Annotated in this window: 53 protein-coding genes, 3 rRNA genes and 1 riboswitch (2 of these 57 running past the window's edge); of the genes, 49 read left to right on the top strand and 7 right to left on the bottom strand. The window is 37.9% G+C overall.

The window, feature by feature from the left end; genetic code table 11:
• From gyrB to BN3004_RS02330, 27 genes are all read left to right on the top strand, one after another.
• On the top strand, window positions 1–1,523 hold the 3' portion of the coding sequence (gene gyrB, locus BN3004_RS02200) for a DNA topoisomerase (ATP-hydrolyzing) subunit B (protein ID WP_058259639.1). It extends 385 nt beyond the left edge of the window; 1,523 of the gene's 1,908 nt are visible here — the last part of the coding sequence; its start codon lies off the left edge, out of view; its stop codon occupies window positions 1,521–1,523.
• Between the two features lie 12 nt (window positions 1,524–1,535).
• Window positions 1,536–3,974 (top strand): DNA gyrase subunit A, encoded by a 2,439-nt coding sequence (gyrA, locus tag BN3004_RS02205; protein ID WP_058259640.1) that lies wholly within the window; start codon window positions 1,536–1,538, stop codon window positions 3,972–3,974.
• Between the two features lie 15 nt (window positions 3,975–3,989).
• Window positions 3,990–4,304 (top strand): STAS domain-containing protein, encoded by a 315-nt coding sequence (locus BN3004_RS02210; protein WP_058259641.1) that lies wholly within the window; start codon window positions 3,990–3,992, stop codon window positions 4,302–4,304.
• Window positions 4,301–4,636, top strand: a complete 336-nt coding sequence (locus tag BN3004_RS02215) for an ATP-binding protein (protein ID WP_058259642.1) — start codon at window positions 4,301–4,303, stop codon at window positions 4,634–4,636. Before BN3004_RS02210 ends, BN3004_RS02215 begins: the two co-directional genes overlap by 4 nt.
• Complete coding sequence (locus BN3004_RS02220) at window positions 4,633–5,391, top strand: SigB/SigF/SigG family RNA polymerase sigma factor (protein ID WP_058259643.1); 759 nt, start codon at window positions 4,633–4,635, stop codon at window positions 5,389–5,391. Before BN3004_RS02215 ends, BN3004_RS02220 begins: the two co-directional genes overlap by 4 nt.
• Window positions 5,388–6,371, top strand: a complete 984-nt coding sequence (gene lplA / locus BN3004_RS02225) for a lipoate--protein ligase (RefSeq protein WP_058259644.1) — start codon at window positions 5,388–5,390, stop codon at window positions 6,369–6,371. The genes BN3004_RS02220 and lplA overlap by 4 nt, the downstream gene beginning before the upstream one ends.
• A complete protein-coding gene (gene lipA, locus BN3004_RS02230; RefSeq protein ID WP_058259645.1) occupies window positions 6,372–7,229 on the top strand; it encodes a lipoyl synthase in 858 nt (285 codons plus the stop codon).
• 317 nt (window positions 7,230–7,546) lie between these two features.
• Window positions 7,547–8,626, top strand: a complete 1,080-nt coding sequence (locus BN3004_RS02235; RefSeq protein WP_058259272.1) for an IS30 family transposase — start codon at window positions 7,547–7,549, stop codon at window positions 8,624–8,626.
• Window positions 8,627–8,781: 155 nt separating this feature from the next.
• On the top strand, window positions 8,782–10,455 hold the full coding sequence (locus tag BN3004_RS02240) for an ABC transporter substrate-binding protein (RefSeq protein WP_058259646.1): 1,674 nt from the start codon (window positions 8,782–8,784) through the stop codon (window positions 10,453–10,455).
• Between the two features lie 54 nt (window positions 10,456–10,509).
• A complete protein-coding gene (locus BN3004_RS02245) occupies window positions 10,510–11,427 on the top strand; it encodes an ABC transporter permease (RefSeq protein WP_058259647.1) in 918 nt (305 codons plus the stop codon).
• Window positions 11,420–12,229 (top strand): ABC transporter permease, encoded by an 810-nt coding sequence (locus BN3004_RS02250; protein WP_058259648.1) that lies wholly within the window; start codon window positions 11,420–11,422, stop codon window positions 12,227–12,229. The genes BN3004_RS02245 and BN3004_RS02250 overlap by 8 nt, the downstream gene beginning before the upstream one ends.
• Window positions 12,213–12,941 (top strand): ATP-binding cassette domain-containing protein, encoded by a 729-nt coding sequence (locus BN3004_RS02255; RefSeq protein ID WP_058259649.1) that lies wholly within the window; start codon window positions 12,213–12,215, stop codon window positions 12,939–12,941. The genes BN3004_RS02250 and BN3004_RS02255 overlap by 17 nt, the downstream gene beginning before the upstream one ends.
• Window positions 12,938–13,594, top strand: a complete 657-nt coding sequence (locus tag BN3004_RS02260; protein ID WP_058259650.1) for an ATP-binding cassette domain-containing protein — start codon at window positions 12,938–12,940, stop codon at window positions 13,592–13,594. Before BN3004_RS02255 ends, BN3004_RS02260 begins: the two co-directional genes overlap by 4 nt.
• Before the next feature lie 537 nt (window positions 13,595–14,131).
• Window positions 14,132–15,667, top strand: a 16S ribosomal RNA gene (locus BN3004_RS02265).
• A 380-nt stretch (window positions 15,668–16,047) separates the two neighbouring features.
• Window positions 16,048–18,908 (top strand): 23S ribosomal RNA (locus BN3004_RS02270).
• Window positions 18,909–18,943: 35 nt separating this feature from the next.
• Window positions 18,944–19,060 (top strand): 5S ribosomal RNA (rrf, locus tag BN3004_RS02275).
• Together the 16S, 23S and 5S rRNA genes form the textbook arrangement of a ribosomal RNA operon.
• 119 nt (window positions 19,061–19,179) lie before the next feature.
• Window positions 19,180–20,028, top strand: a complete 849-nt coding sequence (locus BN3004_RS02280; protein WP_058259651.1) for a MerR family transcriptional regulator — start codon at window positions 19,180–19,182, stop codon at window positions 20,026–20,028.
• 77 nt (window positions 20,029–20,105) lie between these two features.
• On the top strand, window positions 20,106–20,852 hold the full coding sequence (locus BN3004_RS02285; protein ID WP_058259652.1) for a YfjL-like protein: 747 nt from the start codon (window positions 20,106–20,108) through the stop codon (window positions 20,850–20,852).
• A gap of 70 nt (window positions 20,853–20,922) precedes the next feature.
• A complete protein-coding gene (locus tag BN3004_RS02290; protein WP_058259269.1) occupies window positions 20,923–21,453 on the top strand; it encodes a helix-turn-helix domain containing protein in 531 nt (176 codons plus the stop codon).
• Window positions 21,423–22,310, top strand: coding sequence for an IS3 family transposase (locus tag BN3004_RS02295; RefSeq protein WP_242854171.1), 888 nt, complete (start codon window positions 21,423–21,425; stop codon window positions 22,308–22,310). Before BN3004_RS02290 ends, BN3004_RS02295 begins: the two co-directional genes overlap by 31 nt.
• Before the next feature lie 162 nt (window positions 22,311–22,472).
• Window positions 22,473–24,440 carry an HsdM family class I SAM-dependent methyltransferase gene (locus BN3004_RS02300; protein ID WP_058259653.1) on the top strand — a complete coding sequence of 656 codons (1,968 nt, stop codon included), beginning with the start codon at window positions 22,473–22,475 and terminating at the stop codon, window positions 24,438–24,440.
• Window positions 24,433–25,485 (top strand): restriction endonuclease subunit S, encoded by a 1,053-nt coding sequence (locus BN3004_RS02305; RefSeq protein ID WP_058259654.1) that lies wholly within the window; start codon window positions 24,433–24,435, stop codon window positions 25,483–25,485. The genes BN3004_RS02300 and BN3004_RS02305 overlap by 8 nt, the downstream gene beginning before the upstream one ends.
• A 2-nt stretch (window positions 25,486–25,487) precedes the next feature.
• A complete protein-coding gene (locus BN3004_RS02310; protein ID WP_058259655.1) occupies window positions 25,488–26,021 on the top strand; it encodes a restriction endonuclease subunit S in 534 nt (177 codons plus the stop codon).
• A 73-nt stretch (window positions 26,022–26,094) separates the two neighbouring features.
• The gene (locus BN3004_RS02315; RefSeq protein ID WP_196792461.1) at window positions 26,095–26,256 is read left to right on the top strand and encodes a hypothetical protein; all 162 of its coding nucleotides are present in this window, start codon (window positions 26,095–26,097) and stop codon (window positions 26,254–26,256) included.
• On the top strand, window positions 26,256–26,588 hold the full coding sequence (locus tag BN3004_RS02320) for a hypothetical protein (RefSeq protein WP_058259656.1): 333 nt from the start codon (window positions 26,256–26,258) through the stop codon (window positions 26,586–26,588). Before BN3004_RS02315 ends, BN3004_RS02320 begins: the two co-directional genes overlap by 1 nt.
• 240 nt (window positions 26,589–26,828) lie before the next feature.
• A complete protein-coding gene (locus BN3004_RS02325) occupies window positions 26,829–27,152 on the top strand; it encodes an ArsR/SmtB family transcription factor (RefSeq protein ID WP_058259657.1) in 324 nt (107 codons plus the stop codon).
• A gap of 49 nt (window positions 27,153–27,201) precedes the next feature.
• Window positions 27,202–28,272 carry a methyltransferase domain-containing protein gene (locus BN3004_RS02330; RefSeq protein WP_058259658.1) on the top strand — a complete coding sequence of 357 codons (1,071 nt, stop codon included), beginning with the start codon at window positions 27,202–27,204 and terminating at the stop codon, window positions 28,270–28,272.
• Window positions 28,273–28,338: 66 nt separating this feature from the next.
• Here the strand turns inward: BN3004_RS02330 and BN3004_RS02335 are convergent, their stop codons facing one another.
• On the bottom strand, window positions 28,339–29,244 hold the full coding sequence (locus BN3004_RS02335; RefSeq protein WP_058259659.1) for a radical SAM protein: 906 nt from the start codon (window positions 29,242–29,244) through the stop codon (window positions 28,339–28,341).
• Between the two features lie 252 nt (window positions 29,245–29,496).
• Here BN3004_RS02335 and BN3004_RS02340 point away from each other — a divergent pair, with 252 nt between their 5' ends.
• The 4 genes from BN3004_RS02340 to BN3004_RS02355 all read left to right on the top strand — a co-directional run bounded on the left by BN3004_RS02340 (window position 29,497) and on the right by BN3004_RS02355 (window position 32,306).
• Entirely contained in the window at window positions 29,497–30,216 is a 720-nt protein-coding gene (locus tag BN3004_RS02340) for an HAD family hydrolase (protein WP_058259660.1), read from the top strand.
• Window positions 30,217–30,229: 13 nt separating this feature from the next.
• Window positions 30,230–30,847: a type II toxin-antitoxin system HicB family antitoxin gene (locus BN3004_RS08320; RefSeq protein WP_058259661.1), complete on the top strand. Its 618-nt coding sequence runs from the start codon at window positions 30,230–30,232 to the stop codon at window positions 30,845–30,847.
• Between the two features lie 71 nt (window positions 30,848–30,918).
• A complete protein-coding gene (locus BN3004_RS02350; protein WP_058259269.1) occupies window positions 30,919–31,449 on the top strand; it encodes a helix-turn-helix domain containing protein in 531 nt (176 codons plus the stop codon).
• The gene (locus BN3004_RS02355; RefSeq protein WP_242854171.1) at window positions 31,419–32,306 is read left to right on the top strand and encodes an IS3 family transposase; all 888 of its coding nucleotides are present in this window, start codon (window positions 31,419–31,421) and stop codon (window positions 32,304–32,306) included. Before BN3004_RS02350 ends, BN3004_RS02355 begins: the two co-directional genes overlap by 31 nt.
• 149 nt (window positions 32,307–32,455) lie before the next feature.
• Here BN3004_RS02355 and BN3004_RS02360 read toward each other — a convergent pair whose 3' ends face one another.
• The gene (locus BN3004_RS02360; protein ID WP_058259662.1) at window positions 32,456–33,334 is read right to left on the bottom strand and encodes an isoaspartyl peptidase/L-asparaginase; all 879 of its coding nucleotides are present in this window, start codon (window positions 33,332–33,334) and stop codon (window positions 32,456–32,458) included.
• Window positions 33,335–33,342: 8 nt separating this feature from the next.
• Entirely contained in the window at window positions 33,343–34,455 is a 1,113-nt protein-coding gene (locus BN3004_RS02365) for an amidohydrolase family protein (RefSeq protein WP_058259663.1), read from the bottom strand.
• An 81-nt stretch (window positions 34,456–34,536) separates the two neighbouring features.
• Between BN3004_RS02365 and ybaK the strand changes: the two genes are divergently transcribed.
• On the top strand, window positions 34,537–35,019 hold the full coding sequence (gene ybaK / locus BN3004_RS02370) for a Cys-tRNA(Pro) deacylase (RefSeq protein WP_058259664.1): 483 nt from the start codon (window positions 34,537–34,539) through the stop codon (window positions 35,017–35,019).
• Between the two features lie 19 nt (window positions 35,020–35,038).
• The gene (locus BN3004_RS02375) at window positions 35,039–37,879 is read left to right on the top strand and encodes an insulinase family protein (protein WP_058259665.1); all 2,841 of its coding nucleotides are present in this window, start codon (window positions 35,039–35,041) and stop codon (window positions 37,877–37,879) included.
• 61 nt (window positions 37,880–37,940) lie between these two features.
• Here the strand turns inward: BN3004_RS02375 and BN3004_RS02380 are convergent, their stop codons facing one another.
• A complete protein-coding gene (locus tag BN3004_RS02380) occupies window positions 37,941–39,221 on the bottom strand; it encodes an MATE family efflux transporter (RefSeq protein WP_148344897.1) in 1,281 nt (426 codons plus the stop codon).
• A gap of 290 nt (window positions 39,222–39,511) precedes the next feature.
• Here BN3004_RS02380 and BN3004_RS02385 point away from each other — a divergent pair, with 290 nt between their 5' ends.
• The 8 genes from BN3004_RS02385 to thiT all read left to right on the top strand — a co-directional run bounded on the left by BN3004_RS02385 (window position 39,512) and on the right by thiT (window position 47,498).
• A complete protein-coding gene (locus tag BN3004_RS02385; protein WP_058259667.1) occupies window positions 39,512–40,429 on the top strand; it encodes an ABC transporter ATP-binding protein in 918 nt (305 codons plus the stop codon).
• Window positions 40,422–41,207 (top strand): ABC transporter permease, encoded by a 786-nt coding sequence (locus BN3004_RS02390; RefSeq protein WP_058259668.1) that lies wholly within the window; start codon window positions 40,422–40,424, stop codon window positions 41,205–41,207. Before BN3004_RS02385 ends, BN3004_RS02390 begins: the two co-directional genes overlap by 8 nt.
• Entirely contained in the window at window positions 41,207–42,163 is a 957-nt protein-coding gene (locus BN3004_RS02395) for a sensor histidine kinase (protein WP_058259669.1), read from the top strand. The genes BN3004_RS02390 and BN3004_RS02395 overlap by 1 nt, the downstream gene beginning before the upstream one ends.
• Before the next feature lie 156 nt (window positions 42,164–42,319).
• A complete protein-coding gene (locus BN3004_RS02400) occupies window positions 42,320–43,306 on the top strand; it encodes a DnaJ C-terminal domain-containing protein (protein WP_058259670.1) in 987 nt (328 codons plus the stop codon).
• Window positions 43,307–43,329: 23 nt separating this feature from the next.
• A complete protein-coding gene (clpB, locus tag BN3004_RS02405) occupies window positions 43,330–45,909 on the top strand; it encodes an ATP-dependent chaperone ClpB (protein WP_058259671.1) in 2,580 nt (859 codons plus the stop codon).
• A gap of 369 nt (window positions 45,910–46,278) precedes the next feature.
• The gene (gene relB, locus BN3004_RS02410) at window positions 46,279–46,497 is read left to right on the top strand and encodes a type II toxin-antitoxin system RelB family antitoxin (RefSeq protein ID WP_058259672.1); all 219 of its coding nucleotides are present in this window, start codon (window positions 46,279–46,281) and stop codon (window positions 46,495–46,497) included.
• Entirely contained in the window at window positions 46,497–46,763 is a 267-nt protein-coding gene (locus tag BN3004_RS02415; protein WP_058259673.1) for a type II toxin-antitoxin system RelE family toxin, read from the top strand. The genes relB and BN3004_RS02415 overlap by 1 nt, the downstream gene beginning before the upstream one ends.
• Before the next feature lie 62 nt (window positions 46,764–46,825).
• Window positions 46,826–46,919: riboswitch (TPP riboswitch) on the top strand.
• Between the two features lie 27 nt (window positions 46,920–46,946).
• On the top strand, window positions 46,947–47,498 hold the full coding sequence (thiT, locus tag BN3004_RS02420) for an energy-coupled thiamine transporter ThiT (RefSeq protein ID WP_058259674.1): 552 nt from the start codon (window positions 46,947–46,949) through the stop codon (window positions 47,496–47,498).
• 3 nt (window positions 47,499–47,501) lie between these two features.
• Here the strand turns inward: thiT and BN3004_RS02425 are convergent, their stop codons facing one another.
• Window positions 47,502–47,750 (bottom strand): hypothetical protein, encoded by a 249-nt coding sequence (locus tag BN3004_RS02425; protein WP_058259675.1) that lies wholly within the window; start codon window positions 47,748–47,750, stop codon window positions 47,502–47,504.
• Window positions 47,751–47,970: 220 nt separating this feature from the next.
• On the opposite strand from BN3004_RS02425, the gene BN3004_RS02430 reads away from it, so the two are divergent.
• From BN3004_RS02430 to BN3004_RS02465, 8 genes are all read left to right on the top strand, one after another.
• Window positions 47,971–48,630, top strand: coding sequence for a response regulator transcription factor (locus BN3004_RS02430; protein ID WP_058259812.1), 660 nt, complete (start codon window positions 47,971–47,973; stop codon window positions 48,628–48,630).
• Window positions 48,623–49,600 carry a sensor histidine kinase gene (locus BN3004_RS02435; protein ID WP_058259676.1) on the top strand — a complete coding sequence of 326 codons (978 nt, stop codon included), beginning with the start codon at window positions 48,623–48,625 and terminating at the stop codon, window positions 49,598–49,600. The genes BN3004_RS02430 and BN3004_RS02435 overlap by 8 nt, the downstream gene beginning before the upstream one ends.
• Window positions 49,601–49,700: 100 nt before the next feature.
• Window positions 49,701–50,390, top strand: a complete 690-nt coding sequence (locus BN3004_RS02440) for an ABC transporter ATP-binding protein (RefSeq protein ID WP_058259677.1) — start codon at window positions 49,701–49,703, stop codon at window positions 50,388–50,390.
• Window positions 50,377–52,872 carry an FtsX-like permease family protein gene (locus BN3004_RS02445; protein WP_058259678.1) on the top strand — a complete coding sequence of 832 codons (2,496 nt, stop codon included), beginning with the start codon at window positions 50,377–50,379 and terminating at the stop codon, window positions 52,870–52,872. The genes BN3004_RS02440 and BN3004_RS02445 overlap by 14 nt, the downstream gene beginning before the upstream one ends.
• A 342-nt stretch (window positions 52,873–53,214) precedes the next feature.
• On the top strand, window positions 53,215–54,240 hold the full coding sequence (locus tag BN3004_RS02450; protein WP_082244049.1) for a PTS sugar transporter subunit IIC: 1,026 nt from the start codon (window positions 53,215–53,217) through the stop codon (window positions 54,238–54,240).
• A 244-nt stretch (window positions 54,241–54,484) separates the two neighbouring features.
• A complete protein-coding gene (locus tag BN3004_RS02455) occupies window positions 54,485–55,966 on the top strand; it encodes a C69 family dipeptidase (protein WP_058259680.1) in 1,482 nt (493 codons plus the stop codon).
• 73 nt (window positions 55,967–56,039) lie between these two features.
• Window positions 56,040–56,312: a type II toxin-antitoxin system RelB/DinJ family antitoxin gene (locus BN3004_RS02460; RefSeq protein WP_058259681.1), complete on the top strand. Its 273-nt coding sequence runs from the start codon at window positions 56,040–56,042 to the stop codon at window positions 56,310–56,312.
• Window positions 56,309–56,584 (top strand): type II toxin-antitoxin system YafQ family toxin, encoded by a 276-nt coding sequence (locus BN3004_RS02465; protein WP_058259682.1) that lies wholly within the window; start codon window positions 56,309–56,311, stop codon window positions 56,582–56,584. Before BN3004_RS02460 ends, BN3004_RS02465 begins: the two co-directional genes overlap by 4 nt.
• A 59-nt stretch (window positions 56,585–56,643) precedes the next feature.
• On the opposite strand, the gene BN3004_RS02470 is transcribed toward BN3004_RS02465, so the two are convergent.
• On the bottom strand, window positions 56,644–57,015 hold the full coding sequence (locus tag BN3004_RS02470; protein ID WP_058259683.1) for a hypothetical protein: 372 nt from the start codon (window positions 57,013–57,015) through the stop codon (window positions 56,644–56,646).
• Between the two features lie 68 nt (window positions 57,016–57,083).
• Window positions 57,084–57,671 carry the 3' portion of a peptide-methionine (R)-S-oxide reductase MsrB gene (gene msrB, locus BN3004_RS02475; protein ID WP_242854181.1) on the bottom strand. 480 nt of this gene lie beyond the right edge of the window, so the window shows 588 of its 1,068 coding nt (coding positions 481–1,068); its start codon lies beyond the right edge, outside the window; it ends in the stop codon at window positions 57,084–57,086.

Genomic DNA, 57,671 nt, shown 5'->3' on the forward strand with positions numbered 1-57,671 from the left:
GGCTGATAGCGACTGTTAAGAGAGGCGGTCACATATATGAACAGCACTTTGCTAGAGGCAAGGCGCAAGGCGACATCGAGGTAGTTGGCGATACTAAAGAATCGGGTACTACAATACAATTTATGCCGGATGAGGAAATTTTCGACACGACTGAATTTTCAAAAGAAGTCCTTGTTAATAAGTTTAGAGAAACTGCCTTCCTTAATAAAGGCGTTCGCATAACTCTAATTGATGAAAGAGAAGAAGATCCATCTGAGGAAGTTTTTCACTACGAAGGCGGGATCAAGAGCTTTGTTGAGTACATCAACCGTAGCAAAAACGCCATCACAAACGATATCATCTACTTCGACAAGTCCATGGACGACTGCGAGCTAGAGATTGCAATGCAATATACTGACGGTTATTCGGAAAACGTTTTAACCTTCGCAAATAACATACACACAACAGAAGGCGGCTACCATTTGACTGGTTTTAGAAACGCTTTAACAAGGGCGCTTAATGATTATGGTAGGAAAGCCAATATTATAAAGGAAAAGGAAGAAAATCTTTCTGGCGATGACGCGAGAGAGGGTCTAACAGCCATTGTCTCGGTTAAGCTTAAGGAGCCACAATTTGAGGGACAAACTAAGTCAAAGCTTGGTAATAGCGAGGTTCAAGGCATAGTGAACACAGCCTGCTACCAAGAGCTTAATGACTACTTCGAACTTCATCCGCAAGAAGGAAAGAAGATTATAGAAAAGGCGATATCGGCGCAAAGGGCGCGTGAAGCTGCGAGAAAGGCGCGTGACCTATCCAGAGGCAAAAGAAGTGTCTTGGATAACACAACTTTACCGGGCAAATTGGCGGACTGCCAATCGAACGACAATACTGAGACAGAGATCTTCATAGTCGAAGGGGACTCAGCCGGCGGATCTGCAAAGCAAGGCAGGGACAGAAAGTTCCAAGCAATTCTGCCTCTAAGAGGTAAGATACTTAACGTAGAAAAGGCGAGACTTGACAAAATACTTGCTTATGAAGAGATAAAGGCGATGATCACTGCTTTTGGTACAGGTATCGACACAGAATTTAACATAGAAAAGCTTAGATATGGTAAGATCATCATCATGACCGATGCCGACGTCGACGGCGCTCACATCAGAACGCTTCTATTAACATTCTTCTTTAGACATATGAGAGAGCTTGTTGATGGCGGCCACATCTACATCGCACAGCCACCACTATACATGGTTAGCAAAAATAGAAAAGAGTACTACGTTTACGACGATGACGAGCTTGAAGACTTACTTAAAGAGATAGGCAGAGACAACTACACTATTCAGCGTTACAAAGGTCTTGGTGAAATGAACCCTGAACAGCTTTGGGAGACTACCATGGACCCAGAACACAGAATTTTACTAAGAGTCAATGTTGATGACGCTGTTAACGCCGACGAGATATTCTCCATGCTAATGGGTGACAAGGTCGAACCGAGAAGAGAATTTATTGAAAAGAACGCAAAATACGCGTCGAACTTAGATATATAATGAGGTAATAAGATGACAGATGAAGTAATTTTAAAAGATAAACAATTTAAGGATGTCAATGTCGAGCACGAGATGAAGAATAGCTACTTGAGCTACGCTATGAGCGTTATCGTTTCAAGAGCGCTTCCTGACGTAAGAGACGGACTAAAACCGGTTCACAGAAGGATACTTTACTCGATGAACGAACTAGGCATCACACCGCAAGGTCAGTACAGAAAGTCCGCCAGAGTAGTCGGCGACGTGCTTGGTAAGTACCACCCACACGGTGACTCGGCCGTTTACGACGCTATGGTTAGACTTGCGCAAGACTTTAACACAAGATATTTACTAGTTGATGGCCACGGTAACTTCGGAAGCGTCGATGGCGATGGCGCTGCTGCGATGCGTTACACTGAAGTAAAGATGACAAAGATCGCCATGGAGATGCTTCGTGACATTAACAAAGACACAGTAGATTACATGCTAAACTTCGACGAGACAACGAAGGAGCCAGTTGTGCTTCCATCACGTTTCCCGAATTTACTTGTTAATGGTTCAGCAGGTATCGCAGTTGGTATGGCGACAAACATGGCGCCACACAATCTAAAGGAAGTTATCGACGCTTGCGTTGCCTACATCGATGACAAGGACATAGATGTCGAAGGACTTATGAAGTACATCAAGGGACCAGACTTTCCTACAGGCGCCTTGATTATGGGTAAAGACGGCATCAAAGAAGCCTACAGCACAGGCAGGGGCCGCATCGTACAAAGAGCACTATGTGAAATAGAAGAGAAAAAGGGCAGAGAAAAGATAGTTATCAGAGAGCTGCCATACCAAGTAAATAAGGCAAAACTTATACAAAAGATAGCCGAACTCGTTAGAGATAAGAAGATTGAAGGCATATCAGACATCAGAGACGAGTCCGATAGAGATGGCTTAAGAGTAGTTATAGACATAAAGCGTGATCAAAGCGCCAACATTGTCCTAAACAATTTATATAAGCAAACTCAAATGCAAAACACTTTTGGTATAATCAACCTAGCCCTTGTAAATGGCGAGCCAAAGGTACTTACGCTAAAAGAGTTAATTGAATACTACATTATGCATCAATATGAGATAATAACTAGAAGAACACGTTATGATCTTGCAAAAGCAGAGGCTAGAGCGCATATAGTCGAAGGACTTCGTATTGCACTTGACCATATCGATGAGATAATCAAGGTAATCAGAGGCTCAAAAGACGACAAGGCTGCTGCTAATGAGCTGATGACTAGATTTAAGCTAAGTGAAATTCAAGCAAGTGCCATCTTGGAGATGAGACTTAAGAGATTAACAGGACTTGAAAGAGACAAGCTTGAAGAAGAATACCTTGAACTGATAAAATTAATAAATCAATATAAGGAAATACTTGGCTCAGAAAGACTGATCTATGGCATAATCAAAGATGAGCTTATAGAGATCAGAGACAAGTACCAAGACTTAAGAAGAACAAGAATCATGCCAGACCCAGGCGAGATCGATACCATAGACATGATAGAGGACGAAGACGTTGTAATCACTCTAACACACTTTGGTTACATCAAACGTATGCCAGAAGGCGCATACAAGATGCAAAAGAGAGGCGGCAAGGGCGTTCAAGGCATGCAAAGACGTGACGAGGACTTCGTTGAGGACATCTACGTAGTATCGACTCACGACGATTTACTATTCTTCACAGACAAGGGCAGGGTCTACGCCATCAAAGCCTACGAAATACCAGAAAGTTCGCGTCAAGCGAGGGGACTTGCCATAGTAAACCTAGTTCAGCTTGAAAAAGACGAGAAGATCTCAGCCATCATCCCAATAAAGAGAGATGAAGAAGGTGGCTATTTATCAATGCTTACAGAGCAAGGTATATACAAGAGAACTAGCCTTGACGAGTTTAAAAACATCAAGAAGAGAGGCCTTAAGGCGATAAATCTTAAGGACGACGACAAGGTTATAGGCGTCAGAAGAACTGCCGGAGACGAGAAGATTGCCTGCGTTACTAAGATGGGTAAGATACTGATCTTCGACGAAAAAACTACTAGAGCCATGTCAAGGACAGCGATGGGCGTTATTGCGATGAAGCTAAATAAGGACGACTGCATAGTCTCAATCGAAGTCGCTGACAAGAAGACAAGCCTTTTGATGATCACTGAGCATGGTTATGGCAAGAAGACAGCCTTTGATGAATTTAAGGTACAAGCAAGAAACGGCAAGGGCATGATTTGCTACAAAGTCACAGAAAAGACAGGACCGATAGTCGTTGCAAAAGCTGTAGAAGAGGAAGATGAGATCATGATCATCTCACTTAAAGGCGTTATAATCAGAATAGACAGTGACAGTATAAATGAATTAGGAAGAAACACACAAGGAGTTATACTTATGAAGCAAGCCGACGATAAAGTTGCCAGCGCATCAAAGTTTGTCTCCTCAGTTGAAGAATAAATATAGGAGGGCCATATGTTTGATTTAAACTTAATCGACCAAGGGGATCACTACCTTATCGAGCTGATAGGGGACCTCGACATTTACAATAACAAAAAATTCAAAGAAAAGCTAGCCGACATCTACGAAGAGCTTGATAAGGACCTAGTCGTAGATTGCTCGCGTCTTGAATACATTGACTCTACAGGCCTTGGTAGCTTTATAAGTCTACTAAAATTGACAAGAGACGAAGAAAAAGAGATCACAGTAAAAAATTTAAAGAAGAACATCAAGAAAGTCTTCAAAATTACTGATTTAGATAAATTATTTAACCTAGGAGACGACGAATGATATTTACACTTGATATTGAAAATAAGGAGAATTACCTTTCAATCTTCAGACTCATGGTCAGCAAGGTCATGGCAGAGGAAAATTACAAGTTTGACGATATAGAAGACACAAAAGTCGCCGTTGGAGAGATGGCTTTGGTGGCTCATGCCATTAACAAAGACAGAGTCAAAATGGATATCAAATTCAAAGAAAAGTCGATGATCATCACCATCTACCTAGATAAATATCCCGAGGGCGATGACTTCGAGATGAACCTAGACATCATCAATGCACTTTCCGAAGCAATGCTCGTTCAAGACGATAGGATTGAAATCATAAGGAAGAGACCATGACAAAGGCGAAGAAGAAGGACGACGTACAAAAGCTTTTTGAAGAGTACAGAAAAACTGGCGACCAAGCGCTTAGAGATGAGCTAATCGAGAGGAACCTCTACATTGCCGAGATACTTGCGAAGAAATTCGTCGGCAAGGGCATCGATTACGACGACATCTTTCAGATAGCGTCACTGGGCCTGATACTGGCAGTTGAAAGATACGAGCCAGAGCGCGGGTTTAAGTTCTCTAGCTTTGCTACGCCTACTATCTTGGGCGAGATCAAGCGTTACTTCAGAGACAAAGGCTGGACAATCAAGGTGCCGCGCCGCGTTCAAGAGAACACGAAGAAGGTCAAAGACGCCTACCACCACTTAAGCATGGTCAATGGCGAAGTGCCCACAGTTAAGGAGATAGCGGAGTACCTAGGCATCGAGACGGACGAGGTTTTGCTTGCGATGGACGCGGGCAAAGTTTATACGCCTCAGTCAATAGACTTTGAGATAGGAACTGATGATAAGAAGACCGCACTCGCTGACATCATAGGTGATGACGACCAAAGCTTTAAGGACTTTGAAGATAGAGAGCAGCTCGATAGCTGGATGAAAAACCTTTCAAACACCGAAAAGGAAATAGTGAGAAAGAGATTCTTCGAGCAAAAAACACAGCTAGAGATAGCGAAAGAGATGGGTCTATCGCAGATGAGCGTTTCGCGTATAGAGAAAAAAGCGATTAAAGAGATCAAAAAGCATGCGAAAAGGGAGGACTTTTATTGATATTTGTAGACAACAAATCCCGAGATGGCGCGTATAATCACGCTCTCGAAGAGTACCTGATCAAAAATGTGAAGAGAGAGCTCTTCATGATTTGGCAAAACGAAAACACAGTACTTTTAGGCAGAAACCAAAATCCTTATAAGGAGATCAATATAGATTACATGAACGAAGTCGGCGCAAAGCTTGTAAGAAGGCCATCAGGCGGCGGCTGCATCTACACCGACGCAAACATCGTTCAGTACACAATAATCACGAAGAAGGAAGAAAATTCCTTAAGAAAGTTTACGGAGCCAGTCGTTCGCTATCTTAATGGCAAAGGCGTTAAAGCAGAGTTTACCGGCAGAAACGACATCATCGTGGATGGCAGAAAAATCTCCGGCAACGCTCAGTACAAGGACAGAGAGCTCATGATACACCACGGAAGCATCATTTATCAGGACAGCCCCATCGACATAGGAAGATTGCTTACGCCAGCCAAATTAAAGCTTGCGAAGAAGTCACTTACGAGCGTAAAGAGCCGCATCACAAGCCTTAAGTCCATGATGAATATGGATATACTTGCGTTTATAGAAGAGCTTAAAGACTATATCAAAAACTATTATCATATAGATGAAGAATATATTTTAACGGCAGACGAGCTTGAAAAAATAGAAGAGATAAGGAAAAATAAATACGCAAACGACGAGTGGACCTACGGCCGCTACGGCAAATTCGATAAAGTGCACTCATTTATGAGCGACGCGTGCGTGATGGATATTTACTTGAAGAGCCATGACAATGTGATTGAAGACATCCGCATAGACGGCGACTACTTCGGAGAAAAAGCAAAAGAGGACTTGGAAGGACTATTCAAGGGCGTAAAACTTGAAAAAGATGATTTAATTAGGGCGCTCTCGGGTATTGATATGAGTGAATACATCGAGGGCATCACGAAAGATGAACTTGCAGAAAATATTTTAAAAACGAAATCAGGTGATTAAATGCAAGAGAAAAACTATATTAAAAAGCCAGATTGGCTAAGAATAAAGGTTACAGGGAACAAGAACAACGATGAGATCGAGCACATGCTAAAGGATTTGAAGCTCAACACCGTTTGTAAAGAGGCAAACTGCCCGAACAAGATGGAGTGCTACAAGTCGAGAACAGCGACATTCATGATACTTGGGGAGAATTGTACCCGCAATTGCAGGTACTGTAACGTCACTACGAAGAGGCCAGAAGAGGTCGACCCGCATGAGCCAGAGAATTTGGCAGAAGCGGTCAAGATACTTGGGCTTAAGCACGCAGTTATTACCTCAGTTACAAGAGACGACCTTGCTGACGAGGGAGCCACACAGTTTAGAGACGTAATCAGATGGGTGAGAAAGCTAAATCCAGAGACAACAGTCGAAGTACTAATCCCAGATATGCACGCGAAAAAGGATTTACTTGACATAGTTATGGACGAAAAGCCAGATATACTAAACCACAATATCGAGACCATAGAGAGACTCTTCCCAGAAGTGCGTAAAGAAGGAAGCTTCAAGGACTCTATCGAAGTCATTAAGTACGCCAAAGAGAAGGGACTTAAGACAAAGTCGGGATTTATGGTAGGACTAGGCGAGACAAAAGAAGAAGTTTTGGCCTTGATCAAAGAGCTTTATGAAGCAGGCTGCGATTATATTACAATAGGACAGTATTTGAGACCAAGTTTGAAGCATTACGAAGTCAAGAGATATGTCCACCCAGATGAGTTTAAGGAGTATGAAGAATATGCTTTGAAAATAGGGATAAAGAAGATAAGTGCTGGACCGTTCGTTAGAAGTTCATACCACGCGAGAGAAATGGCAGAAGAATAAGAAAATTTATTCACTTAAATTTTCTTGCGCTTCAAAATGCTTGCGCATTTTAAATCTAAAAAAACAATGGATATAGATTCACTTCTATATCCATTTTCTATGTCAATTGCTTATAATATTTATAATAAATTATATAAAATGTAAGATTTTTATAAGAAAAGAGCCATGTATTGATTATTTTTTATAAAAAGCCATCAACTATAAGAAAAATTAATTTGGAAGATTGTATAATTAACTTAGCCACCAAATAAAAAAATCATGTGTACATATGGTATAGTATTAGTAACAAACAAAAAAACAACTATACGGAGGTACACATGACTCATATAAATTATACCATAGAATTTACAGAACGCAAGAAAAATTCACATCTATCACTACATGAAATGTCATTAATACAGGCATGGAAAATAGATGGACATAGCAACAGAGAGATAGCAAGAAGGCTAAATAGAGCCCCGCAGACAATAAACAACGCAATAAAGAAAGGCACAGTAAAGCAAAAGAGAATAATAAAAAGTAATAACAAAACATATACTTACTACGATGAAAAATACTTTGCCTTAACTAATTATGAGGTATATATAAACAATAGATCTTCTTGCGGAAGAAGACCAAAATATATAGATATAGTCGAATTTCTTAAATGGGCAGACAATAAAATGTTAAAAGATAAATGGTCTCCAGATGTATGTGTTGGATACGCAAAAGCAAATAGACTCTTTCCATCATCAGAAATACCATCAACAAAAAGCCTCTACAACTGGATAAATAAGTCACTAATGAAAACAAAAAATATAGATCTACTAGAAAAAGTAAAGAGAAAAAACAAAAATAGCACAAGAAGAACAAGACAAAACAAGAAAAAGCTTGGCATATCCATAGAAGAAAGACCAGATAAAATACAAACAAGAGAAGAATTCGGCCACTGGGAAATAGATACAGTTATAGGTAAAAAGAAAAAGACAGATCCAGTACTACTTACATTAGTAGAAAGAAAAACAAGATATGAAAAGCTGATAAAAATACATGGAAAAACACCCGATGCAGTAGACATTGGACTTAAATTCTTAAAAGATAATGCGCAGTTAAACAAAGAAATATTTAAAAGTATAACATCAGATAATGGTTCAGAATTTTCAAGCTTATCAGAATTAGCAGAATATGTAGATATATATTTTTGTCATCCATATACATCATGGGAAAGAGGAACTAGTGAATGTCAACATAAATTAATACGAAGATTTATACAAAAAGGCACATCAATAGAAGAAGTATCAAAAGAAAAAATATACAGAATAAACGAGTGGATGAATAATTTGCCAAGAAAAATCTTTAATTACAAAACTGCAAAAGAAGAGTTCATAAAGGAAATAAAACAGCTTAAAAGTATCTAGTTTAATAAAAATAAATACTTTTAAGCTATACTATACATTTAGTCTATATGATGTCTGGGTGGCTAACTTATTGTTGCAATTTATAGAAAAATTAATTTGAATTTCGAAATATTTATGATAAAATATATATGTAAAAAGTATTACGAGGTGAAAATATGAAAAGAAAAAGTTTTATTGCACTACTTATGGTATTATTACTTGTTTTTGTAAGTGCATGTAACAAAACAGACAACAAGGAAGCTGAAAATAAAGCTAATGAGGCTCCTCAAACTGAGTCTGAATCAAAGGAAGAAAAAGCAGAAGTAAGAAGTGAAATTAGATATGCTATCTGGAACACTCCAAGTGGTATATTTATGCCGCTTCTACAAGATGTTCAACAAGACGGATATGTTAACAGTGTTGTTTACAACGGTCTTTTATCTTTAAATAACAAACATGATTTAGAGCCTGCTCTTGCTAAATCTTATGAATTAAGCAAAGACGGTTTAAAATTAAGTTTTGAGCTAAGAGATGACGTTAAATGGCAAGACGGTGAAGCATTTACTGCTGATGATGTTAAATTTACTCTTGAATCTATGGCTCACAAGGACTACACTGGTGAACTTTATTCACTAGTAGAGTCTATCAAGGGCGCTAAGGACTTTCACGAAGGAAAGGCTGACGATATCGAAGGTATTAAGCTTGATGGCAATAAGATTGACATAGAATTTGATCAAATTTATGCACCAGCTCTTAATAATATTGGTACAGCAGCTATAATTCCAAAGCATATTTGGGAAAAAGTTGAAGTGAAAGATTGGGAAAAGCAAACTGATATGCTTAATAACCCTATAGGAACAGGTCCTTTCATGGTTAAAGAGTTTAAAGCAGGTGAATATGTAAAGCTTGACAGATTCGATGATTACTTTGAAGGCACTCCAAAAATGCCAGCTTTTGAGTTTGTAGTTTTAAACCCAGATACAGCTATCGCTGAGATATTAAATGGAGCAGTTGACGTAGCTGAGATATCTTCATTTGATAAGGATGATTTCAAAAAGCTTGAAGAAGCTGGTATAAAGACAGTTCACTACCCAACACCAAATATTCAATACATGGGTATGAACAATAAAAACCCAATGCTTTCCGATGTTAAGATTAGACAAGCAATTGCTTATGGCGTTGACAGAAAAGGTATTGTTGAAAATTTATTAGACGGACACGGTGTAGTTATCAACGCACCTATGGTTCCATCACTACCATCGTACCCACAAGAAGGCCTTACAAATTATGAAAGAGACGTTGACAAGGCAAAGGCTTTAATCGAAGAAGCTGGGTATACTCTTGGCTCAGATGGTATTTATGAAAAAGATGGTCAAAGATTATCATTCTCATTAGTAGTTCCACTAGGTAACAAAAACAGAGAAAAGACAGGACCTATAATTCAATCACAACTTAAAGATATAGGTATAGAAATTAGTATCGAACAAATGGAATTTCCTCAAGTTATGGAAAAAGTTGTTAAAAACCGTGACTACGACACATATCTAATGGCTAACACTCTAGGTTTAGATCCAGATCCAAAGCCAAACTGGTATTCAAACTCAGACTGGAACTTTGTGGGATTTGAAAATGCTGAGTCTGACAAGCTTATAGACGAAGGCTTAAAAGCAAAGGATAACAACGAAAGAATCGAAATTTATCACAATTGGGGTAAGATTCTTAATGAAAACGTACCATGGCTTCCTTTATATGCGCCAGATATAATCAACGCATACAACACAAATTTAAAGAATTACGAACCAAACACATTCTGCGATTTTTATAACGTAGCAAATTGGGACTTAAATTAATAAGTGACTTAGAACTTCAAGCCCAGCTTGAAGTTCTTCTTTTAGGAGTAGATAATGAAGAAATTTTTATTAACAAGAATATTAATAATGCTGAGCACAGTTTTTTTAATTAGCCTCATAGTTTTTATTCTTGTTCAAAAACAGCCAGGCAATCCTTATTATAATTCAATGAAGCCGGGTATGAAAAAGGCAGACATAGAACGCTATCTTAGAGACAAAGGCTACTACGACCCGATTCATATAAAGTATGTAAAGTGGCTTGGGCAAATGGCAAAATTTGACATGGGCTACAGCATACAATATAAAAAGCCAGTCATAGACATAATTAAGGAGAAATTACCAAATACATTAAAGATAACAGTTCCCTCAATGATACTTTCAGTAGTTTTATCAGTAGTCTTGGGTATTTACACAGCATATAAAGAGGGAAGCTTAATAGATAAAATTCTTAACATACTGACCACCATCGGTATATGTATACCTACCTTTATAATCGCCATCATATTTATAAAGTTTTTAGGCTTCGAATGGAAGCTTCTTCCGATATCAGGGTCAAAAGACTACAAAAGCTTCATCATGCCAATCATGACCTTTACCTATATACAGTCATCGTCACTTATTAGGTACTTAAGAGAATTTATAATAAAAGAAAAAGATAAAAACTACATTTTTTATACGCAAACAAAAGGCACAACACTTTACTATGCACTTAAAAAACACGCATTTTTAAACGTACTCATCTCATTTATGACCATAGTTTTGATGCAGCTGCCAACACTTTTTGCAGGAGCAGTTATTACAGAGACCATGTTTGTAATACCTGGTATTGGCAAGCTTAATTATGACGCAGTTACAATGAGAGACTACCCAGTCATTATGGGCATCTTAGTCATTGGAGTAAGCCTTGTAGTTATATCAAACTTTCTAGCAGAACTAATGCAATATTTATATAAGAGAAAACATTATGAGTAAAAAATTAAAATACATCCCAATAACAATACTTTTATTGATCATACTAATGATATTGATTGGACCAATCTTTGTAAAATTTGATCCAAACTATACAGACCTTGCTAGCATAGCGAAAAAACCAAGCGAAATCCACTACTTCGGTACAGACGATCTTGGCAGAGATGTTTTTGCAAGAGTTATATATGGAGGAAGGATAAGTCTTTTTGTAGGCTTAGTTGCAACATCGATACAGATACTAATTTCAAGCATCTTAGGAGTAGCATCAGCATACTACGGAGGAAAAGTAAATGCAATCATACTAAGACTCATAGACAGCTTCCTTTCATTTCCATTCTATATATTAGCAATGTCCTTTGCTGCGTTTATGGGACCATCAATCAAAAATTTAATATTTATAATCATATTCTTTTCTTGGGCATCAAGCGCCAAAATCATACGCTCAAGAGTACTACAGATCAAAAACAAAGACTTTATTAAATATTATCAAATCTCAGGCTTTTCAGATATTTCGATAATAATTAAACACATAGTGCCAAACATATTAGAAACAATACTTGAAAGCTTTACAATCAGCTCAGCAACAGCCATACTCATGGAGGCAACACTTTCATTTTTAGGAGTAGGAGTAGAGTATCCAAACCCAAGCTGGGGCAATATATTGTCGACAACCATGAGCCTTACAACAATCGAAACAAAGTGGTGGATGTGGACATTTGCAGCTATCTTAGTAGTATTAACAGTACTTTCAATACATTTGACAGCAAACGTAATAAAGAGGCATAATAATGATCAGGATAAATAATTTAAATCTAATATACAAAGACAAATATATACTAAAAAATATAAACATGAAGCTAAAAGGCAAAGTAGGCATCATAGGTAGCTCAGGAAGCGGCAAGTCCATGATAACAAAGTCCATACTTAAACTAGTGCCAGAAAAGTTCATAACACAAGGAAGTATAGACTTTATGGGAGAGGACCTAGTTAAAATGAAAGAAAAAGATATAGCCAAAATACGCGGAAAAGACATAGGATACGTGCCACAAGATCCACACACAGCACTAGATCCAGAGATTAAAATATACAAGCAAGTACAAGAGCTGTACAAAATACACAAAGAAAAAGTAAATATGGAAAAATTTGAAAAACTGATAAAAAATTTTGGCTTAGAAAATACAGAAGAAATACTAAATAAATATCCTAGAAAACTTTCGGGAGGACAGCTGCAAAGAATACTAATTGCCATCTCACTATTACTAAACCCCAAACTTATAATCATGGACGAGGCAACAACAGCACTAGACAGCATAAGCCAGTACCAGATAGCACAAATTATTAAATCTATAGACACAGATTATATATTCATCTCACACGATTTAAAACTAGTAAGTAAGATGGTTGACTATATATATGTAATAAATCATGGAGAATTAGCAGAAGAAGGAAAAACAGAAGAAATACTAGAAAGGCCACAAAATGAAAACACAATAAAACTACTAGAGGCACAGCTATGATAAAAGTAGATAATTTAAAAGTAAAATTTAACAAAGACATACTAAAAGGTATTTCATTTAGCGTAGACAAAGGTGAAATGATTGTAATACTTGGAAAATCAGGCTCAGGCAAAACAACATTACTAAACGCTTTGCTGGGAATACTCAAGTATCAAGGCACAATAAAGCTAGACAGTAAAGCACAGATAGTTTTTCAAAATCCACAAGAGTCACTAGATCCAACGATGAGCATAGGAAAACAGTTAGAAGAAGTAAAAAAACACTTTCACAGCAGCGTTGATATAAATCATTTATTAGAAAAATTCAGCCTAGACAAAGAAGTCCTTAATAAAAAAGCAAAAGAGCTCTCCCTAGGACAAGCACAAAGAGTGCAGATAATAAGAGCACTAAGCGCAAACACAGAGATAATACTTTTAGACGAAGGAACAAGCGCACTAGATAATATATCACAAAAAGAAATACTAAAGCATATCGATAAAATCAATAAAGAAGACAAAAAAACCATACTCTTTGTTACACACAACATCACTATAGCGAAATATCTAAAAGCAAGAATCCTTCTAATCGAAGAAGGGGAATTAGTCTACGACGGCAAAGACCTTGGCGCACCAGAGCTTAAAATGTATATAGATGCCATGGTAGATAATTGGTAGAAAATATAGTAAAATAAATATGTAAAAAAAGAAAATTTATTCACATAAATTTTCTTGCGCTTCAAAATGCTTGCGCATTTTAAATCTAAATGGATATAGATTCACTTCTATATCCATTTTTGTATGTCTATCGCGCGGTGTATGTCAAACGCCCGCCATATGTCAAACGCTCGTCACATGTTTAGCAAAATCAATTACTTAAACGCGCGGCAGTATATAAGCGCTCGGTGTATATCAATCGCGCGGCATATGATGAGCAAGTTTTTAATTTCTCTTCTATTATATATATACACTATGGGTAGTAGTGAGTACATAAGCAATATACAAGTGTAAAAAGAAAATTAAAAAAATTTAAAATTTTTTAAAAAAACCCTTGACAAATAAGATTTTAAATGGTAGAATGGATAAGTCATCTGGAAAAACCATATGACAAGCAAAACTGAATAAAAGTGAAAAGAACGATTTAAACCAATCAATTTTTATTGATAAATAATTTCGAATTTAAGAGCCAAGGATAACTTGGGATTAAATAACCATTTAATCGAGAGTTTGATCCTGGCTCAGGACGAACGCTGGCGGCGTGCTTAACACATGCAAGTCGAACGATGAAAGAGAATCCGATCTCTTCGGAGTGAAGAATCTCTGGATTAGTGGCGGACGGGTGAGTAACGCGTGAGCAATCTGCCTTACACAAAGGGATAGCCTCGGGAAACCGGGATTAATACCATATGATATCACATTTTCGCATGAAGAAGTGATTAAAGAATTTCGGTGTAAGATGAGCTCGCGTCCCATTAATTAGTTGGTGAGGGTAACGGCCCACCAAGATAGCGATGGGTAGCCGATCTAAGAGGATGACCGGCCACATTGGAACTGAGAAACGGTCCAAACTCCTACGGGAGGCAGCAGTGGGGAATATTGCACAATGGGGGAAACCCTGATGCAGCGACGCCGCGTGAGCGATGAAGGCTTTCGAGTCGTAAAGCTCTGTCCTATGGGAAGATAATGACGGTACCATAGAAGAAAGCCCCGGCTAATTACGTGCCAGCAGCCGCGGTAATACGTAAGGGGCGAGCGTTGTCCGGAATTATTGGGCGTAAAGAGTGCGTAGGCGGCAAATTAAGTCAGATGTGAAAACTAAGGGCTCAACCCATAGATTGCATCTGAAACTGATATGCTTGAGTCAAGGAGAGGAAAGTGGAATTCCTAGTGTAGCGGTGGAATGCGTAGATATTAGGAGGAATACCGGTGGCGAAGGCGACTTTCTGGACTTGAACTGACGCTGAGGCACGAAAGCGTGGGGAGCAAACAGGATTAGATACCCTGGTAGTCCACGCCGTAAACGATGAGTGCTAGGTGTCTGCTTTTAATGAGTAGGTGCCGTACGTTAACACATTAAGCACTCCGCCTGGGGAGTACGTACGCAAGTATGAAACTCAAAGGAATTGACGGGGACCCGCACAAGCAGCGGAGCATGTGGTTTAATTCGAGGCTACGCGAAGAACCTTACCAGGACTTGACATACCAAGGAAAGTTTTTAGAGATAAAAACCCTAGATTTATCTACCTTGGATACAGGTGGTGCATGGTTGTCGTCAGCTCGTGTCGTGAGATGTTGGGTTAAGTCCCGCAACGAGCGCAACCCTTACATTTAGTTACTAACAGGTAGTGCTGAGGACTCTAGATGGACTGCCGATGACAAATCGGAGGAAGGTGGGGATGACGTCAAATCATCATGCCCTTTATGTCCTGGGCTACACACGTGCTACAATGGTCGGTACAAAGAGAAGCTAAATAGCGATATCAAGCAAACCTCAAAAAACCGATCCCAGTTCGGATTGATCTCTGCAACTCGAGATCATGAAGCCGGAGTTGCTAGTAATCGCAGATCAGAATGCTGCGGTGAATGCGTTCCCGGGTCTTGTACACACCGCCCGTCACACCATGGGAGTAGGCAATACCCGAAGCCTGTGAGCTAACCATTTGGAGGCAGCAGTCGAAGGTAGGGTCAATGACTGGGGTGAAGTCGTAACAAGGTAGCCGTATCGGAAGGTGCGGCTGGATCACCTCCTTTCTAAGGAGAACATTAGTTCTTTTCACTTTGGGTTCTGCTTTAAATCAATCAGAAACTAACTTACTATATAAAGAGTAGGAGGGTTTATATGAAAGATTTTATAATATCAATTAACAATAATTATCCAGGCATAATTTATGGCTTTGTAGGAGCTGCACTATTCGACTTAATTAAATATATAATTAGAAAAGTGCGTAAAAACAAGTAGAATATTGCCGAAATATTTATGGATCTTGAAGAACTTAAAAAAGGTGCAAATCCTTTTAGATCCAAAACCAAATAAAACTTAATAACCATAATCAAATGAAAACGAAACGACATTTATAAAGAAAAAATACAGTAAATTTTAACAATAAGCGTTAAAGGATTTTATAAAAATAGGTCAAGTTACTAAGAGCGCAGGGCGGATGCCTTGGCACCAAGAGGCGAAGAAGGACGTAGAAAGCTGCGAAAAGCTCCCTAGATCTGCAAACAAGAAACGAAAGGGAGATATCCGAATGGGGCAACCCACTTAAGCAAACCTTAAGTATCTATATATGAATAAAATAGTATATAGAGGCAATACCGGGAGAACTGAAACATCTAAGTACCCCGAGGAAAAGAAAGAAACATCGATTTTCAAAGTAGCGGCGAGCGAAATGGAAAGAGCCCGCTTAAAGAAATACTAAGAAAGTATCCGAATGATCTTGGAAAAATCATCCAAAGAAAGTGAAAGACTTGTAGGAAAAGATATTAGTGTTTCAATAAGCTTTACGAGTACCACAAGGCACGAGAAACCTGGTGGGAATACGGGAGGACCACCTCCCAAGGCTAAATACTACTTGGTGACCGATAGAGAACAGTACCGTGAGGGAAAGGTAAAAAGAACCCCGAAAGGGGAGTGAAATAGAACCTGAAACCCTGCGTTTACAAGCAAAGAAAGCACGTGAAAAGTGCAATCTTGTACTTTTTGTAGAACGGGCCAGCGAGTTACTTTTGTAAGCAAGGTTAAGAAGTTAAGCTTCGAAGCCGAAGAGAAATCAAGTCTTAATAGGGCGACATAGTTTACAGGAGTAGACCCGAAACCAGGTGACCTATCCATGAGCAGAGTGAAGTTAAAGTAAAATTTAATGGAGGCTCGAACCGGGTGTGGTTTAAAACACATCGGATGACTTGTGGATAGGGGTGAAAAGCCAATCGAACCTGGAGATAGCTGGTTCTCCTCGAAATAGCTTTAGGGCTAGCCTTTAGGATGTTTAATGGAGGTAGAGCTACTGACTGGTTGCGGGGTGTTTATACATTACCAAAACCTATCAAACTCCGAATGCCAAGAAAACAAACCTAAGGAGTCAGACTATGTGGGATAAGCTTCATAGTCGAAAGGGAAAGAGCCCAGACCATCAGCTAAGGTCCCTAAATACCGATTAAGTGGTAAAGGATGTGAAGTTACCCAAACAACTAGGATGTTGGCTTAGAAGCAGCCATACATTTAAAGAGTGCGTAATAGCTCACTAGTCGAGTGACCTTGCGCCGAAGATTTCCGGGGCTAAATCGGATACCGAAGCTATGGACTCATTCTTGAGTGGTAGAGGAGCATTGTGTAATAGGTAGAAGCAGTATCGAAAGGCGCTGTGGACGAAACACAAGAGAGAATGCTGGCATAAGTAGCGAGAAGGAGTGTGAGAATCACTCCCGTCGAAAACCTAAGGGTTCCTGAGCAAGGCTCGTCCCCTCAGGGTAAGTCGGGACCTAAGGCGAGGCCGAAAGGCGTAGCCGATGGACAAGTAGTAAAAATTCTACTACTATCAATTATCGTATAAATGAAGCGGGGACACAGAAGGATAAGCTAAGCGTACCAGATGGAAGAGTACGCTCAAATAAAAAGGCATGCCCGGAGTAATGACCAGGCTAAGCCAATTTATGATGAGGATCGAAAATAAGTAGAGAAGTAGCCGATTTCACACTGTCAAGAAAAGCCGCTAAATAGATAAAAGATACCCGTACCGTAAACCGACACAGGTAGGAAAGGAGAGAATCCTAAGACGCGCGGAAGAACCTTTGTTAAGGAACTCGGCAAAATGACCCCGTAAGTTAGCGAGAAGGGGAGCCAGAGCGATCTGGCCGCAGTGAATAGGCCCAAGCGACTGTTTACCAAAAACACAAGTTTCTGCTAAGTCGAAAGACGACGTATAGGAGCTGACACCTGCCCGGTGCTGGAAGGTTAAGGGGAAATGTTAGCAATAGCGAAGCATAGAACTTAAGCCCCAGTAAACGGCGGCCGTAACTATAACGGTCCTAAGGTAGCGAAATTCCTTGTCGGGTAAGTTCCGACCCGCACGAAAGGTGTAACGATTTGGGCACTGTCTCAACAAAGGATCCGGTGAAATTGAAGTAATGGTAAAGATGCCATTTACCCGCGACAGGACGGAAAGACCCCATGGAGCTTTACTGTAGGCTGACATTGGATTTCGGTAGTACATGTACAGAATAGGTGGGAGACAAAGATCCTGGTACGCAAGTATCAGAGGAGTCAAAAAGTGGGATACCACTCCTGTAGTGCTGGAATTCTAACCTTGAGCCGTGATCCGGTTTAGGGACACTGTCAGTTGGGCAGTTTGACTGGGGCGGTCGCCTCCCAAAAAGTAACGGAGGCGTTCAAAGGTTCCCTCAGCACGGACGGAAATCGTGCAAAGAGTACAAAGGCAGAAGGGAGCTTAACTGCGAGATAAACAGATCGAGCAGATGAGAAATCAGGACTTAGTGATCCGGTGGTACCACGTGGAAGGGCCATCGCTCAACGGATAAAAGCTACCCTGGGGATAACAGGCTTATCTCCCCCAAGAGTTCATATCGACGGGGAGGTTTGGCACCTCGATGTCGGCTCGTCTCATCCTGGGGCTGAAGTAGGTCCCAAGGGTTGGGCTGTTCGCCCATTAAAGAGGCACGCGAGCTGGGTTCAGAACGTCGCGAGACAGTTCGGTCCCTATCCGTCGTGGGCGTAGGAAATTTGAAAGGAGCTGTCCTTAGTACGAGAGGACCGGGATGGACAAACCAATGGTTTATGAGTTGTAACGCCAGTTGCATAGCTCAGTAGCTACGTTTGGAAAGGATAAGAGCTGAAAGCATCTAAGCACGAAGCCCCCCTTAAGATAAGATTTCCTTTAAGTAAGACACCTTGAAGACCACAAGGTAGATAGGCAGTAAGTGTAAGAGTAGTAATACTTTGAGCCTAACTGTACTAATATGTCGAAAACTTGATCAAAGACGCTTAATTGTGGAATTATGGTTATTAAGAAATGTGGCAGCAATAGCAAGAGGGAAACACCCGTAACCATACCGAACACGGAAGTTAAGGCTCTTAACGCTGAAGGTACTTGGTTGGAGACGACCTGGGATAATAGGTAGCCGCCACTTGATTTAAACAGTTCATATTTATATGAGCTGTTTTTTTTATAAATTATCATATTTTTATTAAAAGTGCTTGACATGAACCTTGGGGACAGTGATATATTTTACTTAAGGAGGTTGATACTATGTTAAGAAATGAAGTTCAAGACAAAACTAATTTAAGCAGAAAGGCAATTGAATACTATGAAGAAAAGGGGCTAATTCATCCAATAAAGCTTGAAAATGGCTATAGGGATTATAGCGACGAGGATGTCGAAGTTTTAAAAAAGATTTCACTTTTAAGAAATTTAGAACTAAGCATATCAGAGATTGCTCTGTATCTTGACTCAAAGGAAGAGGCTTTGGCATCTATACTAAGAAGAAAAGAGCATGAACTTGATATTTTTGAAAAGAGAAAAAACGTTCTTAAGCTTATTGTAAAAGGTGAGAGCGTGGACCTTATTAATGAAGAGCTTGCTATTATTGAGGCGCAGGAGACTATATATGATAAGCTTATTAGAATTTTCCCAGGATATTTTGGACAGCTTATTTTTTCATCTTATAAAATATTTCTAAATGAAAGCTTGAACAAAGACGAAGAAGCTGCTTTTAATGAATACATTAAGTTTTTAGATAGTCTTCCAAATTTTGAATTAAGTAAGGAAGAGAAAGATTATATAGAGACGATAAGTTCTAGCTTTGATATGAAAACTTTAGACGATTTAAATAAAGGAAAGCTTATAGCTATTGAAAATTCAAAGACTTGGCTTGAAGAAAATGAGGACTATATCAAAGTTTATAAAGAGTATAAAAATACTGATGAGTATAAAAATGGTTTGATGAAGTCAATTCAAGATAAGCTTAAAAAGTTTATGCAAGAAAATAATTATTATGAAAAAGCAATTCCATTAATTAGAAAGTTCAGTAAAAGCTACGACGCTTACTATGAAAAGCTATTAAAAGCGAATGAAGAATATTTAAAATTTAACAAATAATCATAGCCGCATGTTTTCTATGCGGCTTTTTTGCGTAAAAAGTCATTTTGTGGTATAATTCATTAAAGGAGGCTATTATGAAAGGATTAAAAAGTTTATCATTATTTTTAGCAATACTATTAATATTTTGCGCAATACTCATAATTCTCTCATTCTTTGGCAATCCCATCAGCAGGATTATTGCGGATATGGCGGCGGATAAATATTTAGAAACACACTACACGGACCTTGACCTTGTGCACGAGCGTGCTTACTACGACTTTAAGGATGGGAACTACGTCGTAAGGCTCTGGGACATGAATAGCATTGACACGAAGTTCAATCTTGAGTACGATAGCTTTGGCAAAATGAAGCGCGATACTTATGATGAGAGGCTTTTCAACACTTACCGTAGATACATCGATTTTTTATATGATTTAGGAGAGGAAATAGCTAAGGATAATGGCCTAGGCTTTGAGCTTTGGCTAAGACCAGATGATAACTTTGATTATAAAGCGCATCTCACACTTGATCAAGACTTTGATGCAGATAATTTGCCAAGTAAGGTGAAGGCAGACTTTAAGGCTTATGCAGAAAAACCAAGCTTAGATGATTTAATGAATGGCCTTAAAAAAGTCTACGAGGCTCTTAAGGAAAGGAATATAGCTGCGAGTTCATACTCAGGACTTGTAATTCCTAACGATGACAAGGAAGAAGATGGCGAGGCAGAGACTTGGGAAAATGGGATCAGCGTCAATGCTGTGCCCGAAGAAGTGATTGTGGATGGGGATATGGATGAACTAAAAAGGATATACGATAAAGGAAATAAGATTTTATATAAGTGATACAAAACTATAAGCGTGGCTCGTTGTACTGCCCCCTTAAATCCGGACACGGAAATAAGGGGGTATTTTAATGAAAAAAATAACATATGAAGAGAAATTAAAAATAGTAAAAGAAAACCAAGAAGGATATGGACAAATTTATCTATCGAAAAAATATGGGATATCTAAAGATACAATTCGAAATTGGATTCAGTCATATGGAATGTTTGGTGAAGAAGGCCTCAAGAAAAGTATTAAAAATAGTTCATATAGTGGAGAATTTAAATTATCTGTGATAGAATATAGGAAAATAAATGGTCTATCCTACAAAGAAACTGCAGAACACTTCAAAATCAAACAGCCATCCACAATAGCTGTCTGGCAAAGGAAGTATAAAGAAAAAGGTTTTGAAGGTTTATGTGGGAAGAGAGGAAGGCCAAAGAAACTAGGAGATTCTAATATGAGCAAAGATAAGATAAATGAATTTACCCCTTCAGAAAAAGAAGAGTTAATTAAATTAAGACAAGAAAATCTATACCTAAAAGCAAGGCTAGAATACGAAAAAAAACTGGAAGCCTTAGTTCAAAAGAGATTGCAAAAAACAAAGAAAAGACCAAAATAATTTTTGAACTAAGGCAAAAATACAAGAAATTACCTTTAAAGTATTGGCTAGAGACTGCTGATTTGCCAAAAAGCTCTTACTATGAATGGGAGAAGAAACTACAGGAAGTAAATACAAAAGAAGCCAAAGATATTGAAAGAGTAAAGAGAGTAGTTGAAGAATCCAAAAGAAGATATGGCTACAGAAGAGTGTGCTTACAACTAAAAAAAGAAGGCATAATTATGAACCATAAAAAAGTTCTTAGAATCATGAAAGAAAACAATCTCTTATGTAACAAGTATGGCTTAAGAAGAAAAGCCTACTCATCATACAAAGGCAATGTAGGTAAAGTTGCTAAAAATAATTTAAATAGAGACTTTTATGTGGATAAGATAAATACAGTATGGGTAAGTGATGTAACAGAGTTTAGAATAAGAAATTCGGAAATAAAACTCTACCTATCTCCAATAATGGATCTGTATAACGGAGAAATAATTTCCTACAGCATAAGCAAATCTCCAACAGTAGAGTTCACACTAAAGTCATTAAAAGACGCAATACAAACCATACCTGTAAAGCATAACTTAATGATCCACACCGATCAAGGCTTTCATTACCAACATAGGAGTTGGGTATATACACTTGAAAAATATGGGATCAAACAGAGTATGTCTAGAAAAGGAAATTGCCTAGATAATTCACCCATGGAAAATTTCTTTGGATTGTTAAAACAAGAGATGTTTTACTGTGAAAACTACAAAACTATTGAGGAATTAGAAGCTGCTATTAGAGAATATATTGACTGGTATAACAACAAGAGAATAAAGACAAAATTAAACGGCCTGTCACCTGTTGAGTACAGGTTACAAGCCGTGTAATAAACGCGGTTATTTTGTCCGGGTTTGTGGGTGCATATCACGTCCACGCTTTTTCTATTGCCATAATTTATAAGAAATTTCAATATTATAAAGTATTCTTATAGTTTCTTGTAAATATATGTGTTATAATAAAACTATATTAAATTATGTGAGGTGTAATTTATGAGCAAAAAAGAAAAAGCAACAGATCTTTGGGTGTATGATCTTCTTAAAGAAGCACATATTGACTTAGATCCGCAAGGCTCTTCAATAAAGGAACTTGATGATGCATTAAAGACAGCATCTAAGAGAGGAACTAGCAAAGTTGGCTATCCTGAGTATATAGGAGTAGTGCGTGATTTTATAATTGTCATTGAAGATAAAAAATCCATTTCTATGCACGAAAAACGAGATGATAATGACATTTTATCTGAAGATATTGATTCAATATGTAATTATGCTGTCAATGGTGCTCTTTTTTATGGAAAACACCTTGTTAAAAACACTTCTTATAATAAAGTAATAGCCATAGGTGTGTCTGGTTCAGAAAAGAAACATAAGATTAGTCCTATATTTATAAATGAGAGAGAAGATTATTACGAGTTGAAAGAAATTGAAACATTTATTTCATTTAATGAAGATAATATTCAAGAGTACTACACAAAAGAGATATTAAAAGAGGATACTGACTTTGAAAAAGAAACATCAGAAATACTTAAAGACGCGGCTACGCTACATGAAGACTTAAGAAATTATGGCTCAATTCAAGATAAAGATAAACCTTTGATAGTTTCAGGAATACTTCTTGCCCTAAGAGAGATAGAGTACGGATCTTTTTCTATTGATTCTTTGACAGGAGACACAAGAATTACAGACGGTCAAAAGATTTATAACGCCATCGAGGCAAATCTTCAAAGGGCAAATGTTTCTCCAGAAGTAAAGAGGGATAAGCTTCTTAGTCAGTTTGCAGTAATAAAGAACACTACAAAGATAAATCAGATAGATCCAGTGCTTGGCAAGACACCTAACAAGCACTATACAGAGTTTCTTTATAAAAGCATATATAGATCCATAAGATTTCATCAATCGGGAGAGGACTACCTTGGCCGTTTTTATGGCGAGTTTATGTCCTACTCAGGTGGAGATGGTCAAAGCTTAGGAATAATACTTACACCAAGACATATAACAGAGTTATTCTGCGAACTTTTAGATTTAAAGCCAGAAGACAAGGTACTGGATCCATGTTGCGGAACGGCGGGATTTTTGATAGCTGCAATGCACAATATGCTTCAAAAAACAGATGATGAATTTGAAAAAAGTAATATAAGGAAGAATCAATTATTCGGTATAGAAGATCAATCGTATATGTTTACCATAGCGACAACTAATATGATACTTAGAGGCGACGGCAAGAGTAATTTAGAGAATCAAGACTTTTTAAAGCAAAATCCAGCTAAGCTTCAATTAAAGGGATGTACTGTTGGGATGATGAACCCGCCATATTCACAAGGGTCTAAAGATAATCCAGGACTTTATGAAATATCATTTACAGAACACCTTTTAGATTCCCTTGTAGAAGGAGCAAGAGTTGCAGTCATAGTGCCACAATCAACCATGACAGGCAAAACTAAGTATGAACAAGAAACAAAAGCCAATATACTTAAGCATCATACACTTGAAGGCGTAATAACCTTGAATAAAAACACATTCTACGGAGTTGGGACAAATCCTTGTATAGCAGTTTTTACAGCAGGAGTAGCGCATAATAAGGATAAAGTATGTAAATTTATAAATTTTGAAGACGATGGATTTGTAGTTGCGAAACACATAGGACTTTTAGAGACACCATCTGCAAAAGACAAAAAACAGCATCTTTTAGACGTTTGGTTCGATAGAGTTGAAGCTGAAACTAAGTTTTGCGTTGAAACAACCATAGAAGCAAGCGATGAGTGGCTTCATTCTTTCTACTACTTTAACGATGAAGTGCCAACAGATGAAGACTTTAGAAATACAATAGCAGACTACATTACCTTTGAAGTCAATATGATTACTCACGGCAGAGGCTACCTTTTTGGCTTAGATGATGAAGAAGATATGGACGAAGCAGAAATTATATCCATGGCAGCAGAAGAGGACGAGAGATATGATTAAAGATAGATTGTCCTTAAATGATGTTGAGTGGGGCGAGTTTAGGATAAAAGACTTGTTTGATGTTGTTCAAAGAGGTAAAAGACTTAAAGTAGAAGACAGAATTTCTGGAGATGTGCCATTTGTAACTGCTGGAATGAGCAATAACGGGATTAGTACTTTCATAAAAAATCAAACTCAAAAAGAATATTATAAAGCTATAACAATTGATATGTTTGGAAACGCATTTTATCAAAATGGTAAATTTAAATGCGATGATAATATTACTGTTTTAAAAAATAAAATTTATTCGAAAGAGATATATTTGTTTTTAGCAAGTCGTATAAATATATTATCGGAGAAGTACTCATATGGCAAGCAGCTTAGACCAAATAGGTTAGACAGAGATATAATAATATTACCTATAGATAATAACGGAAAACCTAATTGGCAATTCATGGAAGATTACATCAAGCAAGAACAAAAAATAATCGCACAAAAAGTTATTAACTATTATGAAGATAAAATTATAAAGACAGGCTTTGATCTACTTGGACTTGAGGATGCAAAGTGGCGTAGCTTTAAGATAAAAGATATATTTGACATAAAAGCAGTCAAAGGCAAAACTTTGTCCTCATATCCAGAAGGTGCTACTCCATACGTTTCGACATCAAGCTTAAATAATGGAGTTAGTGGTTATGTTGATGCTAAAGATGGTATCAGCAATGAGAAATGTATATCTATCGACCCTATAGCTGGTAAGGCTTTCTATCATAATTATAACTTTGTTGGCAGAGGTGGAGCTGGATCAGCAATAAATCTTTTATATAATCAAAATTTGGATGAAAATAATTCTCAATTTATTTTGACCATGATAGAAAAAGTATCAAGAGAAAAAGCTTCATATGGTGTTGCTTTAAATGGTGAGAGGTTAAAAAATATGAGATTAACCTTACCAGTAGATGAAAAGGGCGAGCCTCATTGGGATTACATGAGTAAGTTTATGGAAAAGATTGAACAAGAAAAGCTCGAGAAAGCGCTTAACTATATATATATATATATAAGTTAGCCATTTGCGAGGCGCGTAAGCTTCCTAAACTTGAAGAAAAAGAGTGGGGAGAGTTTTGGCTTGAGGATATTGTGGATATTAAATCTGGAATCGATATTTATGAAAAAGAACGAGTTGATGGAAATATTCCTTATATAACTGCTAAATCTGTTGACAATGGTATTGGCTATTTTGTAAGCAATACTAACAAAACATTAGAGAGCGATTGTATAAGTATAAATCGTAATGGTTCAGTGGGATACGCTTTTTATCATCCATATCCTGCATTATTTGGTAATGATACTAGAAAATTAGTTCAAAAAAATAAGAATAAATATAATTCTATTTTTATGACAAGATGTTTAATCAATCAAAAAGAAAAATACGGTTATGGATATAAAATGGGAACGGAAAGATTAAAAAGACAAAAACTTCTTCTTCCTATAAACAAATTTGGCAAACCAGACTATAGCTACATGAAAAAATACATGCAGATAGAGGAAATAAAACAGGCATATAAAATCGTTGATTACTATATAAAATCAATTCAAGCATAAGCGTGGCAGTCCCACGCTTTTCTTTAGAACTTTTAAGAGATTAAAACCTAAGAAAGTTTATGTTAATGATGCAATGCCAGAAAGTGTATTTGAAAATAGAACAGAAATAAGATCTAGACTTAAAAACAATGGACTAGAAAAAGTTTATCTCTATAAAGGAGAATATATTGTAATTACAGGAGTAGGATCGAATGGATTTATAGTATCAGTTTATCCAGGAGGAGGTTCAAAATAATGAGAAAATTAATAATAATGTTAGACTTTGTATCTGGTCCGCTTTGGAAGGATATTTATGACGCAAAAAAGAAAGAATTAGTTACAGGCATAGATGTAGTTGACAATGATGAATACATTCAAAATCTAAATGATGAAATTTCTAATTTATATTCATCTTATTACAAAATCAACTATAAAGATGAAGCATTATATTTTGATAAAGAACAAGAAAAGAAAGATAAATATAAAATGCTTGGTCTATTAGAAAAGCTTAGAAAAAGACTTGATGAATTAAACGATGGCTCTTTTGAAATTGATGACAGAGAAACTGAGAGAGTTAGAAATTTATAAAGAAGAAAAACAGTTATATAAAATCAATTCAAGCATAAGCGTGGCAGTCCCACGCTTTTTCTATTGCCATAAATAATATCAATACCAAACCCATCCATTATAAAGAAATTTAATGCATCTGTAAATTCTCCTATTTAGAGCAAATATATAGAAAAAATTCTATATATTTAGTAAAAACATATTGACTTTTTTCTATATGTATGTTAGTATTGATTTAGAAAGAAGAAAGGAGCGAAAAATATGGTTGAAAATATTTATGAATCTATTTCTAAAAAGCTTAAGGCGATATCGGATCAAAAGAGGCTAAAGATTGTTGACATGCTATCTTGCGGGGAGCTATGTGCCTGTGAGATTCTTGAAAAGTTTGACATCACTCAGCCAACTTTGTCGAGTGACATGAAAAAGCTTGAGGAGGCAAAGCTTGTCAAGAGCCGACGCGAGGGCAAGAATACTTACTACACGCTAAACAAAAAGGCGCTTGAGCACTTCCTTGAGCAGCTTGAGTACATCTTTGGTGACAAGCCTGATTGCATCTGTCACAGTGAGGAGAAGATGGATTACTAATTTTAGGCAAGATTGAATTTATACGATACAATTAGATAAGGAGGCTAGTATGAAAGATATTAGAGAAGAAGTTAAGAATTATTACTCGAAGGTAACTACTGTTGATGACGGCAAGATGGAGACTAAGATCTGCTCCTGCGCTCTTGATGGCAGTCCTAAGTACATTAACGAGGCGAGAAAGATGATTCCTGATGAGATTATCAAGCACTTTTACGGCTGTGGATCACCGATACCGCCTGCACTTGAAGGTATGACTGTTCTTGACCTTGGCTGCGGCACTGGTCTTGACGTTTACACCATTTCTAAATTAGTCGGGGAGCATGGCAGGGTCATAGGTGTCGACATGAACGACGATCAGCTTGCCATTGCTAGAAAATATCAAGATGAGATGGCGGAAAAGTTCGGCTACAAGAAGTCCAACGTTGAGTTCAAAAAGGGCTACATCGAAGATTTGAAGTCTATTGGCATTGAAGATGGCACAGTGGACATAGTCATTTCAAACTGCGTTATCAACCTAAGTCCTTACAAGGAAGAGGTATTTAAAGAGATTTGGCGCGTTCTTAAGACTGGCGGCGAGCTTTACTTTGCGGACATATTCGCGGACAGACGCTTTGGAGAAGATATCTCTATGGATTTAATTCTAAGGGGCGAGTGCTTGGGCGGCGCTATGTATATAGAAGACTTTAGACGTCTACTTAGAAAGATAGGTTGGGAAGACTTTAGATATATTAAATCAAATAAGGCTGCCATTGACAATGAAGATATCGAGGTAATGGTAGGCAATGTAGAGTTTTACTCTCACACTATAAAGGCTGTTAAACTACCTGAACTAATTGAGGACATCTGTGAGAACTATGGACAAGTAGCGACTTATAGAGGCGGCATTGAAGGCTCGGAGCACTACTTCGACCTTGATGACCACCACAGATTTTACAAGAATCTTCCGCTTGCTGTCTGCGGCAATAGCTGTGCGATGATTGAAAACACAAGACTTGCGAAGTACTTTGACATAATGGGCGACAGAAGCGAACACTTCGGCGCTTTTAGTGGATGCTCCACTGCGCCAAAGACTGATGGTGCAGCAAATGACGACTGCGGCTGCGGCACTGGCTGCTGCTAAAATTTTGCTAAGAGATATATAATAGAAGATAAAAAATAACTGTGAGATTAATCTCACAGTTATTTTTTACTCCTTACTCCACACTTGCCACTTCCTCATCTCGTTTTTTCTTAGTTCCTTCTCAGTATTTCCGTCCCTATACTCCTTCAATTTTCTCAGCATATCCTCTTTCCCTTCAGGGAATTTTGCAAGCAGTGGCAAGGGATTGGTCTTGTGCGTTGCCTTGATTACTGTACTATTCTCAAGATTTTGGAGTATATATATTTCCTCAGCTAAAACGTCTTTTATGGCAAGTCTCGTAAATTCTTTCGCGCGAACGAGGTCCTTAAGCGGCGCACGCTTGAATATTACCGTAGTTACGAAGACTATTTCGAATGGCTTTATCTCGTTTAATAGTTTTGCCGTTCCTTCTCTATGAGCCAGGGTCAGCTCTTTGCCGCCAAGGCCGAGCATGATGTAGACGGAGTAGCTGATGCCAAGCCTTTCAAGCTTTTTGCAGGCTCTTATGCTATCCGAAACGCTGTGTCCCTTTTTGTGAAAGCTCAAAACTTCGTCCGAACCGCTCTCAAGCCCTAAACATAGCCTATCTAGGCCCATTGCTTTAAGGCGAAGCAGCTCCTCATCAGTCTTGTGAAGGACGTCACTCGTGCGCGCAAACATCGATATATACCCCACTTCGAAGTACTTGTGTATAAGAGCAAAGACAGCTTCAAGGTAGGAGGCTTTTACGCATAAGGGATTACCCTCAAGCAGTGTAAATTTCTTGGGGCTGCGTCTCATATTGTCGTATTTAATTTTTTCCTTACGCAAATAGTCCTCGATCTCGGCGAGCTTGAAGAGGTGAAATTTCTGCCTAAAATTCAAATCGCAGTAGAGGCACTTTTGGTAGGAACAGCCAGATGTCACGGGCACCATGACGTTGTGCATTTCGGGCATCGGCGTGTACATGTAGATGGGGTAAAATTTGTCCATAATAATCTCCTTTAATTATACTTACCCAATTTTATACAAATATGTTAATTTCGCATTCAATCTAGCCCTTGAGCTCGTTCCCTCCTCAGCAATGCTCGAGTACATTAGTACACTCCGCTTGCTTCGTCAGTCCACATCGCCCAATCATCTAGATTGCTCTGCAAAATTATAATAAATGCATATTGCTATGATAGTTTTAAAAAATATGCTATAATATAGATAATAATTATAAAAATATGGAGGAGTTTATATATGATATTTTTCGATCTAGACGATACAATTCTCAATACAGCAAAAACAAATCTACTAATTTTTGAGCGCGCGCAAATGGATTTGCACCTAGCCATGGACGCAGACGAGTTCAGAGGCCGCATAAGGACTGCACTTCGCTCGCGCATGATCAGGCACTTGGACTTCGCCTACAACGAGAGCATCGGCATCGATCCACTAGACTACATGCTTATGGAGGAGCCATACGAAGAAGAAAGGCTAGAGCTATTCAAGAATGGGGTTTATGACGATGTGAAGGACATTTTGGGCGAAGTAAGTCAAGAAGAATTTTTCGCGGCCTTTTTGAAGAGACGCTTCGACTATACTGAAGCAATTGAGGGCATGCTAGATTTAATAAAGGATTTAAAGGCTGCCGGCCACAAGATCGGCATAATCACTGACGGCATCAGCGAGGTGCAACACAGAAAGTCGCAAACCCTAGGACTTGACACGCTTGTAGACCACGTCTTTGCTTCGGGCGACTTTGGTTATGGTAAACCCGATACGAAGTTTTTCTTCGGCGCTATGAAAGCGGCTGGCGTTAGGCCAGAGGAGTCCATTATGATAGGTAACAACATCGACTCAGACGTTTTCGGCGCACTTGCAAGCGGCATGAGAGCCATATATTTTGGCGTGAAACCAAAGAATTACGTAGTTACATGGGCAAGTAGCGCAGATGAATTAAGAAAGATTTTATTATAGGCTGTGGTTTATTATGAAAATTGTTGACCATTATTCATATCCAGCGATTGTCACTTATTTTGATAACGGCTCTACTGAAACATATTTTCCTGATTTTGATATTTATACTGGCAGTGAAGATGACAAGGATCTGATGAAATACGCAAAAGAGCTTCTTTCTGTACTTATAGAAGGGATTTTAGATGATGAAGAGTTTTTACCAGAGCCGAGCAAATTGCAAGATTTGACGCTTCAAGACAATGAAAGAACTATGCTTGTTGAAGTTTTTGTGCCAAGTGAAATAAATATAAAGAAGAATGTTTCTGTTTATCCTTGTGTAGTAAGGCATGAAGATGGTGTTTATTATGCTAATTTTCCTGACTTTGACGCCTGCTTTACTGATGCTGAGAGCTTAGATGAACTTTTTGTAAACACAAAAGAAGTTTTAAACGGGCTAATAAATACTATTTATGAAAATGACATGGATGTGCCTATGCCAAGTGAGGCTGATGATATAAAGCTAAAGAGCGGTGAGTTTTTAATTTTAGTAAAGGCTGATTTATCTAGAAATATGATTGAAAACGCTTATATAAAAAGCGATGAAAAGTATTATAAGGACCTTGTAAAAAGAGCTTCAGATATGGAAAAATAAATAGAGATAGCAAAAGGCGAGGGTTTGTACTGCCCCCTTAAATCCGGACACGGAAATAAGGGGGTATTTTAATGAAAAAAATAACATATGAAGAGAAATTAAAAATAGTAAAAGAAAACCAAGAAGGATATGGACAAATTTATCTATCGAAAAAATATGGGATATCTAAAGATACAATTCGAAATTGGATTCAGTCATATGGAATGTTTGGTGAAGAAGGCCTCAAGAAAAGTATTAAAAATAGTTCATATAGTGGAGAATTTAAATTATCTGTGATAGAATATAGGAAAATAAATGGTCTATCCTACAAAGAAACTGCAGAACACTTCAAAATCAAACAGCCATCCACAATAGCTGTCTGGCAAAGGAAGTATAAAGAAAAAGGTTTTGAAGGTTTATGTGGGAAGAGAGGAAGGCCAAAGAAACTAGGAGATTCTAATATGAGCAAAGATAAGATAAATGAATTTACCCCTTCAGAAAAAGAAGAGTTAATTAAATTAAGACAAGAAAATCTATACCTAAAAGCAAGGCTAGAATACGAAAAAAAACTGGAAGCCTTAGTTCAAAAGAGATTGCAAAAAACAAAGAAAAGACCAAAATAATTTTTGAACTAAGGCAAAAATACAAGAAATTACCTTTAAAGTATTGGCTAGAGACTGCTGATTTGCCAAAAAGCTCTTACTATGAATGGGAGAAGAAACTACAGGAAGTAAATACAAAAGAAGCCAAAGATATTGAAAGAGTAAAGAGAGTAGTTGAAGAATCCAAAAGAAGATATGGCTACAGAAGAGTGTGCTTACAACTAAAAAAAGAAGGCATAATTATGAACCATAAAAAAGTTCTTAGAATCATGAAAGAAAACAATCTCTTATGTAACAAGTATGGCTTAAGAAGAAAAGCCTACTCATCATACAAAGGCAATGTAGGTAAAGTTGCTAAAAATAATTTAAATAGAGACTTTTATGTGGATAAGATAAATACAGTATGGGTAAGTGATGTAACAGAGTTTAGAATAAGAAATTCGGAAATAAAACTCTACCTATCTCCAATAATGGATCTGTATAACGGAGAAATAATTTCCTACAGCATAAGCAAATCTCCAACAGTAGAGTTCACACTAAAGTCATTAAAAGACGCAATACAAACCATACCTGTAAAGCATAACTTAATGATCCACACCGATCAAGGCTTTCATTACCAACATAGGAGTTGGGTATATACACTTGAAAAATATGGGATCAAACAGAGTATGTCTAGAAAAGGAAATTGCCTAGATAATTCACCCATGGAAAATTTCTTTGGATTGTTAAAACAAGAGATGTTTTACTGTGAAAACTACAAAACTATTGAGGAATTAGAAGCTGCTATTAGAGAATATATTGACTGGTATAACAACAAGAGAATAAAGACAAAATTAAACGGCCTGTCACCTGTTGAGTACAGGTTACAAGCCGTGTAATAAACGCGGTTATTTTGTCCGGGTTTGTGGGTGCATATCAGTTTTCCTCGCCTTTTTACTTACTTAATCAAAATCACTTCTTTAAACAATTTCACTTACTCAATCAAAATCACTTCTCAAACCAAAATCACTTACTTAATCAAAATCATTTACTTAATCTTTTCTATTTCTCGTCCAAAGTCTCTAGCTATATACATCGTCGTTTCGCCACCCTCTTCACTTACTATAAATGGAAACTCGGCTATATTTGTCGCGGCGCCCCATGCTCCGTCCTTACCAACTGCAATTACCGAGAAATCGCGCGGCACTTTGCCCTTCGCCCTAAGTTTTGCGTCTAAATCCATGACTGCCTTTGTCGCGGCGTCTTGAGGACTTAGGCCACCTGCCATTAAACTCACTATTGCATACGAAAGTGTTCCTTTAATTATGTCTTCGCCGACGCCTGTTGCAGCTGCGGCGCCTACTTCGCTGTCCGCATATAGACCGGGACCCACAAGCGGCGAGTCGCCCACGCGGCCCCTTTTTTTCATGAAGAGACCCGAGGTCGATGTTGCTGCTATAGATCTTCCGTCCTCTGCAATGAGGCCACAGACTGTATCGTGGCCCTTATAAACCTTTGGTTTCTTCGCCCTTTCTTCGAGCCAGCGCTTTTTTGCTTCGTCCGTTAGCATCTCTTCTTCCTTAAAACCCGCTTCCTTAGCATGTTTCAGAGCGCCTTCGCCGACTAAAAAGTTATTGTACTCATTATCAATAAGCGTATAAGCGACTGAGACAGCGCTCCTCATATTTCTTAAGCCAGCAACTGCGCCAAAATGCAGATTGTCCCCGTTCATGATGGCTGCATCGCACTCAACGACCCCATCTTCATTCGGTAGGCCACTGTAGCCGACTGAGTGAAAATCTTCGTTCAGCTCAACATCTTTTATTAAAGTAATCAAAGCTTCTTCAAGCGGTTCACCTCTTAAAAGCGCCTCGCGTGCGAGCTTCGTTCCTTTGTATGCCATTTTCCAAGTAGCTATAATCGTCATAAGTCCTCCTAAAAATCAGAAAAATTAGTCTTGCGAAGAACTTTTTTATCCTTCATCTCAACAATGCCCTTGCTAATAACTGTGTCAATATTGTCATTATCATCAAGCGCCATAAGGTCAAGTGAAAGCCCTTCCTTGATCTCGCCTGTGATATGGTCTATTTCAAGCGCTTTCGCTGCGTTTGTCGAGGCAAGTTTAATCATCTCACCAAGACCATAGCCATAGTTATGGGATAGCGCCTTTATAGTGTCGAAAAGCTCTGTAATCTTTGCAGCGCCTATACCTAAGAGCTCCTTGTCCTCGGACCAGATAGGCACTGAGCCGTTCGAGTCCGACGAAAGCGTGATTTTATCGAATGGCGCGTTCTTTATCGCGTAATCGATGGCGTCAAGACCATCCTCTCCTGCAGTGAAATCTGCGTATCCACCCATATTCATAAACTTAACGGCGTCGTCCACTATGTTTTTGCAATGTGTTGGCCTAAAGACTTTGATCGGGATCTCGTGTTTTTCAAGGACGTGGAAGACTTTCGAAAGGCCTTCCTTTCCCAGTCCGCCCGTATGCATGTGTAATTCGCCCACTTTGCCGGCGAAGAGGCCTCCTAGGTAGCACTCGCTCGCTAGCCTTACGAGTTCGTCTTCTGTGATGTAACTTGCTCTGTGGTCTGAAATTGCTAGCTTACAGCCGATTATCTCACTTATGTAAGTGATGTCTTTTTTAACTGAGCCTGTTATGGTTTTAGAAGGAAACTCGTATGCGCCAGTCAGCGCAAAGGCTCTGACGTTGTACTCATTAAGTGCCTTGACCTTGGATACGAGATTTTCAACCGAACGCGTCGTGCTGTCAGTCCCAAGCAGGCCAACGAGCGTCGTCACACCCGCCATAATTATGTCCTCGTACTTTATCTCGGGAACGCGCGACGTCGGCCCCATCTCTCCGCCGCCACCAGTCACGTGTACGTGGCCATCGATTAGCCCAGGAAAAACTCTCTTTCCCTCTAAATCTATCTCCTCAATCCCATAATAATTTTCTATATTTTCCTTTATCATGGTAATTTTGCCGTCCAAAGACAAGATGTCTACACCATTACCATTATAATTTGCATTTTTAACAAGCAGCATAAATCCACCTCCACTAAGTAAATCATAGCACAAAAGCATGACTATGACAATAGTTTTGGGTATAATTAACTAGGTGATTTTATGAAAAAGACAAATGCGATGCGCCTTCTTGAAGCGGCGGGCGTGAAATATGAGGAGTTTGAATACGATGCGAGCCTTGGAATCAGTGGAACTGACGTCGCTCGCACTCTTAATGAAGATGTGAATATGGTTTTCAAGACCCTAGTCACTGAGACAAATAAAGGGGAACACTTTGTTTTTATAGTGCCCGTGGCGATGGAACTCGACCTTAAAAAGGCGGCGAAAGCAGCTGGCGCGAAGAAAGTTGATATGCTTAAGCAAAGGGATTTACTGCCACTAACAGGCTACGTGCATGGCGGCTGCTCACCCATTGGCATGAAGACGAAACTTAAGACATTTATCGACGCATCGGCGATGGATAAGGAATATATTTACGTGAGCGGAGGCAAAGTTGGCTTGCAAATAAAACTAAGTCCAGCGGATCTAATCGAGCTAACGGATGCGACCGCCATTGACATAGTCAAGAGCGCTGTGTTACAATAAGAATAATTGAGGTGATTTAATGAACGAAAAATTTTCTTTAGTAGAGAGTGGATTTATAGACGAAATAAGTTCAGCGTATAAGATTTTTACGCACAATAAGACTAAGGCGAGGGTCATCAAATTTGAAAATGACGATGACAACAAGGCCTTTATGATAGGATTTAGAACGATTCCAGAGAATTCAAAGGGCATAATGCACATAATTGAGCACGCAGTTTTGTCAGGCTCGAAAAAATACACAACGAAGGAGCCCTTCATGGACCTTGCAAAGTCGTCACTTGCAACGTTTTTGAACGCGATGACTTTCCAAAATATGACAGTTTACCCGATTTCATCAAGAAATGCGAAGGACTTCTACAATTTGATGGACGTTTACCTAGATGCTGTCTTCAATCCGAGACTATTAACTGATAAAAGAGTCTTTCTTCAAGAAGGAACTAGACGCGAAATTTTTAATAAAGATGACGAAATTCAGTACCAAGGCGTCGTTTATAACGAGATGAAGGGCGCTATGTCATCCTCCGAAGAGTTCATCTACCAAGCGATGCAAGAGGAGATGTATCCCGGTAATTATCCCGCTTTCAACTCGGGAGGCGACCCTTACGAGATCATCAAACTGACTTATGATGAGCTTCTTGACTACTACAGAAGGCACTACCACCCATCGAACTCCTTCACAGTTTTGTATGGCGATGGCGATGTAGACGAGGAATTAGAACATCTTGACGAGTTTCTATCCGCCTACGAGTACAAGGAAATTCCGAACAAAATCGGCATGTGTTTAGCGAAGGACAGTAAAAAATTTATTGAGCGCGCTTACCCAAACGATGTCTCCGACAAGCACAATTACGCATATAGCTTCATCACAGGCGATATCGACAATACTCGTGACAGCATTATGACAGAGTTTTTGAGTAAGTACCTAAGCTATTTCTCAAATTCGCCGCTTAAGAAGAAGATCCAAGAGATGGGCATTGCGAGTGATTTACTAAGTTACTCCAACTATGGCTATGGTAATGGCAACTTCACTGACATAAATATAATTTTAAAAGACGCAGATGGCGGCAAGGCGGATATTTTCAAAGATGCTGTAGAAGAAGAGCTTGAAAATATCAAGGCTGGCCGCATCAATGGCGATATCTATGACTCGGCGCTTAACCTTATGGACTTTACCCTTAAAGAGTTTGCAAACACTGCAACAAAGGGCATTGCACTTGCGCTAAAAGCTGTGGCTATGTGGCTATTTGACAAGTCGCCAGCGACTGCCTTTGCGTATAATGCTACGCTTGAGGAGCTTAAGAAGGACAAAAACGCTTTTATGAACTTTGTGAAAGAAGTGCATAAGGACCCTAAGCTAATAGATTTTTACCCAGTTAAGGACTTTTACAAGGACAGAGACGAGGCCGAGAGAAAGGCGCTTGACGAGTACAAGGCAGAGCTTTCAAATGAAGAGCTAGAGGTGCTAATTAAGGAAAATGAAGATCTTAAGTCTATGCAAGAGGCAGGAGACAGTAAAGAAGCACTTGCTAGCATACCGACACTTAAGCTAAGCGATTTGCCACGCGATATTGAAAAGCTTTCGCTTGAGAAGATTTCTGACTCGGCTTATTATTCTAAGGAAGATAGCAAGATCTGCTACTTAAACCTATTCTTCGACATTTCTCACATTGCCGAAGAGGACTACGTGAAAGTCGCTAATTTAGTGGATTTGCTTGCTGACATCAAGACAGAGAAGTCATCGAGAGAAAAGCTTGAGACCGACATATTCAAAACTACTGGCGCGATAAATTTTGCTGCGAGCGTTGTGAAAAATTACAAGAACGGCAAATTGACTCCGTTTGTGCAATGCAGCGCGAAGTTTACGAAGGATAAGGCAGTGAGCGCGATGAAGCTTATTGACGAGATCATCAAGTACTCCGACCCGAGCGATGAAAAAGTTTTAAAGATGAACGTTTTGGAAAGCGTTTCAGACTTTGATAATAACGTACTAAACATCGCCCCAGCCATCGCTATGGATGTAGCTAAGGCGCAAAGCCTTGAAAAAGAGAGACTTACGCTAAAACTTCATGGCATAGAAAAATTCATTCACCTTAAAGAATTGAAGGCGAACTTCGATGAGCTTAAGGACGAAGAGATAAAAGACTATGAAAGACTAATGAAGACTATGTTTAGAAAAGATGGCTTTATCTCACACTATTCTTTTGAAGGAAGAATAGCTGAGCTAGATAAGGCTATAGCAGAGCTAGAAGCATCACTTGAGAGCATAGAAGCTCCAGCCATAAACGTAGAAAAGAAAATGGAAAAGAAAAATACTAAGTTTATCGTTTCATCAAAGGTTTACTTCAATGGTATGGCGACTGACTTAGATAGCGACAACGACGGCGATGTAGAAGTTTTAAGACAAATACTGTCGAACGACTACCTACACACAGAGATCCGTGCCAAGGGCGGTGCCTACGGCGATGGCTTAAGTGCAGGTATCGACTATCTTGCAGAGTTTACCTTCAGAGATCCGCACGTTGCGAGAAGCTTAGGCGTTATGAGGAAGTCCGCCGAGTTCTTGGAGGGCTGCGAGCTTGACCAAGACGAGCTTGAGAGAAGGAAGATCGCATCGACACTGAAGTTCAATAAGGCTTACGGCAAGGGTCAAAAGGGCAAACTTGCCTTCGTGAGAATGCTTCAAGGCATGACAGAAGAAGACGATTTGAAGGCTTATAGAGAGATTTTGGATACAGATTTGGATAAATTGAAGAAAAAGTACGTGGATAAATTGAAGAGACTTGAAGATGCTCCGGTGGCTGTTATTGGACCGGATGGAGACGATGGGATAGAGTATGATAATATAATTGATATAAGATAAATCTATAAATCTTAAAAAACTGTGGGAATAAAATCTCACAGTTTTTTCATGTCTATATTTTTTATTCGTACTTCTCTTGATTTTCGCGGCTCAACTTCCTATAGAAATAATAAGCAAATATTAATGTCACGCCCTCTGACAGTGCTGAAGCGAACCATATTAGCTTTGGCTCGATCATTGTCAATACGAAAAGCGCCAAATATATCGTCACGAAGCTTCTCAAAACGTTGATTATAACCGAGTACTTCGGCTTTAAAAATGACACGCAAACGGCTGCTATGAGTACGTTGAAGCCTGTGATCATGAAGGATATCGAGAATTTACGAAGCGATTCTACTGAGTAGGCCATAGTTTCTGCATCTACGTCCAAAAATATTTTAAATATTTTCTCTGGCAATAGCTGTGAGGCTGTTAAAAAGACTAGTCCCGTTACAAATATCGCCGCGGTCGCCATCCTATAAAGCCTTTTGAGGCTATCGTAATCCTTTTTACCATAGTAATAGCTTAGAAGTGGCTGTGTGCCTTGCGTTATGCCCGCAAAACAAGTGAGGGCAAGCTGATTGACGTAGCTAATAACCGAGAAAGTGGCAATGGATTTTTCGCCTAAAAACCTGATTATGAATAAATTGTAGAACAGTACTATCATTGCTATTCCGACCTCTGCGACAAAGTCCCCAACACCAAGCGTGAAGATGGATTTGAGCGTGTCGAGCGAGAATTTTACCTCTACGAACTCAAGATTCGACTTGCCGACGGTGAAGTGAATTAGGTAGACCACGGTCGAGATGATTTGCGATATACCCGTTGCAATTGCTGCACCTGCGAGGCCCATCCCCATGAGTCCGACGAAGACGTAGTCCAAAATCACGTTGCTTAAGCCGCATGTGATAACGGTTGCGACCGCCAAGCGCGGAAAACCATCGACCTTGACCAAGACCTCGAAGTTATACGAAATCATTAGGAATGGCACAAAATACACTATATTTCCAATGTATTGTAAAACTAGCGGCTTTAGATCACCGCTTGCACCCAAAAGGCTCGCTATCCTATCTAGATTAAAGTAGAATAGCGCTGTTAGTAGCAATGAAAATATTGTTACAGTTTTTATGTTGAAGCTAAAAATTTTATTAGCCTTCATATAGTTTTTTCTGCCGATAAATACTCCGCACATAGTCTGCGAGCCGACTGCAGCTATTATCCCAAGCGCAAAAACGATGTTTACGAAGGGCATTGAAAGATTGACTGCACTTAGGGCATCGACACCGACGAATTTGCTCACGAAGAAGCCGTCAACCATTGAATATAGGCTGAAGATAATCATCGCCGACAGCGAAGGTATCATGTAGGAGAAAAACTTTTTCTTGATGCTAATAGTAAGACCTCCTTTGATATATAAGATTATAGCACAATCACGGCCTATTAGCAAGGCTCTTTCGCATTCGATTGGGAATATTACTTAATTATAGTTTCTCTTCTATTATATATATGTCACTTCTATTATATATGTCACTCTTTTCTCTCCAAAACCATTCTCTTAAGAAATTCTTAAGGAATTCTTAAGGGAAAATTAAGAAATAATTAAGATTTGTGTATTATAATAAGACCATAAAGATAAACAAAGGAGTGAAAACTATGAATGAAATTTTAAAAGTAAATTCTGTAAGCAAGGTTTACGGCTCTTTCTACGCACTAAAGGATGTCAACATGAGTGTAAACGAAGGCGAGATCTATGGTCTTGTCGGCAAGAACGGCGCTGGTAAATCTACTTTACTGAAAATCATTACTGGCCTTAGCTACGCAACAAGCGGTTCAATTGAGCTTCTTGGCGATGCTGGCGCAAATATTAACATAGCGAGGAGAAGGACAGGTGCTCTAATCAACAGGCCTTACTTCATTCCAACGCTTAGTGCAAGGGACAATCTTGAGTACATCGCGATCAACAGGGACATCAAGGACAGAAAAAAGAAGGTTAACGAAACTTTAGAGCTTATCGGCCTTGAAAATACTAAGAATAAAAAGGCGAAGAACTTCTCACTAGGTATGCAACAAAGGCTTGCCATCGGTATTGCACTTATCGATGACCCGGTCTTTCTAATTCTTGACGAACCGATCAATGGTCTTGACCCTATCGGTATCAAGGAGATCAGGGACCTTATCAAGCTTGTTAATCAAGAGAAGAAGACTACTGTCATGATCTCGAGCCACATCTTGAGTGAGCTTAACATGGTAGCTACTAAGTACGGTTTCATTGACAATGGCAGACTGATCCAAGAGATTACTAAGGATGATCTCGATGAAAAGCTTAAATCGTCGACAAAGATCAAGGTTGATGACGCTGCCAAGGCTACTATAGTTTTGGAAGAGGACATGAAGCTTCACAATTACAAGGTTTTAGCTGATAATGTCATTGCAATTTATGATAATGTTAATAGCAGCGCCATATTCAAGGCCTTCCAAGCAGCTGATGTTGAAATTATCGAGATAAATCAAGCTAAGGAAGAGTTTGAATCATATTTCTTAAGCTTAGTAGGAGGTAGAAGAGATGTTTAATTTCATAAAATCAGAATTATTTAGAATTAGTAAAAGAAAATACAATATGGGTCTATGGCTTTTCGGATTTGCAATGTGTGCCTTTGTCTTATACTTCTTCGCAGGACTTCGTAGGGTAGACCGTAACCTATCGATGATGTTCTTCACCTTAGGTCAAATACTATCCTTAGCATCCATACTAATTCCTCTAATGGTGAATTTAACAGCGCTTGAGCCATACGCATCGGGCGCCATCAACAACAACCTAGCCCTTGGACAATCAAGGATAAAAATCTATCTAGCAAACGCAATTATTTCCTTCCTATACGTTTTAGTCTACATGATCATCATGTGCACTATACTTATAGGAGTCGGCGCAATCATCGCACCTATCAGCACTACGCCGTTTGCAGATATGATGAAGAACTTCCTTATAGGTTTTGCATATCTACTTCCATGTATATGGTTTTATGTGTCACTTGTTTTGTTCTTCCAAATACTAACAAGACACAGATCATCAGCTATCGCCATCTCTTACGTTGCCATGGCTATCTTCCAACCTGTACTATATATAATACTAACTAAATTTAATTTGAATGGAAGTTTAATATTTTTAGCACCATCAAGAATTGTCGAATCAATAACAACAATGATGGGTAGCTACGGACTTGACTTTTTAAGAGGAATAACTTACACAGAAAGAATGATGAACGTTAATACTATGCTTTATATCATGCTTGGCTGGATAGCTCTTGTTTGGGCTGGCATCTACTTTGTAGGCAGAAAAAGAGAATTTTAATGAAGAGGGTATTTCCTGCAATCATACTAGCAGCGGCGCTAATTTTTTTAGTAGCCGCTCTTGGTTTAGATTTGATGAGCGTAATATTCATACTATTAGCTCTTGTGGCATATCTTTCTTACACCATATATCTCTCAAGAAAAGAGCTTAGAGAGTTTCGTGAAAACCTTGAGGACAAGGAAGCAAGCGAGATTAAGGTCGCTTTGCAAAGCTATTCTTACACGGGTGAATTGAATGAAATCTGCAAGATAATCGAAGACATCATTGACTCGAAAAACACCATGGGCCAAAAGTACAATGCATCGATCGAGAACCAAAACCTAATGATTACGAACATCTCGCACGATTTTAGAACGCCTCTTACCTCCATAATGGGCTACATCGATGTCTACGAGAAGACTAGAGACGAGAAGTACCTTGAGATAATCAAGAAAAAGGCCGAGGAGTTAAAGGAACTCATCGACGGTTTTTATGATTTTTCAAGGCTTGTGTCGAAGTCCTACAAGATTGACAAGAGGGTCTTTAATCTCGATGACTTTATCAAGGAAGAGATAGTAAACTACTACGATTACTACATTGCCAAAGAACAGATGATTGACGTGGAGCTTGATAGAGTGAGATGCTTCCAAGACGAGAAGAATCTTAAGATAGTTGTCGATAATTTGATTTCAAATATGATGAAGTACTCAGAAGGCGAGGACAAGATTGAGCTTAAGCTGAAAGATGGCTACTTCGAGCTCAAATTTTCTAATCTTGCTAAGATTGAAACGGATGACAATATAGAGAGAGTTTTCGAAAGGAACTACACTTTAGATAAGTCGAAGAATGATGCGTCGAGCGGATTGGGATTGAATATAGTTGAAAATTTGTGTGAATTGATGGGGCTAGAAGCGAGTGTTGATTACAAAGACAATATTTTTGCAATTACAATTAAAGGTAAGGCACTTAACAAATAAAAAATAAATTCATAATAAAACTCATTGAAGCGATTGATAAATTATCATCGCTTCTTTTTTATTATTTTTACTATTTTCATAGAAAAATAAAAAATATGTTTATATTTTCATTTACTGGGTATAAATAAGTCAGAGATAGTCAAAGGAAGTGATATTATGGAGTATAAAGATTATTATAAAATATTAGGTGTCGATAAAAAGGCCTCTGATGCTGAGATTAAGAAGGCTTTCAGGACGCTTGCCAAGAAGTATCACCCTGATTTGCATCAAGGTGACAAGGCGAACGAAGAAAAATTTAAGGAAATAAATGAGGCTTACGAGGTTCTTTCTGATAAGGACAAGAGACAAAAGTACGACGCTTTCGGCTCTAACTACGACTTCAGAGGCGGACAAAACTTTAACCCGAACGATTTTGGTTTTGGTGGCTTTGGTAATGGCAATGGCGGCACTTATTACAGATACGAAACAAACGGCTCTGGTGGCGACTTCTCTGACTTTTTTAATATGTTCTTTGGCGGCGATTCTCAATCAGCTTCAGGAAAAGCATCAGGCTTTAATATAAATGACATTTTTGGCGGAAAAGCGCAATCTAATAAAAAATCGGGCTTTAATATAAATGACTTATTTAGAGGTAAGGCAAAAAAAGAGAGACAAAGGTACAATACTGAGCTATATATCTCGCTTGATGAAGCTTATCACGGTTCAAAAAGGTCAGTCTCTTTAAACATTGACGGCAAAAACATTAGCATAAATCTAAATATACCAAAGGGTATTACCGCTGGCAAGTCCATAAAAGTGGCGGGCGAAAAATGGGGCGTAAGTGGCGACATCTATTTCAAAATTCAATTCTTGAAGGACAAGCGCTACGAACTTGACGGCATTGACATCAAAACTAGCGTGGAGATCTACCCTTGGGGCGCGTATTTCGGCTGCGAAAGAGTGGTCGAAGTTTTTGATAAGAAGATCAAGATCAAGGTGCCAAAGGGCTACGACACTACTAAGCTTATGAGGATCAAGGGCAAGGGCTTTACTGATATGAAGGGCAATACAGGCGATTTATATATCAGATTTAACATGGTGAACCCAAAACTTGATGAGACGAGCGAAAAATTATACAAAGAATTAGAAGAAAAATATAAATAAATATAATAATAGAAGGTGATATTATGAACATGGATAAATTAACGAAAAAAACAATTGATGCGATAAATAATTCGAATGAGGCTGCGAGGTCCTTGGGCAATCCTGAGATAAGGCCAGCACACCTACTTAAGGCTCTACTTGAAGACAAGGAAGGCCTTATCAGAACTACTGTTGAGGCGATGGGCGTAAATGTGGACGGCATGCTTATGGATGTCGATGCTATCATTAACAATTTCCCTAAGCAAAGCGGCGCAAATATCTACACATCGGCTGAATACAATAAAGTTTTGGAACTAGCAGAAAATGAAATGAAAAACTTTCAAGATGAGTACCTAAGCGTTGAACATCTATTCTTAGGTATTATGGAAGTGAAAAATGCGAACATCGATGCCATTTTCAAGAAATATAATATAACGAGAGCGGCATTCTTAGATACTTTGAAGGGCTTTCGTGGCAATCAAAATGTAACGAGCGATAACCCTGAGATGCGTTATCAAGCGCTTGAAAAATACGGCAGAGACCTTGTGGAATACGCAAGAAAGGGCAACATGGACCCAATTATAGGCCGTGACGATGAGATCAGAAACGTTCTTATGATTCTTTCGAGAAGAACTAAGAACAATCCCGTTTTAATCGGTGATCCGGGCGTTGGTAAGACAGCTATAGTCGAAGGCCTAGCGCAAAGAATTGTTAAAGGCGACGTGCCAGAAAATTTAAAAGACAAGACTATTTTCGAGCTTGACATGGGCGCTCTTATCGCTGGAGCAAAGTACAGAGGCGAGTTTGAAGAGAGATTAAAGGCGGTTTTAAAAGAAGTCGAAAAATCTGAAGGCAAGATAATATTATTCATCGATGAAATTCACAACATCGTCGGAGCTGGTAGAACTGAAGGCTCTATGGACGCTGGAAACCTTCTAAAACCTTTACTTGCAAGAGGCGTCTTGAGAACCATCGGTGCGACAACCATTGACGAATACAGAAAATACATCGAAAAAGACAAGGCACTTGAAAGAAGATTCCAAAAAGTTATGGTCACTGAACCATCTGTTGAAGACACCATCAGCATCTTGAGAGGTTTAAAGGAAAAGTACGAGGTTTATCACGGAATCAGAATTTCTGACCCCGCTGTTATAGCTGCCGTAGTACTTTCAGATAGATACATCACTGACAGATATTTGCCAGACAAGGCCATCGACCTAATGGATGAGGCCTCGGCGATGATTAGAACTGAGATTGACTCGATGCCAGAGGAGCTTGACTCGAAGAGAAGGCTTATTATGCAGCTTGAGATTGAGAGAGAGGCTCTTAAGAAAGAGGACGACGAGCGCAGCATGAAGAGACTTGAGGAGCTTAACAAGGATTTGCAAGCGCTTCAAGAGGAATACGATGTTAGTCTAAAGAAATGGCAAGAGGAAAAGGACAGGATAGAGGACGTTAAAGAGCTAAAGAAGAAGATAGATGAGACAAAATACGAGATAGAAAAGGCTCAAAGAGAATACAATTTGGAAAAACTTTCCGAGCTAAAATATGGTACGCTTGCGAAACTTGAGGCAGAACTTAAGGAAAAGAACGAAAATGTCAATGAAAAGCAAAAGTATCTAAAGCTTGAAGTTACTGAAAACGAGATCAGAGACGTTGTATCGAAGTGGACTGGAATACCTGTTTCTAAGCTTGAAGAGAGCGAAAAGGAAAAGCTCTTAAAACTTGATGAGATACTTCACCAAAGAGTAGTCGGTCAAGATGAGGCGATAGAAGCCGTATCAAACGCCATCATCAGAAACAGAGCAGGATTATCGGATCCGAACAGACCTATCGGTTCATTCATCTTCCTAGGACCAACTGGCGTAGGTAAGACAGAATTGACAAAGGCCTTGACACAAGATTTGTTCGACGATGAAAAGAACATGATTAGAATCGATATGAGCGAGTATATGGAAAAATTCGCTGTATCTAGGCTAATAGGCGCCCCTCCAGGATATGTCGGCTACGAAGAAGGCGGCGAACTTACTGAAAAAGTAAGAAGAAAACCATATTCGGTAGTACTATTTGACGAGATAGAAAAGGCACATCCAGATGTATTCAACATACTTCTACAAGTCTTGGACGATGGTAGGTTAACTGACAATCAAGGCAGAACAGTCGATTTCAAGAACACCATCATCATCATGACAAGCAATATCGGTTCACCTGATATACTTGAAGGAATTAGTGAAGACGGCAAAATTACAGACGAAACAAGGGAAAAAGTTAATGACGAGATGAAGGCCGCATTCAGACCAGAATTTTTAAACAGAATCGACGAGATCGTTATGTTTAAGCCACTTATGAAGGCAGAAATCTTTGACATCATAGAAAAAGAAGTTGACAAGATTAGAGTAAAACTTGAAGCAAGATCCATCACATTGAGTATATCAGAGGCTTTGAAGGAGTACATCCTTAAAGAAAGCTACTCATCAGCCTTCGGCGCAAGACCAGTTAAGAGATTCATACAAAGAACAGTTGAGACAAAACTTTCTAGAATGATTATAGCTGGAGAAATTGCTGACGGCGATGCGATCACTATGGATTACGACGGCAAAGAGCTTACAGTAAAGAAAAATTAATATTTAAGCCATTGGCATAGAAAAAAGAGCTTGTACATGGGGTACAGGCTCTTTTTTGAAGGAGATATTTCAAAATGAAAAAAATATTTTCATCGTATTAACTTAGTTTTTCCTTTGAACTTTCTTAAGGCTCCTAAGTAGAAAATATAAGGCTGCTAGGCCAAGTATAAGTCCTAAGGCTTTCAAAATTAAATAATCATCCATATTTAAAACCTCCTTAAGCTCGTTAAGAATCACTTGAATGTGATAAATCGTTCAATTATATATACCCATTTGCATGGAGATATAACAGTTTTATTAAATATTTATGCAAATATTGACAAAAATGTGAAAATGTAATACAATGTAATAAATAAAGGAGGAAGAGCTATGACTATATCTGTTAGATTAAGTGAAAAAGATGCAAAACTATTCAAAACTTATGCCGATATCAATGGTATAAGCATGTCTGAACTCATCAGAAGCTCAGTTTTAGAGCGCATCGAGGACGAATACGATATCAAAATTTACGAAGAGGCGATGAAAGAATATTTATCTGATCCAGAGACTTATTCTATGGACGAAGTAGAGAAAGAGCTGGGACTTTGATGAAGTACAGACTTTTATTTTCAAAGAGGGCGCTTAAGGAGCTTAAAAAGATGGATAAGGCTGTGAGCGCACTGATATTTGCATGGCTTAAGAAAAATATCGATGGAGCAGCGGACCCAAGAGCTTTTGGAAAGGCACTCACTGGCGACAAGAAAGAGATGTGGCGCTACAGGATAGGAGACTACCGCGTTCTAGTGAATATTGAGGACGAGAACCTAACCATAATCGCGATTGAAATTGGCCACAGAAGAGATATTTATAAATAAATCCATCCATTTCCTTGACAAAATAAAGTGGATGTGCTACAATCATCATTGTAATAATTAATATTTATCACTAGGGGAGCCATTGGCTGAGAGATTTATCGACCCTTACGACCTGATCTGGTTAGTACCAGCGTAGGCAAGTGCGAGTAAGCTCCTAGTGATCATTCATTAGGGGGTTTTTTTATGAAAAAATTTGATACGAAAGTATTAACAGAAGCAGCAGTTATGATTGCCTTGTCAATAGTACTTGGCAGATTCAAGATCTTTGAAATGCCTCAAGGCGGCTCAATCACTCTTGGACAAATGATTCCTTTATTATTCTTCGCAATAAGACATGGCGCTGGACTTGGAATGATAGTTGGAGCTGTTTATGGCGTTTTAGACATGCTACTAGGCGGCTACATCTACACACCTATCCAAGCTATACTTGACTATCCACTAGCATTTGCCCTACTTGGACTTGCAGGATGCTTCACTAGACAAATAGTTAAGGAAGGAAAGTCATTCTACGTACCAATCGCAGTTATAGTCGCAGTTCTAGGTAGATTCATCTGCCACGTATTATCAGGCTACATCTTCTTCGCAGAATATGCAGAAGGATCAGGCCACGGCCCACTTATGTACTCAGTTATTTATAACGGTACTTTCTTGGGAGTTGAAGCGGTTATTGCTTTTGTAATTATACTTATATTATCGAAGAATGTTCTTCTTTACGGACTAGACAAGAGCAGATAGGATTTATTGAATTAAAATAATTTTATTCGCAAAAATTAAAATTATATCTTTTGCATTGGCTATTGTGGTTTTGCTTACAATAGCCTTTTCTTTTTTGATTTTGCGTTTAGATGCGCCCTTAGAAACTTTTTGAGTACTTAAGGCAATTCTTTCAGTGCAAACTTGTAAAGAAAAATCCCCCTCTACTAGTCCTAAGACAAATTTGTATGTCTTGAGTAAGTAAATATTAATAAGCTTAGTTTTCCTCTTCACTAGCCCTAAGACAAAAATGGTGCTTTTGATTAGAAAAAGACGGAAATATATCCGTCTTTAGAAATTTATAAGGATTAAATTGTAAAATGTGATATAATGATATATAGAATGATTAGAAATACAATATCACACACAACGGCTTAGTTTTATTAGATGAGAAGTTAGTGTGGAATTTATAGATATTTTAAATGTGATATATCGGATATATTGGAGTATAGAATTGAAAATACTAATGATTGAAGATGACAGCACAATTGCCTTTGCTGTTAAAACTTACTTAAACAAACAGAATATTGAAACAATTATTTATAACAAGCTTTCTCTGACAGAGAATCTTAATTTTAATGATTTTGATTTAATTCTTCTGGATGTCAATCTCCCAGATGGGTCAGGATTTAATTTTTTAAAGTGGCTTAGAGAATTTTCTGACCTTCCTGTGATAATGATTACTGTAAAAGACGAAGACGAGTATGTTATCAAAGGTCTTTCTCAAGGAGCAGATGATTATATTACAAAACCTTTTTCTCTTCCTGTCCTAAAAGCAAGAATAGACAATGTTTTTAGCAGAAAAATAAAAAAGGTTAACGAACTGACTTTTGAAAATTTATCTTTAGATCTCATTTCAAAACAAGCTTCGATAGATGGAAAAGATTTAGACCTTAACTTAAAAGAGTTTGCTATATTGGAAATGCTTTTAGAAAACCAAAATATAAATCTACTAAGAGAGCGAATTTTAGATTATGTTTGGGGTTATGATTTTTATGAAGTTAATGACAATACCCTAACCGTCACGATAAAAAGACTTAGATCTAAACTTGGAGATTATGGCGGTCATATAAAAACTCTTAGAGGGATAGGATATAGGTGGGACAATGAATAAAAACAAAAATATTTTACGTGTCTTAATTTTAAATTTGATAATGTCTTTGTTTGTAATTTATCTCAATCCAAGATTTGATATTCTAACACTTATTGGCTTTCTAGCTATAAATATAATTCTGTTTATAGTTATTTCAAAAATTGAAAAGAAAAAAGAAAAAGCTCTTGAGGATAAGATTAATAATATATTTAACCTACTACATTCGCTTGATATAAACTCTGATAATTACGAAATTATAGATGATGAATTTGGCAAACTCAGAGATGAGATTATTAAAATTATTATAGAAAACAAGAAAATAGCTGAAAATGCTGAAAAAAACAAAGAGATCTTAAGAGAATATACTGAAGACATTGCTCATCAGATAAAAACTCCATTGGCCGGATCTCTATTATTACTTGACTTATTAGAAGACGAAGATGACAACTTTTCCGAAGAATATATAGAAAGACTCAGAGATAATTTACTTAGACTCCACAACTTATCTGACATTTTATTAAAACTTGCAGCCCTTGATTCTGGGACAATAGAAATGACAAAAGATAGTATTTCAGCTCGAGGATTAATTAAAGATATCATACAAAACCTAAAAGATTATTTTATCAATAATAATATTGAAATTCCACTTTATGGAGATGACTTTTATCTTATATGCGATAAGAAATGGACCTATGAAGCAGCATTTAATGTGATGAAAAATGGTCTAGAAGCAACAGAAGGTAGACATATAGAAATTCATCTAAAAGAAACGAATTTATATAAAAGTATATTTGTGGAAGATTTTTCTAAAGGTTTAGATAGAGAAATGTTAGAAAAAGTTTTTAAACGTTTTTATAAGCTGGATCCAAATTCAAAAGGTTATGGGATTGGGCTTCCTATGGCAAAATCTGTTATGGAAAGACAAAATGGAGAGCTTTTATATCATAAGGGGAAGAAATCAAATTCCTTTGAAATGAGATTTTATAACTGATTTAATTATGGCTGTGTAAATAAAGCACAGTCATTTTTTTCTAGTCACTTTCCAGTCACTTAAGTCTAATATAATCTAAGAAAGATAAGGAGGACTAAATATGAATATTGTAAAAACAGTAGATTTAACAAAAACTTACAATAGTGGAGTAGAAGTACACGCTCTATCAAATGTGAATTTTGAACTAGAAAAAGGAGATCTTGTCGCCATTATTGGAGATAGCGGGTCAGGAAAGTCTACCTTGCTTCATCTATTAGCAGGAGTTGATAAACCAACAAGTGGGGATATTTTTATTCAAGACAAAAATATTACCAAGTTTAACAAAGACGAAATGACAGTATTTCGCAGAAGAAATATTGGCGTTGTCTACCAATTTTTTAACCTCATTCCAAATATTAATGTGAGAAAAAACATCCTACTTCCTCTTTTATTAGACAATAAAAAGGTAGATGAAGAATATTTAAAGGAAATTTTATCGATACTAGGAATAGAAGGAAAGCTTGATAGGTATCCAAAACAATTATCCGGTGGAGAGCAACAAAGAGTTGCCATTGCCAGAAGTCTTATTACAAGACCTGCAATAATCTTAGCAGATGAACCTACAGGAAATCTCGATAGAAAAAATTCTGAAGAAATCACAGGACTTTTTAGACTAGTAAATAAAAGATTAAATTCTACAATTATGATAATAACTCATGATGAAAAAGTAGCAAATTCTTGTGATAAGGTCTATAGAATGGTAGATGGTAGGTTAAATTTCTTAGGAGATGAAACTTATGAAAATTATTAATGACCTAGCTGATGGAGCTGTAAAAAATAATAAGAAAGACAGTTTTGCTATTAAAATTTCCATACTTTTGGCAGTAATTTTACTAGGAACTGTAATTTTTATCTTCAACTCGTTAAAAACTGACAAGTATGAGTATGTAAAGAAAACTTTTGGAGATTATCATGTGAATATAAGTGGAATTGACCAAGGTTTTTATGATAAATTAAAAAACGATAAAGATATAGAAAAAGTTTCTTTCAATAAAGTAATAAAAACAGACTTAAATGCAGTTATATATGAAAATGGAGATCCTGCAAGCCTTTTACGTTATGATATTAAGGAAGGAAAAAAGCCAGAAAAAGCAAATGAACTTTTAGTTCCAGAGATATTTTTGATAAAAAATAAAGAATATGATTTGGGTTCTGAAATAACTGTTCGTGATAAAACTTATAAAATAGTTGGTACTTATGAAGATTTTAGCTATTCATTTGAAGAGGCTATGCTTGTAGGTTTATCTAAAAGTGATGATAAAAAAGTCTTGTTTGAAAAAAATGTTGGTACCGAAGCAGAAATTTGGTATAAAAATATAAGAGATACCTATACAAAGACTAGGGAAATTTTATCAGAAATGAATATTGATGAGAACCATGCCCTAAATATTGGTAGAGTATTTTATAATAAAGATATCTTAGAATATAAAATGGTCTATCCAAAAGGAATCATTCCACCAAAAAGTGTTGTAAACTCAGCTTTAGAACAATATGGAGCAGCTTTCTTTCTTTGCCTACTTTTTGCTTTTATCATTTATGGGGCTTTTAATGTATGGAACAATAGGGATCTAAAGGAAATTGCTCTATTAAAAAGCACTGGGATGACAGATAAGCAGGTAAAGCAATTAATTCGAAAGAAAGCATTTAAACTTTCAACCTTACCAATAGCCTTGGGAACAATCTTATCTTTGGCTTCTGCAAATCTGCTCTTATATTTGATGTGGCTTAATAATACAAAATCTTATCAAAACATATCAAATATTTTAGGTCAAAGTGTAAAATCTATGGATTTCCATTTCATATTTCCAAGCCCTATATCTATTTTAATAATTATTTTGTTATCCTTGATAATGGTTTATTTTTCAGCATTGATCCCTGCCAAGAAAAGTGCGAAGATAAATGTTATCGAAGGTTTAAATGGTATTACAGAAAAAAATATTAAATTAGGAAAATCAAAAATAAATGGATCTATAGAAAAGACTTTAGCAAAAGATTATTACAGGTCTTATCAATCAACCTATCGAATTATTGTAATTTCCATGGCTCTGTCTGCCTTGGTACTGACTAATGTTTTAGTAAGTCGGGCATATGGAAGTTTAGAGGAAAAATATAATAACTACCAAAGTCCTTACAATTTTGACTCTAGTATTTATATAGGTGATTTTTTGGATAAAAACTTTGTTCATGATATAGAAGAAGTTGAAGGCATAGACCAATTGCATGTATACCAAAGAGTTGATACAAAATTTTACCTTGGTGATAATAAGGACTTTATTTCTAAAGATTTAAATGAAGCTTTAAATAGCGGTAAAATACCGGAAGATAAATTATATTCCAATATATATGCCTTAACAGATGAGGATTTCGAAAAACTTTTAAAAGAAAATAATATTTCGGATGCAAAGTATTTACTACTAAATAAAATTCCAAAAGATAGTGGAAGTCCTTATACTTTTAATGAATATATAAAAATTACTGATAAGGATACAGGAAAAGTAACTTTAAAATATAATGCAAATGGTAAGTCCATGCCTATAAAAATAGATTCAAGTATTGATGAAATGCCTTATAATCTAGAAGCTTATAATGACAATCAAATATCTATCTTTACAAGTGAAAGTTCTATGAAAAAATTTATTGATGAATATGGAATAGATGAAGGCAACCCAGTTTATTACTACTTTGTAAAAATCAAAGCCGATAATAATAAAGAAAAAGTATTTGAAGATGCGGAAAAAGTAATTTCGACCTATGTTCCAAAATCTGACCATGGAACTTCCACAGAAATTCTAAAAGCGGCTATGGATAAAGAAGTAATAAGGAATGAAAGACTTCTAAATCTAGCTATCCAAATCATTCTTATAACGATTGCTCTTTCCAATGCCTATAATAGCTTTAAGGGAAACCTTAGAGCGAGAGCCAATGATTTTAAACTCCTATCCACTACAGGTATGACAGAAAAACAAATGGAAAAGATGGTCTTCGGAGAGGGGAAAATATTATTTAAAAATATTTTCTTAGCCTATGTCTTTATGTTCATTATTGGAATTGTATTAAGAGCCTATAGAAGCAACTATGAATTAGTATTTGCGATAAAAGGTCTGATAACAAATATGAATTATATCCCTCTAATAGTAGTATTTGTATTTATGATTGCAGGAGTTTTGTTTGCAATAAAAAGTGGTTTTAAAACAATAAATGAAAACTCAGATAATACTTTCAAGAGTATATAAAAAAAAGGCTGTGAGCATTTAAATCACAGCCTTTTATCTATGCCACCTAAAGACTTTATGACCTAGTTTTTCTAAAATCCCTAATTCAATGAACCCTTGAGCTTGCTCTGAAAAATCTGTTTGTGCAGGTTCATTGACAAGGGCAATTGTATTGTGACGATAAATGAAAACACTTTTCGATGTGTAATACACTTTTCGTTATAAGAACAAAACTAAGATTCACATAAAACTAACAAAGATAAAATTATAAATTAACAACTTGCGAAAAGTCATAAAAAAACTAGAAAAAACTCTTCACATAAAAAATATTGGTGCTATAATATCAAAAAGGAGATTGATGAAATGAAAATAAAAGAATTTTTACACAAGAAAAACGTACTCGTATCCTACAAAGTCTACCTAATTGACGTTCTAGGCAATATGGCGATGGGCCTTTTTGCCTCGCTCTTGATAGGTACTATACTTAACACGATCGGTACACACACTGGATTGAAATTTTTATCGGAAGAGCTTTGGCCGCTTTGTAAAATGATGACTGGTCCAGCCATCGCCGCGGCGATAGGAGTTGCACTAAAGGCACCAAACCTAGTTATGCTATCTTCACTCGCTGTTGGTTACATAGGAAATGAACTTGGTGGACCAGTTGGCTGCCTTATCGCCTCAGTCGTTGCGATTGAACTCGGCAAACTTATTTCAAAAGAAACCATGATAGACATCATCGCAACACCACTAACTGTAATACTTTCAGGTTTTGCCATCGCAAAATTCGTTGGCCCATCCATAAACATGATGATGGTGGGGCTAGGCGACGTAATCATTGAAGCGACTAAGCTTAGACCATTCTTCATGGGCATGGTGGTCTCTTTAATAGTCGGTATGGTTTTGACTCTGCCAATATCGTCGGCGGCTCTTTGCATGATGCTTGGGCTAAGTGACCTCGCTGCAGGCGCTGCAACTGCTGGATGCTGCGCACAAATGGTGGGTTTCGCGGTGATTAGTTACAGGGTGAACAAGGTCGACGGTCTACTTGCTCAAGGACTCGGCACTAGCATGCTACAAATCCCAAACATAGTAAAAAACTGGAAGATATGGCTTGCGCCATGCTTGGCGAGCGTGATTACTGGACCTATCGCGACTTGTGTCTTTAAGTTGAAAAACACTCCGCTCGGCGCTGGCATGGGTACAAGTGGATTGGTTGGTATACTGGAGACGTTCAACGCAATGGAAGGGGAAGATATGATGGTAACTGCACTTGGTGTTGCTCTTACGTACCTAATTTTGCCTGCGGTATTATCATTGGCATTTCATAAATTATTTAAGAGCGTTGGATGGGTGAAAGATGAAGATCTATACCTAAATTTAAAATAGCAAATAACTACTCAATAGAATTTTTTAAAGGCTATACTATAAAAATGTATAGTCTTTTTTTATTTTGGGTAAAAATACTTCGTAGAGATTATATTAGCAAATATATTTCGTAGAAAAAATTTGATGATTGGGCGATGTGGCCTGACGAGGCAAGCGGAATGTACATAAAGTACCTGAGCATTGCCGAGGAAGGAACGAGCTCAAGGGCAAATTTTTTTAGAAAGATAAGGAGGTTTTTTATATTATGGCATGTACAACTATCTTAGTCGGTAAAAATGCGAGCTACGACGGCTCAACTATAGTCGCAAGAAATGAAGACTCACCTTCAGGTGAATTTTGCGCAAAAAGATTTGCAGTGATGAAGGCAAAGGACCAACCACGCAAATACAAGTCAGTGATTTCAAAGGTCGAAATCGATTTGCCAGATGATCCGATGGACTACACTTACTCACCAAGCTCTGACACAAAGGACGGTATTTGGGGCGCTTACGGCGTTAACGCTGCAAACGTTACCATGAACGCGACTGAAACGCTTACTACAAACGAATTAGTTATGGGCGCTGATCCACTCGTTGAGTACCATAAAGATGAGGACGGAACTGAGCATTTTGGCGGCATAGGCGAAGAAGACCTAGTTACCATCACACTTCCATACATCAAGAGCGCGAAGGACGGCGTTAGAAGATTGGGCGCACTACTTGAAAAATACGGCACTTACGAGATGAATGGTATTGTCTTCCAAGACGAAAATGAAATTTGGTGGCTTGAGACAATTGGTGGCCACAACTGGATGGCAAAGAGGGTTCCGGACGAAGCTTATGTAATTATGCCGAACCAATTAGGCATAGATGAATTTGATTTTGACGACGCTTATGGCAAAAAGAAAGAGCATATGTGTTCAAAATCATTAAAGGATTTAGTTAAAAAAGCCCACCTAGATAAGAGAATGTTTAAAGATGAAGAGGTATTTAACCCAAGAGAAGCCTTCGGTTCACATGATGACTCAGACCACACATACAATACACCAAGAGCATGGGTTTTACTGCGTTACTTCAATCCAAAAACGTTCTTCTGGGATGGCTACGACGCAGATTTCAGACCAACAGACGACAATTTACCATGGGCACTAGTACCAGAAAAGAAAATTACAGTGGAAGAAGTGAAATGGGCTCTATCCAACCATTATCAAGGTACACCTTATGACCCATACGCAAAGCATAAAGACGAGATGAAGGCAGGCATATTCAGACCAATAGGCATAAACAGAAACAACGTTTTGGGTTTAACACAAGTCAGAGGCTACATGCCAGACGATTTGAAGGCGCTTCACTGGCTAGCACTTGGATCAAACGTCTTTAACGCGATAGTACCATTCTACACAAAGGTTTCTAAGACACCAGACTACGTTGGAAAAGCAGTAACAAAGCCAAGTACAGACAATTTCTACTGGATAAACAGGATTATAGGTGCGCTTGCCGACGCACACTTTGCTGAAAACGCTTCAAACGTTGAACGTTACCAAGCTAGAATCAATAATAAGATGAATGAATATATCAATAGATTTGACGAAGAATACGCTAAGGCAAAGGATAAAGAGGCCTTCTTCGAAGAAGCAAACCAAGAAATATCAGACTTTGTAGAGAAAGAAACTTTGGATTATTTGGATAAAGTTCTTTATACAAGCTCAACACTTATGAAGAATGGTTTTTCGAGAAGCGATGCTTAGCAAGTAAACTTAATGACATTGTATTGACAAAGTCTTTATAAAGTGCTAGAATTATATTAAGGAAGGTGATTTTATGAGTAACACTAACTTAAATGTAAGGATAGATAAGGACATAAAAAAGGCTGCGGAAGAAGTTTATGCTGAACTTGGCTTTAATATGTCGACAGCTATAAACATGTTTTTAAGAGCAAGCATCAGAAAAGGAGGCATTCCTTTCGATTTAACACTAGATGTGCCTAATAAAGAGACTTTAGAAGCGATTGAAGAAGGAAGACGCTTAGCAATGGATCCTTCGACACCGCTATACGATAACATGGAAGATCTAAGAAGAGCTTTAGAAGTATGAAATACCAGGTCTTATTAACATCTAAATTTAAGAAAGACTTTAAATTATTAAAAAAGCAAGGTAAGAATACAGATAAAATTTTAGCTGTTATTAACAAGCTAGCTAGAGGAGAATCTTTAGATGCAAAATACAAGGATCATCCTTTGTTAGGAGATTATCTCGGCGCAAGAGAGTGCCACATTGAACCAGATTTACTTCTAATATATGAAAAACAAGAAAATATTCTGATACTTAATATATTGAGAGCTGGTTCACATTCAAATCTATTTTAATAAACAAAAACAAAGCTGTGAGAATTTTTTCTCACAGCTTTTATTTTTTACTAAGTATATTAATTTTTACCTTTTAAATTTAATACTTTCATATAAATCCCTCTCATATTAATTGCATAATCATGTCCATCTCTCACATATACATCGAAGGTATTTATCGTATTGTCATTTTTCCCCACCATTCTAACGGTTCCGAGCTTTTGATAGTCTTTGGCATCGCTCTTTTTCATCATAGCATAGCCTTTTTGCTCGCACACGTAATCTAGCACGTCTTTATCCACTTCTGTGCTTAGAAATTCTTTGGTATCGGCTAGATCTTTTAGGTTTTTATCCATTCTGGCTCTGCTACTAAACATTGAATTATACAGTATTATAATCAGAATGAGTACGCCTATCATGCCGATGATGCTTGAACTATTTTTCTTTTCCATAATTAACTCCTTTTAAATTTCTTCCATAATAGCCTTGCCACGATAACGATGAATATTAGAATGATCAGTCAATCGGCTCCAATCCCGCTCCCTCCATTATCATGAGCTTCATCATCTTTCACTTCTGTCACTTCTTTTGGCTCATCTGCTTTAACTTCTTCACTCACGCTCTTCGCGGCATTTGCCTTATAAATTTCATCTGAGAAAAATATTTTGTACTCGCCATAGCCTTCCTTATCCATGTCCTCAAGCGGCACAAAGCGCAGTGCGGCGCCATCGATGCAGTATCTTAGTCCGCCCATCTCCTTCGGTCCATCGCTAAAAACGTGGCCCAGGTGGTTCTTGCCGTGCTTGCTCTTGATCTCTACACGCCTCATTCCATGCGATTCGTCCCTGTTGTAGCTGACGCTGTCACTGTTTATGGTCCTCGCAAAGCTTGGCCAGCCGCAGCCTGCATCGAATTTATCCTCTGAAGTAAAGAGCACTTCACCGGTTAATTTATCTACGTAAATGCCTGGGCGCCACTCATCATTTAACTCAGACGTATGCGGATGCTCAGTGCCTTCCTCCCTCATAACCTTGTAGCTAAGCTCATCCAAGAGCTTTTTTGCTTCCTCATCAGAAACTTCTTTGTACTCTTTTTCGAAAATGGGCTC

It is taken from the genome of Fenollaria timonensis (assembly GCF_001457835.1).
GTDB classification, from domain to species: Bacteria; Bacillota; Clostridia; order Tissierellales; family Peptoniphilaceae; genus Fenollaria; species Fenollaria timonensis.

Bases quoted from the DNA above. Each gene is read 5' to 3' on its own strand.
- BN3004_RS02450 (WP_082244049.1), top strand. From the start codon at position 53,215: ATGAAAATAAAAGAATTTTTACACAAGAAAAACGTACTCGTATCCTAC.
- BN3004_RS02380 (WP_148344897.1), bottom strand. From the start codon at position 39,221: ATGATACCTTCGCTGTCGGCGATGATTATCTTCAGCCTATATTCAATG.
- BN3004_RS02320 (WP_058259656.1), top strand. From the start codon at position 26,256: ATGAGAAAATTAATAATAATGTTAGACTTTGTATCTGGTCCGCTTTGG.
- BN3004_RS02395 (WP_058259669.1), top strand. From the start codon at position 41,207: ATGAAGAGGGTATTTCCTGCAATCATACTAGCAGCGGCGCTAATTTTT.
- thiT (WP_058259674.1), top strand. From the start codon at position 46,947: ATGAAAAAATTTGATACGAAAGTATTAACAGAAGCAGCAGTTATGATT.
- BN3004_RS02325 (WP_058259657.1), top strand. From the start codon at position 26,829: ATGGTTGAAAATATTTATGAATCTATTTCTAAAAAGCTTAAGGCGATA.
- BN3004_RS02400 (WP_058259670.1), top strand. From the start codon at position 42,320: ATGGAGTATAAAGATTATTATAAAATATTAGGTGTCGATAAAAAGGCC.
- BN3004_RS02315 (WP_196792461.1), top strand. From the start codon at position 26,095: ATGCCAGAAAGTGTATTTGAAAATAGAACAGAAATAAGATCTAGACTT.
- BN3004_RS02470 (WP_058259683.1), bottom strand. From the start codon at position 57,015: ATGGAAAAGAAAAATAGTTCAAGCATCATCGGCATGATAGGCGTACTC.
- BN3004_RS02455 (WP_058259680.1), top strand. From the start codon at position 54,485: ATGGCATGTACAACTATCTTAGTCGGTAAAAATGCGAGCTACGACGGC.
- BN3004_RS02340 (WP_058259660.1), top strand. From the start codon at position 29,497: ATGATATTTTTCGATCTAGACGATACAATTCTCAATACAGCAAAAACA.
- gyrA (WP_058259640.1), top strand. From the start codon at position 1,536: ATGACAGATGAAGTAATTTTAAAAGATAAACAATTTAAGGATGTCAAT.
- BN3004_RS02215 (WP_058259642.1), top strand. From the start codon at position 4,301: ATGATATTTACACTTGATATTGAAAATAAGGAGAATTACCTTTCAATC.
- lipA (WP_058259645.1), top strand. From the start codon at position 6,372: ATGCAAGAGAAAAACTATATTAAAAAGCCAGATTGGCTAAGAATAAAG.
- BN3004_RS02235 (WP_058259272.1), top strand. From the start codon at position 7,547: ATGACTCATATAAATTATACCATAGAATTTACAGAACGCAAGAAAAAT.
- BN3004_RS02210 (WP_058259641.1), top strand. From the start codon at position 3,990: ATGTTTGATTTAAACTTAATCGACCAAGGGGATCACTACCTTATCGAG.
- BN3004_RS02335 (WP_058259659.1), bottom strand. From the start codon at position 29,244: ATGGACAAATTTTACCCCATCTACATGTACACGCCGATGCCCGAAATG.
- BN3004_RS02285 (WP_058259652.1), top strand. From the start codon at position 20,106: ATGAAAGGATTAAAAAGTTTATCATTATTTTTAGCAATACTATTAATA.
- BN3004_RS02330 (WP_058259658.1), top strand. From the start codon at position 27,202: ATGAAAGATATTAGAGAAGAAGTTAAGAATTATTACTCGAAGGTAACT.
- BN3004_RS02245 (WP_058259647.1), top strand. From the start codon at position 10,510: ATGAAGAAATTTTTATTAACAAGAATATTAATAATGCTGAGCACAGTT.
- BN3004_RS02465 (WP_058259682.1), top strand. From the start codon at position 56,309: ATGAAATACCAGGTCTTATTAACATCTAAATTTAAGAAAGACTTTAAA.
- BN3004_RS02220 (WP_058259643.1), top strand. From the start codon at position 4,633: ATGACAAAGGCGAAGAAGAAGGACGACGTACAAAAGCTTTTTGAAGAG.
- BN3004_RS02390 (WP_058259668.1), top strand. From the start codon at position 40,422: ATGTTTAATTTCATAAAATCAGAATTATTTAGAATTAGTAAAAGAAAA.
- BN3004_RS02255 (WP_058259649.1), top strand. From the start codon at position 12,213: ATGATCAGGATAAATAATTTAAATCTAATATACAAAGACAAATATATA.
- BN3004_RS02280 (WP_058259651.1), top strand. From the start codon at position 19,180: ATGTTAAGAAATGAAGTTCAAGACAAAACTAATTTAAGCAGAAAGGCA.
- relB (WP_058259672.1), top strand. From the start codon at position 46,279: ATGACTATATCTGTTAGATTAAGTGAAAAAGATGCAAAACTATTCAAA.
- BN3004_RS02300 (WP_058259653.1), top strand. From the start codon at position 22,473: ATGAGCAAAAAAGAAAAAGCAACAGATCTTTGGGTGTATGATCTTCTT.
- BN3004_RS02415 (WP_058259673.1), top strand. From the start codon at position 46,497: ATGAAGTACAGACTTTTATTTTCAAAGAGGGCGCTTAAGGAGCTTAAA.
- BN3004_RS02445 (WP_058259678.1), top strand. From the start codon at position 50,377: ATGAAAATTATTAATGACCTAGCTGATGGAGCTGTAAAAAATAATAAG.
- BN3004_RS02460 (WP_058259681.1), top strand. From the start codon at position 56,040: ATGAGTAACACTAACTTAAATGTAAGGATAGATAAGGACATAAAAAAG.
- BN3004_RS02350 (WP_058259269.1), top strand. From the start codon at position 30,919: ATGAAAAAAATAACATATGAAGAGAAATTAAAAATAGTAAAAGAAAAC.
- BN3004_RS02360 (WP_058259662.1), bottom strand. From the start codon at position 33,334: ATGACGATTATAGCTACTTGGAAAATGGCATACAAAGGAACGAAGCTC.
- BN3004_RS02375 (WP_058259665.1), top strand. From the start codon at position 35,039: ATGAACGAAAAATTTTCTTTAGTAGAGAGTGGATTTATAGACGAAATA.
- BN3004_RS02435 (WP_058259676.1), top strand. From the start codon at position 48,623: ATGAATAAAAACAAAAATATTTTACGTGTCTTAATTTTAAATTTGATA.
- BN3004_RS02260 (WP_058259650.1), top strand. From the start codon at position 12,938: ATGATAAAAGTAGATAATTTAAAAGTAAAATTTAACAAAGACATACTA.
- BN3004_RS02290 (WP_058259269.1), top strand. From the start codon at position 20,923: ATGAAAAAAATAACATATGAAGAGAAATTAAAAATAGTAAAAGAAAAC.
- clpB (WP_058259671.1), top strand. From the start codon at position 43,330: ATGAACATGGATAAATTAACGAAAAAAACAATTGATGCGATAAATAAT.
- BN3004_RS02305 (WP_058259654.1), top strand. From the start codon at position 24,433: ATGATTAAAGATAGATTGTCCTTAAATGATGTTGAGTGGGGCGAGTTT.
- ybaK (WP_058259664.1), top strand. From the start codon at position 34,537: ATGAAAAAGACAAATGCGATGCGCCTTCTTGAAGCGGCGGGCGTGAAA.
- BN3004_RS02385 (WP_058259667.1), top strand. From the start codon at position 39,512: ATGAATGAAATTTTAAAAGTAAATTCTGTAAGCAAGGTTTACGGCTCT.
- BN3004_RS08320 (WP_058259661.1), top strand. From the start codon at position 30,230: ATGAAAATTGTTGACCATTATTCATATCCAGCGATTGTCACTTATTTT.
- BN3004_RS02240 (WP_058259646.1), top strand. From the start codon at position 8,782: ATGAAAAGAAAAAGTTTTATTGCACTACTTATGGTATTATTACTTGTT.
- BN3004_RS02440 (WP_058259677.1), top strand. From the start codon at position 49,701: ATGAATATTGTAAAAACAGTAGATTTAACAAAAACTTACAATAGTGGA.
- BN3004_RS02365 (WP_058259663.1), bottom strand. From the start codon at position 34,455: ATGCTGCTTGTTAAAAATGCAAATTATAATGGTAATGGTGTAGACATC.
- BN3004_RS02250 (WP_058259648.1), top strand. From the start codon at position 11,420: ATGAGTAAAAAATTAAAATACATCCCAATAACAATACTTTTATTGATC.